General features: G+C 62.8%; 52 protein-coding genes and 1 tRNA gene (2 of these 53 running past the window's edge). 39 read left to right on the plus strand and 14 right to left on the minus strand.

Features of this window, described 5'->3' with window-relative positions:
- A protein-coding gene (gene rsrA, locus ACIOU9_RS13745; protein WP_105658379.1) for a mycothiol system anti-sigma-R factor crosses the window boundary here: on the plus strand, positions 1-214 show its 3' portion. It extends 47 nt beyond the left edge of the window; only the last 214 of its 261 coding nucleotides appear in the window; its start codon lies beyond the left edge, outside the window; it ends in the stop codon at positions 212-214.
- Between the two features lie 72 nt (positions 215-286).
- Here the strand turns inward: rsrA and ACIOU9_RS13750 are convergent, their stop codons facing one another.
- The 3 genes from ACIOU9_RS13750 to ACIOU9_RS13760 form a co-directional block, all read right to left on the minus strand.
- Positions 287-361, minus strand: coding sequence for a 50S ribosomal protein bL37 (locus ACIOU9_RS13750; RefSeq protein ID WP_369299107.1), 75 nt, complete (start codon positions 359-361; stop codon positions 287-289).
- 98 nt (positions 362-459) lie between these two features.
- Positions 460-1,065, minus strand: coding sequence for a GDSL-type esterase/lipase family protein (locus ACIOU9_RS13755; RefSeq protein ID WP_105658455.1), 606 nt, complete (start codon positions 1,063-1,065; stop codon positions 460-462).
- 215 nt (positions 1,066-1,280) lie between these two features.
- Positions 1,281-5,039, minus strand: a complete 3,759-nt coding sequence (locus ACIOU9_RS13760; RefSeq protein ID WP_105658380.1) for a multifunctional oxoglutarate decarboxylase/oxoglutarate dehydrogenase thiamine pyrophosphate-binding subunit/dihydrolipoyllysine-residue succinyltransferase subunit — start codon at positions 5,037-5,039, stop codon at positions 1,281-1,283.
- Positions 5,040-5,468: 429 nt separating this feature from the next.
- Between ACIOU9_RS13760 and ACIOU9_RS13765 the strand changes: the two genes are divergently transcribed.
- The 5 genes from ACIOU9_RS13765 to ACIOU9_RS13785 all read left to right on the plus strand — a co-directional run bounded on the left by ACIOU9_RS13765 (position 5,469) and on the right by ACIOU9_RS13785 (position 10,390).
- Positions 5,469-6,785, plus strand: coding sequence for a hemolysin family protein (locus ACIOU9_RS13765; RefSeq protein ID WP_105658381.1), 1,317 nt, complete (start codon positions 5,469-5,471; stop codon positions 6,783-6,785).
- Positions 6,778-7,851, plus strand: coding sequence for a hemolysin family protein (locus ACIOU9_RS13770; protein ID WP_166650811.1), 1,074 nt, complete (start codon positions 6,778-6,780; stop codon positions 7,849-7,851). Before ACIOU9_RS13765 ends, ACIOU9_RS13770 begins: the two co-directional genes overlap by 8 nt.
- A 130-nt stretch (positions 7,852-7,981) precedes the next feature.
- Complete coding sequence (locus ACIOU9_RS13775) at positions 7,982-8,815, plus strand: metal ABC transporter ATP-binding protein (protein WP_105662569.1); 834 nt, start codon at positions 7,982-7,984, stop codon at positions 8,813-8,815.
- A 9-nt stretch (positions 8,816-8,824) separates the two neighbouring features.
- The gene (locus ACIOU9_RS13780; RefSeq protein WP_105658383.1) at positions 8,825-9,682 is read left to right on the plus strand and encodes a metal ABC transporter permease; all 858 of its coding nucleotides are present in this window, start codon (positions 8,825-8,827) and stop codon (positions 9,680-9,682) included.
- 78 nt (positions 9,683-9,760) lie between these two features.
- On the plus strand, positions 9,761-10,390 hold the full coding sequence (locus tag ACIOU9_RS13785; protein WP_133834480.1) for a maleylpyruvate isomerase family mycothiol-dependent enzyme: 630 nt from the start codon (positions 9,761-9,763) through the stop codon (positions 10,388-10,390).
- 45 nt (positions 10,391-10,435) lie between these two features.
- On the opposite strand, the gene ACIOU9_RS13790 is transcribed toward ACIOU9_RS13785, so the two are convergent.
- Complete coding sequence (locus ACIOU9_RS13790) at positions 10,436-11,896, minus strand: HNH endonuclease (RefSeq protein WP_402697263.1); 1,461 nt, start codon at positions 11,894-11,896, stop codon at positions 10,436-10,438.
- Positions 11,897-12,010: 114 nt separating this feature from the next.
- Positions 12,011-12,436 carry a Fur family transcriptional regulator gene (locus ACIOU9_RS13795; RefSeq protein ID WP_105658386.1) on the minus strand — a complete coding sequence of 142 codons (426 nt, stop codon included), beginning with the start codon at positions 12,434-12,436 and terminating at the stop codon, positions 12,011-12,013.
- A gap of 152 nt (positions 12,437-12,588) precedes the next feature.
- Here ACIOU9_RS13795 and ACIOU9_RS13800 point away from each other — a divergent pair, with 152 nt between their 5' ends.
- From ACIOU9_RS13800 to ACIOU9_RS13815, 4 genes are read left to right on the plus strand one after another with little or no spacing between them, the layout of a single operon-like run.
- The gene (locus ACIOU9_RS13800; RefSeq protein ID WP_133834478.1) at positions 12,589-13,293 is read left to right on the plus strand and encodes an MBL fold metallo-hydrolase; all 705 of its coding nucleotides are present in this window, start codon (positions 12,589-12,591) and stop codon (positions 13,291-13,293) included.
- Positions 13,290-14,126 carry a sulfurtransferase gene (locus ACIOU9_RS13805; protein ID WP_402697264.1) on the plus strand — a complete coding sequence of 279 codons (837 nt, stop codon included), beginning with the start codon at positions 13,290-13,292 and terminating at the stop codon, positions 14,124-14,126. The genes ACIOU9_RS13800 and ACIOU9_RS13805 overlap by 4 nt, the downstream gene beginning before the upstream one ends.
- 29 nt (positions 14,127-14,155) lie before the next feature.
- The gene (locus ACIOU9_RS13810; protein ID WP_105662573.1) at positions 14,156-14,584 is read left to right on the plus strand and encodes an HIT family protein; all 429 of its coding nucleotides are present in this window, start codon (positions 14,156-14,158) and stop codon (positions 14,582-14,584) included.
- Between the two features lie 3 nt (positions 14,585-14,587).
- Positions 14,588-14,968 (plus strand): hypothetical protein, encoded by a 381-nt coding sequence (locus ACIOU9_RS13815; protein WP_105662574.1) that lies wholly within the window; start codon positions 14,588-14,590, stop codon positions 14,966-14,968.
- Here ACIOU9_RS13815 and ACIOU9_RS13820 read toward each other — a convergent pair.
- A complete protein-coding gene (locus ACIOU9_RS13820; protein WP_105658391.1) occupies positions 14,965-15,399 on the minus strand; it encodes an Lrp/AsnC family transcriptional regulator in 435 nt (144 codons plus the stop codon). The two genes, ACIOU9_RS13815 and ACIOU9_RS13820, sit on opposite strands and share 4 nt — an antisense overlap.
- 81 nt (positions 15,400-15,480) lie before the next feature.
- Here ACIOU9_RS13820 and ACIOU9_RS13825 point away from each other — a divergent pair, with 81 nt between their 5' ends.
- Positions 15,481-16,257 (plus strand): AzlC family ABC transporter permease, encoded by a 777-nt coding sequence (locus ACIOU9_RS13825; protein ID WP_105658392.1) that lies wholly within the window; start codon positions 15,481-15,483, stop codon positions 16,255-16,257.
- Complete coding sequence (locus ACIOU9_RS13830) at positions 16,247-16,570, plus strand: branched-chain amino acid transporter permease (RefSeq protein ID WP_105658393.1); 324 nt, start codon at positions 16,247-16,249, stop codon at positions 16,568-16,570. Before ACIOU9_RS13825 ends, ACIOU9_RS13830 begins: the two co-directional genes overlap by 11 nt.
- Here the strand turns inward: ACIOU9_RS13830 and hrpA are convergent.
- The gene (hrpA, locus tag ACIOU9_RS13835; protein ID WP_402697265.1) at positions 16,565-20,524 is read right to left on the minus strand and encodes an ATP-dependent RNA helicase HrpA; all 3,960 of its coding nucleotides are present in this window, start codon (positions 20,522-20,524) and stop codon (positions 16,565-16,567) included. The two genes, ACIOU9_RS13830 and hrpA, sit on opposite strands and share 6 nt — an antisense overlap.
- Positions 20,525-20,922: 398 nt before the next feature.
- Here hrpA and ACIOU9_RS13840 point away from each other — a divergent pair, with 398 nt between their 5' ends.
- The 3 genes from ACIOU9_RS13840 to ACIOU9_RS13850 all read left to right on the plus strand — a co-directional run bounded on the left by ACIOU9_RS13840 (position 20,923) and on the right by ACIOU9_RS13850 (position 23,719).
- Positions 20,923-21,918, plus strand: coding sequence for an ABC transporter substrate-binding protein (locus ACIOU9_RS13840; RefSeq protein WP_105658395.1), 996 nt, complete (start codon positions 20,923-20,925; stop codon positions 21,916-21,918).
- 99 nt (positions 21,919-22,017) lie between these two features.
- Complete coding sequence (locus tag ACIOU9_RS13845) at positions 22,018-22,935, plus strand: ABC transporter permease (RefSeq protein WP_105658396.1); 918 nt, start codon at positions 22,018-22,020, stop codon at positions 22,933-22,935.
- A complete protein-coding gene (locus ACIOU9_RS13850) occupies positions 22,928-23,719 on the plus strand; it encodes an ABC transporter ATP-binding protein (RefSeq protein WP_105662577.1) in 792 nt (263 codons plus the stop codon). Before ACIOU9_RS13845 ends, ACIOU9_RS13850 begins: the two co-directional genes overlap by 8 nt.
- Before the next feature lie 1,213 nt (positions 23,720-24,932).
- Here ACIOU9_RS13850 and ACIOU9_RS13855 read toward each other — a convergent pair.
- The 3 genes from ACIOU9_RS13855 to ACIOU9_RS13865 form a co-directional block, all read right to left on the minus strand.
- Positions 24,933-25,415: a hypothetical protein gene (locus tag ACIOU9_RS13855; protein WP_133834473.1), complete on the minus strand. Its 483-nt coding sequence runs from the start codon at positions 25,413-25,415 to the stop codon at positions 24,933-24,935.
- Between the two features lie 276 nt (positions 25,416-25,691).
- Positions 25,692-26,528 carry an SDR family NAD(P)-dependent oxidoreductase gene (locus ACIOU9_RS13860; RefSeq protein ID WP_133834472.1) on the minus strand — a complete coding sequence of 279 codons (837 nt, stop codon included), beginning with the start codon at positions 26,526-26,528 and terminating at the stop codon, positions 25,692-25,694.
- Positions 26,529-26,709: 181 nt separating this feature from the next.
- Positions 26,710-26,785 (minus strand) — tRNA-Arg (locus ACIOU9_RS13865).
- A 166-nt stretch (positions 26,786-26,951) separates the two neighbouring features.
- Between ACIOU9_RS13865 and argS the strand changes: the two genes are divergently transcribed.
- The 21 genes from argS to ACIOU9_RS13970 all read left to right on the plus strand — a co-directional run bounded on the left by argS (position 26,952) and on the right by ACIOU9_RS13970 (position 49,647).
- A complete protein-coding gene (gene argS, locus ACIOU9_RS13870) occupies positions 26,952-28,595 on the plus strand; it encodes an arginine--tRNA ligase (protein WP_105662579.1) in 1,644 nt (547 codons plus the stop codon).
- A gap of 6 nt (positions 28,596-28,601) precedes the next feature.
- Positions 28,602-30,023, plus strand: coding sequence for a diaminopimelate decarboxylase (lysA, locus tag ACIOU9_RS13875; protein WP_105658400.1), 1,422 nt, complete (start codon positions 28,602-28,604; stop codon positions 30,021-30,023).
- Positions 30,024-31,310, plus strand: a complete 1,287-nt coding sequence (locus ACIOU9_RS13880) for a homoserine dehydrogenase (protein WP_105658401.1) — start codon at positions 30,024-30,026, stop codon at positions 31,308-31,310. It begins immediately after the preceding gene.
- A gap of 1 nt (position 31,311) precedes the next feature.
- The gene (gene thrC, locus ACIOU9_RS13885) at positions 31,312-32,412 is read left to right on the plus strand and encodes a threonine synthase (protein ID WP_105658402.1); all 1,101 of its coding nucleotides are present in this window, start codon (positions 31,312-31,314) and stop codon (positions 32,410-32,412) included.
- A gap of 130 nt (positions 32,413-32,542) precedes the next feature.
- Positions 32,543-33,475 carry a homoserine kinase gene (gene thrB / locus ACIOU9_RS13890; RefSeq protein ID WP_105658403.1) on the plus strand — a complete coding sequence of 311 codons (933 nt, stop codon included), beginning with the start codon at positions 32,543-32,545 and terminating at the stop codon, positions 33,473-33,475.
- Between the two features lie 335 nt (positions 33,476-33,810).
- Complete coding sequence (gene rho / locus ACIOU9_RS13895) at positions 33,811-36,072, plus strand: transcription termination factor Rho (protein WP_402697268.1); 2,262 nt, start codon at positions 33,811-33,813, stop codon at positions 36,070-36,072.
- 188 nt (positions 36,073-36,260) lie between these two features.
- Positions 36,261-37,334: a peptide chain release factor 1 gene (gene prfA / locus ACIOU9_RS13900; protein ID WP_105658405.1), complete on the plus strand. Its 1,074-nt coding sequence runs from the start codon at positions 36,261-36,263 to the stop codon at positions 37,332-37,334.
- 7 nt (positions 37,335-37,341) lie between these two features.
- Positions 37,342-38,199: a peptide chain release factor N(5)-glutamine methyltransferase gene (gene prmC / locus ACIOU9_RS13905; protein WP_402697269.1), complete on the plus strand. Its 858-nt coding sequence runs from the start codon at positions 37,342-37,344 to the stop codon at positions 38,197-38,199.
- 33 nt (positions 38,200-38,232) lie between these two features.
- A complete protein-coding gene (locus tag ACIOU9_RS13910) occupies positions 38,233-38,916 on the plus strand; it encodes an L-threonylcarbamoyladenylate synthase (RefSeq protein WP_105662585.1) in 684 nt (227 codons plus the stop codon).
- A complete protein-coding gene (locus tag ACIOU9_RS13915; RefSeq protein WP_402697271.1) occupies positions 38,913-40,034 on the plus strand; it encodes an MraY family glycosyltransferase in 1,122 nt (373 codons plus the stop codon). The genes ACIOU9_RS13910 and ACIOU9_RS13915 overlap by 4 nt, the downstream gene beginning before the upstream one ends.
- A gap of 247 nt (positions 40,035-40,281) precedes the next feature.
- Complete coding sequence (locus ACIOU9_RS13920; RefSeq protein WP_146112315.1) at positions 40,282-40,638, plus strand: hypothetical protein; 357 nt, start codon at positions 40,282-40,284, stop codon at positions 40,636-40,638.
- A 285-nt stretch (positions 40,639-40,923) separates the two neighbouring features.
- Entirely contained in the window at positions 40,924-41,715 is a 792-nt protein-coding gene (gene atpB / locus ACIOU9_RS13925) for a F0F1 ATP synthase subunit A (RefSeq protein WP_105658410.1), read from the plus strand.
- 107 nt (positions 41,716-41,822) lie between these two features.
- Positions 41,823-42,035: an ATP synthase subunit C gene (locus tag ACIOU9_RS13930; RefSeq protein WP_013348621.1), complete on the plus strand. Its 213-nt coding sequence runs from the start codon at positions 41,823-41,825 to the stop codon at positions 42,033-42,035.
- Positions 42,036-42,115: 80 nt separating this feature from the next.
- Positions 42,116-42,670 carry a F0F1 ATP synthase subunit B gene (locus tag ACIOU9_RS13935; protein ID WP_013348622.1) on the plus strand — a complete coding sequence of 185 codons (555 nt, stop codon included), beginning with the start codon at positions 42,116-42,118 and terminating at the stop codon, positions 42,668-42,670.
- Entirely contained in the window at positions 42,670-43,482 is an 813-nt protein-coding gene (locus ACIOU9_RS13940) for a F0F1 ATP synthase subunit delta (RefSeq protein WP_402697272.1), read from the plus strand. The genes ACIOU9_RS13935 and ACIOU9_RS13940 overlap by 1 nt, the downstream gene beginning before the upstream one ends.
- 126 nt (positions 43,483-43,608) lie before the next feature.
- Positions 43,609-45,246, plus strand: a complete 1,638-nt coding sequence (gene atpA / locus ACIOU9_RS13945; RefSeq protein ID WP_013348624.1) for a F0F1 ATP synthase subunit alpha — start codon at positions 43,609-43,611, stop codon at positions 45,244-45,246.
- 75 nt (positions 45,247-45,321) lie between these two features.
- Positions 45,322-46,215 (plus strand): F0F1 ATP synthase subunit gamma, encoded by an 894-nt coding sequence (locus tag ACIOU9_RS13950; protein WP_013348625.1) that lies wholly within the window; start codon positions 45,322-45,324, stop codon positions 46,213-46,215.
- Between the two features lie 35 nt (positions 46,216-46,250).
- Positions 46,251-47,696 (plus strand): F0F1 ATP synthase subunit beta, encoded by a 1,446-nt coding sequence (atpD, locus tag ACIOU9_RS13955; protein ID WP_105658412.1) that lies wholly within the window; start codon positions 46,251-46,253, stop codon positions 47,694-47,696.
- Positions 47,697-47,698: 2 nt separating this feature from the next.
- Positions 47,699-47,968 carry a F0F1 ATP synthase subunit epsilon gene (locus ACIOU9_RS13960; protein ID WP_038990466.1) on the plus strand — a complete coding sequence of 90 codons (270 nt, stop codon included), beginning with the start codon at positions 47,699-47,701 and terminating at the stop codon, positions 47,966-47,968.
- A gap of 8 nt (positions 47,969-47,976) precedes the next feature.
- A complete protein-coding gene (locus ACIOU9_RS13965; protein ID WP_105658413.1) occupies positions 47,977-48,405 on the plus strand; it encodes a DUF2550 domain-containing protein in 429 nt (142 codons plus the stop codon).
- Between the two features lie 255 nt (positions 48,406-48,660).
- Positions 48,661-49,647: an NAD-dependent epimerase/dehydratase family protein gene (locus ACIOU9_RS13970; protein WP_402697273.1), complete on the plus strand. Its 987-nt coding sequence runs from the start codon at positions 48,661-48,663 to the stop codon at positions 49,645-49,647.
- A 23-nt stretch (positions 49,648-49,670) separates the two neighbouring features.
- On the opposite strand, the gene nagA is transcribed toward ACIOU9_RS13970, so the two are convergent.
- The 3 genes from nagA to nucS all read right to left on the minus strand — a co-directional run bounded on the left by nagA (position 49,671) and on the right by nucS (position 52,627).
- Entirely contained in the window at positions 49,671-50,879 is a 1,209-nt protein-coding gene (gene nagA / locus ACIOU9_RS13975) for an N-acetylglucosamine-6-phosphate deacetylase (RefSeq protein WP_402697275.1), read from the minus strand.
- A gap of 129 nt (positions 50,880-51,008) precedes the next feature.
- Positions 51,009-51,755 (minus strand): DUF4126 domain-containing protein, encoded by a 747-nt coding sequence (locus ACIOU9_RS13980; RefSeq protein ID WP_146112977.1) that lies wholly within the window; start codon positions 51,753-51,755, stop codon positions 51,009-51,011.
- Between the two features lie 176 nt (positions 51,756-51,931).
- Complete coding sequence (gene nucS, locus ACIOU9_RS13985; RefSeq protein WP_105662590.1) at positions 51,932-52,627, minus strand: endonuclease NucS; 696 nt, start codon at positions 52,625-52,627, stop codon at positions 51,932-51,934.
- A gap of 59 nt (positions 52,628-52,686) precedes the next feature.
- Here nucS and ACIOU9_RS13990 point away from each other — a divergent pair, with 59 nt between their 5' ends.
- The gene (locus tag ACIOU9_RS13990) at positions 52,687-53,058 is read left to right on the plus strand and encodes a hypothetical protein (RefSeq protein ID WP_402697277.1); all 372 of its coding nucleotides are present in this window, start codon (positions 52,687-52,689) and stop codon (positions 53,056-53,058) included.
- A gap of 24 nt (positions 53,059-53,082) precedes the next feature.
- On the opposite strand, the gene ACIOU9_RS13995 is transcribed toward ACIOU9_RS13990, so the two are convergent.
- The gene (locus ACIOU9_RS13995; RefSeq protein WP_402697278.1) at positions 53,083-54,450 is read right to left on the minus strand and encodes an AI-2E family transporter; all 1,368 of its coding nucleotides are present in this window, start codon (positions 54,448-54,450) and stop codon (positions 53,083-53,085) included.
- A 161-nt stretch (positions 54,451-54,611) separates the two neighbouring features.
- Here ACIOU9_RS13995 and ACIOU9_RS14000 point away from each other — a divergent pair, with 161 nt between their 5' ends.
- Positions 54,612-56,306: a hypothetical protein gene (locus ACIOU9_RS14000; RefSeq protein WP_402697280.1), complete on the plus strand. Its 1,695-nt coding sequence runs from the start codon at positions 54,612-54,614 to the stop codon at positions 56,304-56,306.
- Positions 56,307-56,311: 5 nt separating this feature from the next.
- Positions 56,312-57,130 carry the 5' portion of a co-chaperone YbbN gene (locus tag ACIOU9_RS14005; protein WP_402697281.1) on the plus strand. 93 nt of this gene lie beyond the right edge of the window, so 819 of the gene's 912 nt are visible here — the first part of the coding sequence; the start codon lies at positions 56,312-56,314; its stop codon lies off the right edge, out of view.

A 57,130-nucleotide genomic window follows, 5' to 3' on the forward strand; every position in this document is an offset into this window, starting at 1 on the left:
CATCTACGAGTACCTCGACGGAGCGCTGACGCTCGATGACCTCAAGGAGGTCAAGTCCCACCTGGATGGCTGCCCGGAATGCACCGAGCAGTACGATCTGGAGTGCATCATCCGCTCGGTGGTGCGCCGCAGCTGCCAGGAGCATGCCCCGCAGACCTTGAAGGCCAGCATCATCGCGCGGATCTCGCAGATCCGCGTGGAATCAGGCCACTAGCACGGCAAAGAGAAACCCCGTATCTTCCGAGTTGATCTCGAAGGGTACGGGGTTCTTTTTTGTTCGCTTCGCTTAGCTGTTTGGGCGCTTGCCGTGGTTGGCACCGCCACGCTTGCGATCGCGACGCTTACGAGCGCGCTTCGACATGGTGACTCCTTAGAGGGAACAATATTGCTTCCCGAAAATTCGGGCCGGCTCATAGTCTTTCACACTTCCGGCCCATTTTCCTAACGGACCGGCGGTCCCTAGCCCTCGCCTGGCTCAGGCAACTCCAGCCAGGAATACCAGCCGCGGTGCAGCACCAGCCAGGCCATCAGCCCGTAGCCTGCCTGGCCGGGCACCCCGCCGGAAGCGTTCAGATCGGCACGCCACTGGGCATGGGAACGCAGGGGCGTGAAGGTATCGACGTAGTGGTGGTTGCGGCGCAGCGCCACATCCGAGTAGACGCGGTTCAGTTCTGCCACGCGCTGGTTGCGCGCATCATCCAGGCCCGGGGCCGGGCCGACCAGCAAGGCCTTGATGTTCATCTGCGAGGCCGAATCCAGGATGTTGGCCAGGTTCAGCCGGCTGCGCGCGGTGGTGACATCCAGATCGACGTCGCGGTCCGAGAGCGCGATGACCAGGCGGTTTTCGTATTGGTCGCTGAATCGGCGGGAAGCTTCCCCCAGCCAGCGTTCGGCCAGCGCTTCGGATCCCTCGGCCGGGGAAGCCAAGACGAAGGACTGCAGGCGCAGGGCCGGATCCTGGGTGCGGGCCACGACGCGGCCGAACCAGCCCAGGCCCCGCGGGTCGCCATGTCCGGCCAGTAGCTCATCTCCGATTGCGGTAATTCGGATTGTGCGTAACTCCAACTGGGCGACCTTTCGTTGGCTCAAAAATGATGAATCGCTCCCCACCTTAGCAGTCGGAACGCTGGCATCGGGGGAGGCGGTCATTGGTTAAACCCCACAATTCCCTGCGAAAAACCAGCGCCGGGGTTAAAGCGCTGTTGCCGGCGAACCTCCGAGGTGGAACCCCCGGATAATTCGCCGGCAACAGTTGGCCAGCAGCGTTCAGGCGATGCGGTCTAGCGGGCGAAGGCCTGCTGGATCAGCACTGCGTTTTCTGCGTCGTGGCGCTTTGCATTGCCAGCGGAGGTCGCAGCCGATGCCGGGCGGGAGATCAAGGTGATCTTCTGCTCCAGTGCCGGTGCAACGTACAAGCCGAAGAACGGCCATGGACCCTGGTTCGCAGGCTCGTCCTGGACCCAAGCCACCTCGGCGTTCGGGTACTTGGCCAGTTCGGCAGCGATCTGCTCGGCCGGAGCCGGGTAGAGCTGCTCGACGCGTACCAGCGCGGTCTTGGTGTCGTTCGCCTTGGTGCGAGCGGCCAGCAGATCGTAGTAGACGCGGCCCGAGCACAGCAGCACCTTGTCCACGGCGTTCGCATCGGTGATCGACGCATCGCCGATGACCTCGCGGAAGCCTCCGGTGGTGAAGTCCTCTACCGAGCTGGCCGCGGCCTTCAGGCGAAGCAGCTGCTTCGGGGTGAAGACGATCAGCGGCTTGCGCGGACGGGCGTAGGCCTGGCGGCGCAGCAGGTGGAAGTGGTTTGCACCGGTGGAAGGCTGGGCAACGACCATGTTGTTCTCGGCGCACAGCTGCAAGAAGCGCTCGATGCGGGCCGAGGAGTGATCCGGGCCCTGGCCTTCGTAGCCGTGCGGCAGCAGCATGACCAGCGAGGAGGACTGCGACCACTTCTGCTCTGCGGAGGAGATGAACTCGTCGATCACGGTCTGCGCGCCATTGACGAAGTCGCCGAACTGCGCTTCCCACATGACCAGTGCATCCGGGCGTTCTACCGAGTAGCCGTACTCGAAGCCGAGCGCGGCGTATTCGGAGAGCAGGGAGTCGTAGATCCACAGCGGTGCCTGGTCTTCGGCCAGGTGGTGCAGCGGGTACCACTCGGTGTCGTTCTCGCGGTCGTGGAAGACTGCGTGGCGCTGCACGAAGGTGCCGCGGCGCGAGTCCTGGCCTGCCAGGCGGACCGGCACGCCTTCCATGGTCAAGGTGCCCAGGGCTGCCAGTTCTGCGAAGCCCCAGTCGATGCCGCCTTCGCGGGACATCTTCTCGCGGCGCTCGAGCAGCGACTTCAGCTTGGTGTGCATGGTGAAGCCGGCCGGGATATCCAGGTGGGCGGCACCAATCTTCGCCAGCGTCTGGGCGGTGATGGCCGAGCCGCGTGCGCCGTCGACGGTGTTCTCGTCGGCAGCCTGGGCGAATGGCTTCTCCAGGTCGTTGATGGTCGAGCCCGGGGTGATGATCGGGATCGGCGAAGTCTGGGCCGCATGCGTCTCGGCGAAGATGCGCTCCAGGTTCTCCTTGTACTCGGCCAGCACGTTCTCGGCTTCTTCCTGCGTGATGTCGCCGCGGCCCACCAGGGCCTCGGTGTACAGCTTGCGGGTCGAGCGCTTGGCTTCGATCAGGTTGTACATGATCGGCTGGGTCATCGAAGGGTCATCGCCCTCGTTGTGGCCGCGGCGGCGGTAGCACACCAGGTCGATGACGACGTCCTTGCCGAACTTCTGGCGGTACTCGAAGGCCAGCTGGCCCACGTGCACCACTGCCTCCGGGTCATCCCCGTTGACGTGGAAGATCGGAGCCTGCACGGTGCGTGCAACGTCGGTTGCGTACACCGAGGAGCGCGAGGAGCTCGGCGCGGTGGTGAAGCCGATCTGGTTGTTCACGATCACATGGACGGTGCCGCCGGTCTTGTAGCCGGGCAGCTGGCTCATGGCCAGTACCTCGGAGACCACGCCCTGGCCGGCGAATGCCGCATCGCCGTGGACCAGGATCGGCAGCACGGTGTTCTTCTGGTTCAGGCGGTCCAGCTTGGCGCGGGTGATGCCCTCGAGCACTGGATCGACTGCTTCCAGGTGCGATGGGTTGGCAGCCAGGTAGATCTTGGTCTGGTTGCCCGCATCCGAGGTGTACGAACCCTCGGTGCCCAGGTGGTACTTCACATCGCCCGAACCCTGGACCGAGCCCGGGGTTGCGGTGCCTTCGAATTCGCGGAAGACCTGTGCGTAGGTCTTGCCGGCGATGTTGGTCAGCACGTTCAGGCGGCCGCGGTGGGCCATGCCGATCGCGACCTCGTCCAGCTGCTCGTCGGCTGCGTCGGAGATGATCGCATCCAGCAGTGGAATCAGCGATTCGCCGCCTTCCAGCGAGAAGCGCTTCTGGCCAACGAACTTGGTCTGCAGGAAGGTCTCGAAAGCCTCGGCGGAGTTCAGCTTCGACAGGATGCGCAGCTGCTCTTCGCGGCTTGGCTTGGCGTAGCCGGACTCCAGCTTGGCCTGGAACCATTCGCGCTCTTCGGGGTTCTGCAGGTGCATGTACTCGGTGCCGATGGTGCGGCAGTAGGCATCGCGCAGCACGCCGAGGATGTCGCGCAGCAGGCCGCGGTCCTTGCCGCCCAGGCCGCCGGCCAGCCATTCGCGGTCCAGATCCCACAGGGTCAGGCCGTAGGAATTGATGTCCAGGTCCGGGTGCTTGCGCTGGACGTACTCCAGCGGGTTGGTATCGGCCATCAGGTGGCCGCGCACGCGGTAGGAGTTGATCAGGTGCTGGATGCGGGCAACCTTGTTGACCTGCAGGTCGATGTCGACCTGGTTGTCAACGGCCCAGCGAACCGGCTCGTAAGGGATGCGCAGCTGCTCGAAGATCTCGTCGTAGAAACCCTGCTCGCCCAGCAGCAGCGACTCGACCAGCTTCAGGAATTCGCCCGAACCTGCACCCTGGATGACGCGGTGGTCGTAGGTGGAGGTCAGGGTGATGTGCTTGCCGATACCCAGGGCGGCCACGGTCTTCTCCGAGGAGCCGCGGTACTCTGCCGGGTATTCCAGTGCGCCAACGCCGATGATCGCGGCCTGGCCCTTGGACAGGCGTGGAACCGAGTGAACGGTGCCGATGCCGCCTGGGTTGGTCAGCGAAACGGTGGTGCCTGCGTAGTCGTCAGCGGTCAGCTTGTTGCCGCGGGCGCGCTTGATCAGGTCTTCGTAGGTGGCCCAGAACTCGTTGAAGCTCAGGGTCTCGGCAGCCTTGATGTTCGGCACGGCCAGCATGCGGGTGCCATCCGGCTTCGGCATGTCGATCGCGATGCCGAAGTTCACGTGGGCTGGCTGGATCGCAGTTGGCTTCTTGTCGATCACGTCGTAGGTGACGTTCATCGACGGGATCTGCTTCAGCGCACGGATCACGGCGAAGCCGATCAGGTGGGTGAAGGAGATCTTGCCGCCGCGAGCGCGCTTGAGGTGGTTGTTGATGACAATGCGGTTGTCGATCATCACCTTCGCCGGTACGGCACGCACGGTGGTGGCCGTAGGCACGGTGAGGGAGGCATCCATGTTGGTTGCGATGGCCTTCATTGGTCCACGCAGCGGGGTGCGCTTTTCCTCACCGAAAAGTTCGGTGGACGGCGTAGCCTTCGGAGCCTGTGCCGGGATCGGCGCAGTCTTCGGTGCTGGCTCGGCCTTCTTGGCTTCAGCGGCCGGAGCTGGTGCTGCCTTGGCAGCCGGTGCTGGTTCGGAGGCACGGGCCTGGGCTGCGGCGCGTGGCGCGCCCTGCCCGTTGGCTGCAGATGCTGCGGCAGGTGCTGCCGCTGCTGGCGCCGGCTGCGCTGCCGGTGCTGCTGGTGCCTTCTTTTCGGCGGCGAGAGATTCGAAAATATCCCACCATTTCTTATCTACCGAGTTCTTGTCGACGAGATACTGTTCGAACAGCTCGTCTACTAGCCACTCGTTTCCACCAAACTCTTCAGTAAGTCGGTGGTGTGCTTGCTCTGGCACGTGCAACGCCTCTTCCCTGATTTCTACGTTGTTCTAGCTTGAGCCGGTGGTCTTTCGAGGACGTGATACGACCACTGCGGCCCACAAGATTTCTAGACCTGCGCACCAGTCTAGTGACTTTTCCGCCCACTTGGCCACGGCACGTATGTAATGTCACGAAAGTGTTGCGCCTAACATGCCGTTCAGCGTATCCAAAGCACCGCTGGGCGAGCATGTGTCGAAGTGGTGCGCAATGGCCCTTCGTTCGATAGACTAATTCGCACTATGGAATCCCACTCTCCAAGCCGGTGTGCCGCCCAAGGGCGCAGTGCCGGCCACAACAGTCCATGTTCAGGAAGTTCCGCCTCCCTTTTGGAGCCTTCTAGTTGCCGCCCTGTCGGCACTGGAACTGAACTTCGCACGCCAGTGAATAGGCGGCGGTAAACGCCTATGGAATGGCTCTCAATACTTTTCGGCCTGCTGCTGATTCTCGGCACCGGCTTCTTCGTGGCCGTGGAATTCTCCCTGGTCGCCCTGGATAAAAGCACCGTGCAGCGTGCCGTAAATGACGGCGAGCGTGGCGCTAAGCCGCTGCTGCAGTGCCTCACCTCCCTCTCTACCCAGCTGTCCAGCTGCCAGCTGGGCATTACGCTGACCACGCTGCTGACCGGCTACGTGCTTGAACCCGCAATGAGCGCGCTGCTCGAGCCGTTGATGGAACAATTCGGCATTCCGGCCGCAAGCTCGCTGGCCATTGCCGTGGTGATCTCGATGGTCGTTGCCACCTTGCTTTCGATGCTGATCGGCGAACTGGTCCCGAAGAACATGGCAATTGCCCAGGCGATGAAGGTTGGCAAGCTGCTGGCCCGCCCGCAGCTGGTTTTCACCGCCATCTTCAAGCCGGCCATCATCGTGCTCAACGGCTTCTCGAATGCGGTACTGCGCAAGTTCTTCGGACTCGAAGCCAAGGAAGAAATCTCCGCGGCCCGCTCCTCGCAGGAACTGGCATCGCTGGTCCGCCGTTCGGCTCAGCTGGGCACCTTGGATGTGCAGACCGCTCGCTTCGTGGAATCCACCATTGAATTCTCCGAGCGCACCGCCGCCGACGTGATGACCCCGCGAACCTCGATGTCCACCATTGATTCCGAGGCGGCACTTTCCGAGCTGATCGAGGTCAGCGCGGACACCGGATTCTCGCGTTTCCCGGTCACCACCGGCTCCACCGATGAAATCCAAGGCATCTGCCACGTCAAGGCAATTGTCTCGGTGCCCCGCGAACGCCGCGCAGCGCTGCAGGTCGGCGAGTTCGCCCGCGACGCGCTGTACGTTCCGGAAACCATTCACCTGGATGTGCTGCTTGAGCAGTTGCGCGCCGCCGAGTTCCAGGTCGCGATCGTGATGGACGAATACGGTGGAACCGCTGGACTGGTGACCCTTGAAGACCTGGTCGAAGAAATCGTCGGCGAAGTTTCCGATGAGCACGACGAGGACGAGGAGGAAGCAGTCACCCAGCCCGACGGCAACTGGCTGTTCCCGGGCATGTACCGCCCGGACCAGATCAACGAGAACTTCGATACGGACGTCATCCCGGAAGAGTCGACCTACGAAACCATCGGCGGCTTCATGCTCGCCGAACTGGGCCGCTTGGCTGAACTCAATGACCGGGTCGCCACCGAGCACGGCACCTTCACGGTGACCGAGCTCGATGGCCGCCGCATCTCGCAGGTTCGTTTCGAACCAGCAGTGCAGGAGGATGGCAATGAATGACTTCATGGGCCTGGTCTGGCTGATTGTCTTGCTGGCTGGCAATGCCTTCTTCGTTGCCGGCGAATTCGCGGTGATGAGTGCGCGTCGTTCGCAGATTGAACCCTTGGCCGACGAGGGCAATAAGCGGGCAAAGATCGCGCTGTACGCCATGGAGCATGTTTCGATCATGCTCGCGGTGTGCCAGTTGGGCATTACCGTTTGCTCGCTGCTGATCCTGAATATTTCGGAGCCGGCGATCCACCACCTGCTGGCCGAACCGCTGACCATGATCGGCATGGCCGAATCAGCTGCGGACACCGTAGCGTTCCTGATTGCCTTGATCCTGGTGACCTTCCTGCACGTGACCTTCGGCGAAATGGTGCCGAAGAACATTTCGGTTTCCGTTGCGGACAAGGCCGTGCTGCTGCTGGCCATGCCACTGGTCGGCCTGTCCAAGGTGCTCAAGCCGATTACGGCGTCGCTCAATGGCGTGGCGAACCTGGTGCTGCACGCCTTCGGTATCGAACCGAAGGATGAGGTGGCCAGCTCGTATACCGCCGCTGAAGTCCGATCGATCATCGATGCTTCATCCGAGGAAGGCGCGCTGGATGAGGACGATGCCGCACGCTTGACCAAAGCGCTGGAATTCTCCTCGGTTACCGCGCGCAGCTGCATGGTTCCGCTCGATGACCTGTTCACCTTGGAATACGGGCAGACGACCGCGCGCGCTTTCGAGAAGAAGGTCGGCAAGACCGGATTCTCGCGCATGGTGATCACCAAGAACGAGGTTCCGGTGGGCTACTGGCATGTGAAGGACGTGATGCTCATCGATGATGCCCACTCCACGCAGCCACTGCTTGATTTGCCATTGCACCCGCTGGGCCGGTTGGAGCAGGACACCGAAATCGAGGCCGCCCTGGAAGCGATGCGGCAGGAAGGCAACCACCTTTCGGCGGTTGTCGACGAGTCGGGGGCAACGCTCGGCGTGCTCTTCCTGGAGGACGTGATCGAGGTGCTGGTCGGTGAAATCACCGATACCACGCGAAAACGCGTCAACCCGCCTCGCAGCGAAAAACGGGCAAATTAGCTCAAGCTCACCCCTGAGTGCATATTGCGAATGACTCGCAACTGATACGATTGACTGCGGCACCCATTGCGGGTGCCGCAGTTTTTCGTTGCCGGCCCATCCTCAGCCAGCGCAATCCAGAAAGCAGTCAATGACAGAGACCCCCATCGTCAGGTTTGAAGACGCGCGCCTTGCCTATGGCTCCCGCGTGCTCTGGGATGAACTCAACCTATCCATAGCGGCGGGGGAGTTCCTTGCAGTTCTAGGGCCCAACGGCTCGGGCAAGACCAGCTTCATCAACACGATGCTCGGCACCACCGCGCTCAATCGAGGCAGGGTCTCGATCGCCGGGGAGGCCGTGCGCCGGGGGTCGGCTGCCGTGGGGTTGATCCCGCAGCAGCGCCCCTTCGGGGACAACGTTCCCCTGCGCGCTCGCGACCTGGTCGCACTGGGACTGGATGGAACCCGGCCCGGGATTCGCGTGGCCCGCAGGGCCGTGCGCAACAAGGTCGACGAACTGCTGGAACTGGTCGGCGCTACCGCCTACGCCAACCGTGCGGTGTCCGACCTTTCCGGAGGCGAGCAGCAGCGCCTGCGCGCAGCGCAGGCTTTGGCCAGCGATCCCCGGGTCCTGCTATGCGACGAGCCGCTGCTCTCCCTGGACCTCAATCACCAGCAGGCGATCAGCGAAGTGATTCACCGCCAGGCCGCAGAGCGCGGCAGCGCGGTAGTCTTCGTGACGCACGAGATCAACCCGATCCTGCCCTATGTCGACCGCGTCTTGTACCTGGCCGAAGGCCGCTTCCATCTGGGCAGCGTGGATGAAGTCATGCAGTCTGCGGTGCTCACCGAACTTTACGGTGCTCCGGTCGAGGTGCTGCGGGTCAATGGCCGCATCGTGGTGGTCTCGGGCGATGGCAATCGGGCATTGCCGGCCGATGGGCACGACCACGTTGAAGAAATCGATCTAGAGACCGGAAAGTAGGAGCAGGACATGGACTTTTCGGATCTCATCGAGAAGGCGTTCAACTTCCAGGATTACGGACTGCTGCTTCCGCTGGTGACCAATTCCCTGATTGCCGGTGCAGTCCTGGGCGTGGTTGGCGGTCTGATCGGCATCTTCATCATGATGCGGGACATGGCTTTCGCCGTGCACGGCATCGCTGAGCTGTCCTTTGCGGGGGCGGCCTTCGCCTTGCTCATCGGCGCCGACGTGGTGACTGGCTCGGTGTTCGGGTCCATGATCGCGGCGCTGATCCTTGGCATTCTCGGAACCCGGGCGAGGGATCGGAATTCCATCACCGGCGTGCTGATGCCTTTCGGCCTTGGCCTGGGCATCTTGTTCCTGTCGCTGTATGAAGGGCGAAGCGCCAATAAGTTTGGCCTGCTGACCGGCCAGATCGTGGCCGTGGATGACGTGCAATTGACAGGAATGCTGGTCCTTTCGGCGGTGGTAGTGATCGCGCTGCTGGTTATTTGGCGTCCGCTGACCTTCGCTTCGGTGGACCCGGTGGTTGCCAATGCCCGGGGCGTGCGCACTGCTGGCCTGTCCATCGTCTTCATGATGATCCTGGCGCTGGCTGTAGCGGTGACGATTCAAGTGGTCGGTGCCTTGCTGGTGCTGGCGCTGCTGATCACGCCCGCCGCAGCCGCCATGCGCGTGAGCTCCAATCCGGTCATCACCGTCGTGCTCTCCATCGTGTTCGCGGAACTGGCTGTCGTGGGCGGCATCCTTCTTGCCCTGGCTGGTTCCTTGCCGATCAGTCCATATGTGACCACGATTTCGTTCGTGATCTATGTGGTCTGCCGCGGAATCGAAGCGGTGCGTTCCCCTCGCCGCCACCAAGTCTAGGAGCTGCATTCGGCCAGCGCGCCCCCGCTGGTTCCGGGCCCGGTTGACTAGCAAGCAGCCGAACCTCCAAGCTGGAGCATGAGCAAAATTCCAGCCAGTGAGATCTGGCCATTGGTGCATGCCGAACGCCTGGCCCTGATCGACGATCTGGGAACTTTGGATCCGGATCAGTGGGAAGTTCCCTCCCTGTGCGATGGGTGGAGCGTCCATGACGTGGCTGCTCATTTGGCAGATAACGCGCGTGCGACTTTCTTCCGCCTGCTTGCCGGGATGGCCAAGGCCGGATTCAGCTTGGACCGCCAGAACGACAATGGCGTGGCCGCCGAGAAGGCCGCGACTCCCGATGGGACATTGCGCAGGCTCGTCGAGGTCGCGGCTTTGCGGGCCACTCCACCGGTTCCGCTTGCCAGCAGGTTGGTGGAGGAAATCGCCCATGGGGAAGACATCCGTCGTGCCGTGGGCCTGAAACGGGCCTATCCTGCAGAATCCCTGGAGCCAGCAATCAAATACCAGGCAGCGACCCCGCAGGGTGTCGGGGGTGCCAAGGAATTAGCGAGCAGGGTCCAGCTGTGCAGCGAAGACGAAGACTTCCGGCTGGGCATCGGCCCGCAGATCGCAGGACCGCGCCTTGAACTGCTGATGCTGGTTTCAGGCCGAGGCAAGCACGCTGTGGGCCTGACGGGTCCGGGGCTGGCCCTCGTGCGGTAAATTGCAGAATAGGGAGGGGCCGCGCGGCAGAACGCGCGCCGCTGCCTAGGTTTCAGTAGTTCCTGGTCCGTCGGGCCTGGTGAGCCGTTCCTTGAAATCAGCGAACCATTTCGAGTCGCGCATTAGTTGCGGGAATGGCTTGTGCATGAATCCAGTTGTCGGTGGCGCAGTGGATCGATAGGACATCGCCGAGCCCGGACAGATCATCATCGAGTGCCGATCGCGGAAAGCGGTGTACTCGTACCAGCCGTCGGCCTGCTTTGCCTTGTTGCAGGTCGCGCAACGGCCCGAGGCATTGGCCACGGTCGTCTTGCCGCCACGTGCATACTGGAGCACGTGGTCTGTTTCTTCGACCAGCCCGTCGCAGAAGGGCGTTCGGCAATGCCGATCGCGAATCCCGATGAACCTCTTGAGCTTATCCGGGAAGATCCGGGCTTTGGAATCCATCGCGATTAGTTCCTGGTCCCCGGGAGCGGTGTAGAGACGAGTTATCTCCGTCATCACTTCGATCCGCTCAATATTCTCGGGGGCGAGTTCGGCTTCCATTTCCGCGAAGGTCAGCTCGTTGGGAATCTGGTGGCCGCCAATGAGTTCCCGCGCAGTCTGCGCGGGGATGAAGCCGTAGCCTTCCAAGTAGGCCGGTTCGCGATCACCCATGAACAGCGCTCTATCGGTCATGACCAGTCCGAGCTGGACGTTGATCTTCTGCTCATTGTTTTCATCGAAGAACATGTAGCGGGCCAGCAGATCGGCCTGGATCTGGGTGCGGGTGCGGGCATCGCCCTTGCGCTTGATCCTGCATGACTGGTTTCGCAGCGTCATCTGCAATCCGGTTCCGCCAACGATAGGCAGACGGGCCTGGAGGAAGACGCACCCTGCTTCCCGATCGGTGCGGAAGCGAACGTAGCGTTGCTGGTTGGCTTCCTTCAGCTTCTTGTCTTCCCGGTCCGATGCGTACTTGATCGTGAAGCTGGTGACCGTTTCCTTGATGCGCTTGGGGCCCATGGATTCGAACATGTCTGGATTCTGCCCGTAGATCGCATCGAACTCGGTGCGGCGCAATGGCCGGACTTCCTGCAGCGGGGTGAGCATTGCGTTGATCTGCGCTTCGGTGAATTCACCACGGGAGAATGCGGCAGCGATATTCGGGGTGTCCTCGAAGAGGATGCGGCAATTGGCCAGGTAGTTCCTGGAACCGCGTTGAGTCTGCTTGCGGGCGATGGCAACGCGGCTGGCCGCTCCGCGGACCTGGTCATCGATGTTGGTGCCGCGCTCTTCATTCTCGCGCAGGACTTCCTTCTCCAACTGGTGAGCCAGGCCGGCTTGCTGATAGCGCAAGGATGAGACCAGTCCTTCGACGGACTCGATAACCCGGGCGCACGCGGCCTTGCCGCCGTGGTCATGGAACCATGACAGGTCGTTCTGCAGCTGGATCAGGTGGGATTCGAAATCCGGCTGATCTGCTGGGCGGGCTAGGCTGTTTCCTTGCGCCTTTGCTTCGAACATAGTACTAGTATACGCCCATTGCTAGAATATGTCTTCGAATGATTCAGCTGTGGATTACCGAATTCTTGGGGCGCCGAACAGTCCGCTGGACCCAGGTCCAGGCAGCGGAAAGGGCTACGAGGCAGCGGGGGCGCCAGCCTTGGCTTTGGCACGGCAGTCGGCGCAGAGGCCGTAGATTTCCACGGTGTGCTCGGGATCGGAGAAGTCGTGCTCCGCGGCAACCCGAGCGGCCCAGCGCTCGACGGAAGGGGCAAGTACCTCGACGGTTTTGGAGCAAACGCGGCAGACCAGATGATGGTGGTGGACCTCGGTGACGCACTGGCGGAAGCGGGCTTCGCCATCTCCGCTGCGCAGCACATCGACCAGGCCATCGTCGGCCATGGACTGCAGCAGGCGGTACACGGTGGCCAGCGAAACCTTTTTCTCCGAATCCTGCAGCCAACGATGCAGCTGCTGGGCGGTGGCGAAATCATCGACCTCGCCCAGTGCCTCGGTGACGGCCAGGCGCTGCTTGGTGACCCGGGTTTCTGGCTGGGACATCGACGTGCACCATTCCTTGAGTTTGTTGCGGACCGGCGATGAGCCAGCGAACTGGGCCAATCACCTGCGGTTTCCCTCAATTTTAGCCAACTTTGCGTTGCAATGCGTGTCTGGCTCTGGCATGGGCGGGGCGCTGAGCCTACGCTAAGGATATGCGCATCAAACTTAGGGGCCATTCCTGCTTGGAAGCGAGCACGATCGACGGCAAGGTCTTGCTGGATCCGGGCGGATTTTCGCAGCTTGACGACGCGTTCGACGGCATCAATGCCGTGCTGGTCACCCATGAGCATGCTGACCATGCCGACCAGCCGGCCATTGCCGCCGCGCTGGAGGCGAATTCCATCCTGGAGCTCTACGCGCCGGCCGCGCTGGCGCAGGCGATGCGCGACCAGCTGCCGCCAGCGGCCCAATCCCAGGTGGTGACGGTGCGAGCCGGGGCCGACTTCATTGTCGGCGGCATTCGCGTACGGACTTTCGGAGGCACCCACGCCACCATCCACCATTCCATTGCAGTGGTTGCCAACGTGGGCTACCTCCTGGGGGACCGCGCGGTAGGCCAGCTGGAGGTCTTCCACCCGGGCGACAGCTACCAGGTGCCGGTGGGGGCGCAGCCGGATGTGCTGCTGCTGCCGGTGATGGCCCCGTGGGGCAAGATGGCCGAGGCTGCCGACTTCGCGGTGGCCGTGGATGCGAAGTGCTGGATGCCGATCCACGACGGGCTGCTCAACGCCGACGGACTGGGGCTTTTCGATCGCCAGCTCGGCGCGATCGCCCAGCGGGCAGGATGCAGCTATGTGCGCTTGGAACCTGGAATCGAACATCATCTCGACGAGTTGCTGGGAGGCACCAACGAATGAACCCCTTGATAAGCGCCGCGCAGCTTCGCGAAATCCTGGACGCCGGGGGCCAGCCGGTGCTGCTCGATGTGCGGTGGGTCCTGGGCCGCGACGACGGGGCGCAGAGCTACGCTGCCGGGCATATCCCCGGCGCGGTGTTCGCTGACCTGGAAAAAGAGCTTTCCGGTGCGCCGGGCGAGCATACCGGCCGCCACCCGCTGCCTTTGCCGGCGGACTTCGAGCAGGCCGCGCGCGGCTGGGGCATCAACGCCCAGAGCCACGTGGTGGCGTACGACAACTCCGGAGCCCTCGCCGCGGCCCGGGCCTGGTGGCTGCTGCGCCATGCCGGATTCGACCGCGTGCAGGTGCTCGACGGCGGGCTCGAGGCCTGGACGGACGCCGGCGGAGAGCTGGCGCTGGGCTACGAGCAGGCCGCCAAGGGCAGCGTTTCGCTGTCGTGGGGCCGGATGCCGGTGGTGGAGTACGAGGAGCTGGACACCTTGCCCGGCACCCTGATCGACTCGCGGGCCACCGCGCGCTACCTGGGCATCGAGGAGCCCATCGACCCGGTGGCCGGGCATATTCCCGGTGCGCTGAACCGTCCCACCACCGACAACCTCGACGCGCAGATGCGTTTCCGGGCGCCGGAGGTGCTGCATTCCAGCTTCGTGACGCTGGGTGCCCACAGGCCGGGATCGGCCGCCTACTGCGGTTCGGGGATCACCGCGGCGCACCAGGTATTGGCCGCGGCAAGTGCCGGGATCCCGCTGGGGCTCTTCCCCGGCAGCTGGTCCGAATACTGCTCCTACCCGGATGCGCCGGTCGCTACGAGCGACGAGAAGCACCGCCACTAGAATTCAGCCATCGAGCAAGAAAGGCAGCAATGAGTACGCTGTTCACCAAGATCATCAACGGGCAGATCCCGGGCCGCTTCGTGTGGGAGGACGAAACCTGCGTGGCGTTCTTGTCCATCGGGCCGCTCTCCGACGGGCACGCACTGGTGGTTCCGCGCGAGGAAATCGACGAGTTCACCGATGCCTCCGACGAGCTGGTTGCGCACCTGACCCTGGTCGCGGCCAAGATCGGGCGCACCCAGAAGCGCGTGTTCTCCGCGCAGCGCGCGGGCCTGATGATCGCCGGATTCGAGGTGCCGCACCTGCATGTGCATGTCTGGCCGACCAACTCGCTGGCGGACTTCGACCTGTCCAATGCGGCCGATAACCCGGATCCGGTGGCCATGGACAAGAACGCGCAAGCGCTTCGCGCGGGCCTGCGCGAAGATGGCCACGGGGAATTCGTGCCCGAGGCCTAGCCGGTGCAATTCATCCGCTACCAGGGCACCGAGCCCAATCACCGCGGCGTGCACCTGGGGATTTTCGCGCTGGCCAATTCCCTGGGCCACGGCGGGAAGCTGAGCGCCGCCGAACACGCCATCTGGCGTGCGGGCAACGACTGGTACGACGCTGCCTATCCGAACCCGAGCCGCACCCATCGGGCAATCTACGATCATGCGATCAACCCCGGGGCCGTGGCGTGGTTCAAGGGCAGCGCGCAGCACCTGCTGGAGCGCGTCGAGCCGTATTTGCGGTTGCTCGACGCGCACCGGATCGGCTGGGAGAAGCTGGAAAGCAGTGCTCCGGGCACCATCATCTACGAAGATGACGTGCAGGTGATCGCCACGCCCGCAGTGCCCTAGCCCTTCACCCGGCGCATGGTCATGTGGGAGGTGACGCGGCGGACCGCCGGCAGCGCGGTCAGCTTGGGAATCAGGTCCCGGTCGTAGGCCTCGGCATCGGCCACCTGGATGCGCAGGAAGTAGTCGGGCTGGCCGTAGAGGCGGCGTATTTCGGTGACGCCGGCAACGGTGTCCACCGCCTTCTCGAATTCGTCGAGGCTGTGCTCGTTGTTCATTTCGACGTCAATGGCCACGGTAACCTCGAAGCCCCTGCCATAGGCCTTGGGATTGACGATCGCCTTGTAGCCATGGATGATTCCCTCGGCCTCCAGGCGCTGGACGCGGCGCAGGCAGGGAGCGGGGGTCAGGCCCACCCTGCGCGAGAGCTCGAGGTTGCTGATGCGGCCGTCATTTTCCAGTTCGGCAATAATTGCGCGGTCAAGATCATCCATGCATCTATTATTGCCGATCCAACCCGTCGGTTGGCTAGAATTGGCAACCATATTTGGCTTGGAATTTCCTAATATTGCTTCATGAGCGAAAAACTGGCAATTAAAGGTTCCCGGCCTTTGTCCGACGAGGGCCGATGGCAGCAGATCAGGCTGGGCGCGAAAAATGTGCTTCCCGCCAGTCTGGCGGTCATGCCATTGGGCCTGGCCCTGGGCGTGCTGCTGGTGCGCTCGGGATTGCCCTGGTGGTCAGCTCCCTTGCTTGCCGGGCTGGTGTTCGCCGGTTCCCTGGAATTCCTCTTGATCGGGCTGCTTGCCGCCGTGGCGCCGCTGTCCCATATCGCCCTGACCACGCTGGTAGTCAATTTCCGCCACGTATTCTATGCGATCTCTTTCCCGCTGCACCGGGTCAAGGGCCAGGGGGCGAAGTTCTACAGCATGTTTGCGCTGACCGATGAGGCCTATGCGCTGACCCTGCAGGCCGAGCGGAAGGACTATTCCTCGACGCGGATCCTGGCCATCCAGAGCCTGTTCCATGCAAGCTGGACCACCAGCGTGCTGGGCGGATCGCTGCTGGGCGCAATGATCCCCGAATCCATCAGGGGTCTGGAATTCGCGGTGACCGCATTGTTTGCCGTGCTGGCGATCGAAGCGTTCAAGGCCTACCGCAGTGTGCCGCTGTCCATGCTGGCGCTGATCAGCGCCGTGGCGGCCAGCTGGATCGCACCGCAGAGCATGATGGTGGTAGCCATGGCGATTTTCCTGGCCGGACTTGCGGCGGCCTACCTGCTGCGACGGCGCACCGGCACCGCTCAGCAGGCCGGCGGGCAGCAGGCGGGAGAAGCAGCCGATGCCCGATAGCCTCTACCTCTTCTCGGCCATCGCGTTGAGCACCGCAGTGACCTTCGGGCTGCGTGCCTTGCCCTTCGCCTTCATCGCCAAATTGCGCAGCAACGCGTTCATCAACTACCTGGCGCTGCGCATGCCCTTGGGAATCATGGTGGTGCTGGTTGCTTCCACGGTGCCTGCCGGCATTGCGGATCCGGCCGTGGCGTGGCCGGTGGCCACCGCCCTGGCGGCCACCGTGGTGCTGCACCTGCTCAAGTCCAATGCGGTGCTCAGCGTGCTGGGCGGTACCGCCGTCTACGTTGGGATCCTCAGCTGGCCGCTATAGCTGCGCCAGCGAATCCTTGATCGCCTTGCGGATGCGCTTTTCGCTGACCGAATAGGCGGTGCCCAGCTCTTGGGCGAACAGCGAAATGCGCATTTCCTCCAGCATCCACTTCACCTGGGCCAAGTCCGCCGGCACCCGGGCTCCGGGCGGAACCCGATCCAGGGCGGTATCGTATTCGTCTTCCAGCTTCTGGATCACGACCAGGGCCTGGGAATCACGGGTGACCGCACCTGCGCGCAGCTTCTCCAAGCGCTTCTCGATGCCCTGCACATAGCGCGGCAGGCGCATCAGGTTCGCTGCCCCGGTGGCCGCGATGAAGCCCGGATAGATCAGCTGCTCGAGCTGGGAGCGGATATCGGTGACTGCCGCGAACATCGCCAGGGAGTTGGTGCTCTTCAGATCCTTGTTGATCCGGGTCGAGGAGCCGAAGACCTTCGCCACGATCCCGGTAATCGTGAAGACCGTGTCGATCTGCTCGGCGCGCACCGTCTCGAACAGCGCCTCGAATTCGGCGCGGTTCATCGGTAGCTTCTCGGGCACCAGCTGGTCTACCGCGGCCATGGTGCAATCGGCAATCAGCTTCTCGATGGACCCGTGCGGGTTCTGCGTGAACACCAGCTTCTCAGCGTTCTTCAGGTGCGAAATCACGAACTTCCCGGCAGGCGGCAAGCGCAGCATCAGCAACCGGATGACACCGGTGCGGTGCGCCGCATCGCGCTCGGCGTGGGTGCGGAAAACACTCAGGTCGACCTTTTCGCCGGTGTCCATAAGCCCCGGATAGGCGGTGATCTGCTGGCCCATCACCGTGGTGGTGACCTTGGCAGGCAGCGTATCGCCCAGGGTATCGCCTGATGATTCCAGCTGCGGCCAATGATCCAGCGACTTCTGGTCCCAGGCGCCGGTGGCCGCCGCTGCGGTGGCCGCGGCGCCCTTCTTCCTGGACTGCGCCTTCGACGCGGCCGCAGGCTTGCCAGGCACCCCCGGCTTGCCGGTGGCGACACCGGGGGAGTTGACCCCGCTGGCCAGCGCGGCGCGGTTGGCCGCGGCGAACTTGTACTGCAACGCGGCCAGGTCATCGCCGCTGCCCAGCACCTTCCCCGAAGCATCGGTGACGGTGAAGCCGAAGCGCAGATGCGCAGGCAGGGTCGAGAAGTCGAAGACCGAAGGCTCGACGACCATGCCGCGCAGCCGGCGCAGCACCAAGGCCAGGGAATCGGCCAGGTCATCGGCCGCCGGATCGAAGTCCGCCTCCAGCATGGCCAGCGCCTTGGCCGCCACATCCGGGGCAGGCACGAAGTTCTTGCGGATGGCCTTGGGCATCGAACGGATCAGCGCGGTGAGCAGCTCGTGGCGCAACCCCGGAATCAGCCAGGCGAAGCGCGCGGGATCCAGCTGGTTCAAGAACACCACCGGGACCGTGAGCGAAACGCCATCGCCTTCTCCCGGGGCGGCCGCCGGGTTGTACTCGTAGGACAGCGGCAAGTGGATGCTGCCCAGCTGCCAGGTGGTGGGGAACGCGGCCTCGTCAACCGCATCGGACTCGGCCAGCAGCGCCTCGGGGTCGAAGTCCAGCAGCGAGGGATCGGTGGCGCGGGCCTTCTTCCACCAGCGGTCGAAGTGGCGCTCCGAGTAGACCTCGGCGCCCACCCGGGCATCGTAGAAGGCGAACAGGTCCTCATCGGAAATGCGCAGGTCATGGCGGCGCATGCGGGTTTCGAGCTCTTCGACTTCTTCGAGCAGCGCCCGGTTCTTGGCGAAGAACTTATGGTGGGTGCGCCAATCGCCCTCCACCAGCGCGTGGCGGATGAACAGCTCGCGAGCCAGGTCCTTATCCACCCGCCAGTAGTGGAACTGGCGGCGCGGGATGATCGGCAGGCCGAAAAGCGTGACCTTCTCGTAGCCCATGACCGAACCGGTGCGCTTGGACCAGTGCGGCTCGGAGTGGGTGCGCTTGAGCAGGTGCGGAGCCAGCTCTTCCACCCATTCGGGGGAGATGGCCGCGTTGGTGCGGGCCCACAGCCGCGAGGTTTCCACCAGCTCGGCGGACATCACCCAGGTCGGGGACTTCTTGAACAGGCCCGAGCCGGGGAAGATCGCAAAACGGGTGCCGCGCGCGCCCAGGTAGTCGCGCTTGCGCTCATCGTAGAGCCCGATGTGCCCCAGCAGGCCCGACAGCAGCGACTTGTGCACCTGGTCCTCATTGGCCGCCGGGTCGATCGGGGCGGCCGCCATGGTGATGCCCAGCGGCTTGGCCAGCTGGCGCAGCTGGGTGAACAGGTCCTGCCACTCGCGCACGCGCAGGTAGTTGATGAACTCGTTCTTGCACAGCCGGCGGAAAGCGGAGGAGGACAGGTCCTTCTGCTGCTCCTGCAGGTAGGCCCACAAATTCAGCAATGCAATGAAGTCGGACTTGTCATCGGCGAAGCGCTTATGCAGCTCCACCGCACGATCACGCTGCCCGGTCTCCTCGCTGGGACGCTCGCGCGGGTCCTGGATGCTCAGCCCGGCAGCCAGCACCATCACTTCCTTGGCGACCCCGCGCTGTGCGGACTCGACGATCATCCGGCCCAGGCGCACATCCAGCGGCAGCACCGCCAGCGCCCTGCCGGTTTCGGTCAGCTTCGCGGCCTTGTCCTGCTCCAGCGCACCGAGCTCGCGCAGCAGGTTCACGCCATCGGTGATGGCCTTGGCTTCGGGCGGCTGGACGAACGGGAAGCTGGCAACCTCGGCGGCCGAAGCGACCACGCCCATGGAGATCATCTGCAGGATCACGCTGGCCAGGTTGGTGCGCAGGATTTCCGGGTCGGTGAACTCCGGACGCGCCTCGTAGTCGGGCTCCGAGTACAAGCGGATGGCGATGCCCTCCGACACGCGGCCGCAACGTCCCGAACGCTGGTTGGCGCTGGCCTGCGAAACGCGCTCGATGGGCAGGCGCTGCACCTTGGTGCGGTGAGAATAGCGCGAAATGCGGGCGGTGCCGGTATCGATCACGTACTTGATGCCCGGCACCGTCAGCGAGGTCTCGGCGACGTTGGTGGCCAGGATGATGCGCGGGGCGCCACCGGGGTGGAAGACCCGGTGCTGCTCGGCCAGCGACAACCGGGCGAACAGCGGGAGCACCTCATAGCGCGGCAGGCGCTTATTGGCGGTGACCATGGCGCGCAAGGCTTCGGCCGCGTCGCGGATTTCGCGCTCGCCGGAGAAGAAGATCAGGATGTCCCCGGGCGCTTCGCCGCTCAGTTCCTTGACCGCGTCGGTGACCGCATCCAGTGGGTCGCGTTCTTCCTCCAGCGTGTTCTCCGCGGCCTCGTCCGCGTCGACATCGAGCTCGGCCTGCAGCGGGCGGTAGCGCAATTCGACGGGGAAGGTGCGCCCGGAAACCTCCAGGATCGGGGCAGGCTCGACGCCGCCGCCGGGCAGCGGCTTGCCGAAGTGCTCGGCGAAGCGCTGCGGGTCGATGGTGGCGGAGGTGATGATGATCTTCAGCTCGGGGCGCTTGGGCATGATCTGCTTGAGGTAGCCCAGCAGGAAATCGATGTTCAGGCTGCGCTCGTGGGCCTCGTCGATGATGATCGCCGAGTATTTCTTGAGCAGCTTGTCGCGCTTGATCTCGGCTAGCAGGATGCCGTCGGTCATCACCTTCAGCTTGGTCTTGCGCGAAACCTCGCCGGTGAAGCGCACGTGGAAGCCGACTTCCTCGCCGATTTCGGTGCCCATTTCCTCGGCGATGCGCTCGGCCACGGTGCGCGCGGCCAGGCGGCGCGGCTGGGTGTGCCCGATCATGCCCTTCTCGGCCAGGCCGAGCTCGATGAGCATCTTGGGAAGCTGGGTGGTCTTGCCCGAACCGGTTTCGCCGGCGATTACCACGACCTGGTTTTCGCGGACCGCGGCGAGGATGTCCTCGCGGCGGGCTGAAACGGGAAGGGCTTCGGGATACGTAATGCTGAGCGCCATGATGTTCCCATTCTATTCGCGCCACGCATTTTCGTGGTGGCCGCCGGGCCGAAGCCCGATTCGGGGCAGGAAATGTGCTCCCGGACGCATTGCTCCATGAGTCAAATTTTCAGATTGTCCAAGCAATTGTCGACAAGTTCGGGCCGGTAAATACAAAACTTCCAGATTCTGCTTCCCGGCGGAGCATTTGTGTCCACAAGAATCCGTATCAAGATGCAAACGTCTAGGAATCGACCTTGATTGTAGGCAAGGTGAGGTCGTTCACATGTAAGATCGGGGGTAATCATCGACGTGATGCCTGGACGGTTCCCGCATGCTGCGCACCAGTTGCGCTTCATAACCAGGCTTCCGCGCTATCGGTGGGAATCACTCGCAAGGGAACTTTGAAAGGAACTTCAATGAAGAGCTTCACCGCCATGAAATTCGCTGCCATCGCAGCAGCTGGCGCACTGGCCCTGACCGCCTGCGGCGGCAGTGGCGAGCAGGGCACCGCGGAGGGCGGCGACGAGGCCGTCAAGATCGGCATCTCCCAGTTCGTCTCGCACCCTTCGCTGGACGCAGTGGTCACCGGCTTCAAGGCAGGCATGGAAGAAGCCGGCTACACCGGCGAGAAGATCAGCTACGACGAGAACAACGCCGAAACCGATCAGGCTACCAACACCTCGATTGCCGGCAAGCTCGCCGCTGATTCGGATATCGACCTGGTGCTGGCAATTGCTACCCCATCGGCCCAGGCTGCGGCGCAGGCGATTACCAAGGTTCCGGTGCTCTTCTCCGCTGTGACCGACCCGGTTGATGCCAAGCTGGTCGCCTCCAATGAAGCTCCGGGCGCGAATGTCACCGGCACGTCGGACATGAACCCGGTCGACGAGCAGCTGCAGTTGCTCAAGGACCTGGTGCCCGATGCCAAGAAGGTCGGCATTGTCTACTCCTCGGGTGAAGCCAACTCCGCAGTCCAGGTGAAGATGGCCAAGGAAGCAGCCAAGGGCCTGGGCTTGACCATTGAAGAAGCCGCTGTCTCGGCGTCCAGCGAAGTCCAGCAGGCCGCCAGCTCGCTGGATGTCGACGCGTACTACGTTCCGACTGACAACGCTGTCGTTTCTGCCCTGGAAGGCCTGCTGCAGGTTGCCGAGAAGAACGGCGTGCCGGTCATTTCGGCTGACGGCGAGTCCGTCAAGCGCGGTGCTACCGCAACCTACGGCATCAACTACGAGAAGCTGGGCGCGCAGACCGCTGCCATGGCCGTGAAGCTGCTCAAGGGCGAGGCCGAGCCGGCAACCCTGCCGGTGGAGACCATCTCCGAGGTCGATCTCTACCTGAATGAAGATGCCGCCAAGAAGGCAGGCATCGAATTCACCGACGAGATGAAGTCCGAAGCCGTAGAGGTCTACTAAGCCCCGGCAACAACTTACCGACGCAAGGCGAGGCGCATAACCTGGTGCCTCGCCTTTCGTCGTGATTACCTGCAAAACTTACAACTCAAGGATCCACACATGATCACAGCGGTTGAACTCGGCCTGATTTACGCCATCATGGCGCTCGGGGTGTACCTGACCTTTCGTATCCTGGACTTTCCCGACCTGACTGTCGACGGCAGCTTCACCACCGGTGCCGCCGTCGCCTCGGTGGGCATCGTGAACGGGATGAATCCCTGGCTGGCCACCGTGCTGGCCTTCTTCGCCGGCATGGTTGCCGGTGTCATTACCGGCCTGCTGCATACCAAGGGCAAGATCGACGGCCTGCTCGCCGGCATCCTGACCATGATCGCGCTGTACTCGATCAACCTGCGCATCATGGGCAAGGCCAACACCCCCTTGCTGGGGGAGGAGACCCTGATCAGCCCGATGCGCGTCTCGGGCCTGCTCGGCTCATGGGCGTCGGTGGCCATCCTCTTTGCCGTCTGCCTGGTCTTCGTGGCAGCGATCGTCTGGTTCCTGCACACCGAGCTGGGCATGGCCATGCGGGCCACCGGCGACAACCAGGAAATGATCCGTTCCTTCGGCGTGAGCACCGACAACCAGAAGATCCTGGGCCTGGCGCTGTCCAACGGCCTGGTGGCGCTGTCCGGTGCGGTCATCGCCCAGTACCAGGGCTTCGCCGATATCGGCATGGGCATCGGCCTGATCCTGATCGGCCTGGCCTCGGTCATCGTCGGCCAGGCGATCTTCACCCAGCGCTACATCTGGCTGGCCGCCATCGCGGTGGTCTTCGGCGCAGTGATCTACCGCCTGGTGATCCAGATGGCCCTGTCGGCAGGCCTGGAGGTCAACGACATGAAGCTGATCTCCGCGGTCCTCGTCGTCGTCGCCCTGCTGCTGCCGAAGTGGAAGGGCTTCCAGAAGATCATCAAGAACTTCAAGCGCACCCCAGCAGCAGTTGAAACCAAGGAAGAGGTTCGCACCAATGCTTGAAATCAAGAACCTGTCGCGCACGTTCTTCCCGGGAACTGTCAACGAGCGCAAGGCGCTGCGCAACATCAACCTGAACCTGTCGGACGGTGAATTCGTCACCGTCATCGGCTCCAACGGCGCCGGCAAGTCCACCGTGCTGAATATGGTTGCAGGCAAGCTGCAGCCCGATGCCGGTTCGGTGTCCATCGCGGGGAAGAACGTCACCAGGATGGCCGACTACACCCGCGCCAAGTACATCGGCCGGGTATTCCAGGACCCGATGGCCGGCACTGCGCCGACCATGTCCATCGAGGAGAACATGGCTCTGGCCTACGCCCGCGGCCGTTTCCGCGGCCTGGGCCTGGGCGTAGGCACCAAGCGGCGCGAGCTGTTCGTCGAGGAGCTCAAGAGCTTGGAACTCGGTTTGGAAGGCCGCTTGAAGACCAAGGTGGGCCTGCTCTCGGGCGGCCAGCGCCAGGCGCTGAGCTTGCTGATGGCCACATTCTCCAAGCCCAAGATCCTGCTGCTCGATGAGCACACCGCGGCCCTGGATCCGCAGCGTGCCGCGCTGGTCTCGCGCCTGACCAAGGAAATTGTCGAACGCCACCAGTTGACCACGTTGATGGTGACGCACAATATGGAACAGGCCTTGCAGCTGGGCACCCGGCTGATCATGATGCACGATGGGCAGATCATCCTGGACCTGGACCAGGAAGAGAAGTCCAAGATGACCGTCAAGGGCCTGCTGGAGGAATTCAGCAAGATCAAGGGCGCACAGCTCGATGACAAGACCATGCTGCAGTAGCCGCTGGCCAGCATCTGCGCAGGCTCCGCACCCGATGGGTGCGGGGCCTGTCGGGTTTAAGGCAGCGGTTTGCGAAGGCGGTGCTCGACGCGTCCTGAGCTCCGGTCGATGACTTGCTGTCCTGTCCATTGGTACCCGCAACGGCGATAGAGCGCCTCGGCACATGCATTGCTGGCGATCAGCAGACTGGACATGGCTGGGGCAGTGACCAGCAGGATGGATCAGTTCTACACCTGTCGGCCTGCCTGCGCTGTCAAGATCCTAGTTCACGAGGTACGGCATGCTAGAAGACTCGATTTCTGCCGTTTCAACTGCTAGCTCATGAGAGAGCGCGACATGCGCGGCCGCAGCTCTGGCATCGTAGGTGGCATTAATGGGTTTACTCATGCAGCTGATCTCCGATACTCAATATGAATTTGAGAAATATTCATGCAGTTAAAGATGCATTGCTATAAACCTGCCTAGGATTAACACCTTCTGCGAAACGAATGGTGGACTATTGAGAACCCGTAGCGCGTACATAGCTGCAGCGACAGGAGTCGTCGGTCTGGCTCTCATCACTGGATTGCTGTCGGGTTGCTCTTTGACTGGGAAATACTCCGATGAAACCTGCGACGGCCGCAAACCCGTCAGCTCGTTAGAGCAGGCGGGCACGGAATTGGTAGTTGCTGCGTATGCTGGCGATCGGACTGGAGTTTGCCGGGTTACTTCGCCATTTCCAGGAGGAAACCTGGATGACCAGATGGTCAGCCAGACTCGGCAGATTCTAGAGAACCACGGCATTACACCTGAAAATGTGTCGGTCGTGGTTGGAGAGCAGTTTGGAAGCGCAGTATCCGTTCACCTGACTGATGGTAGCCAGTATGCTCGGCACTCACTGTGGGTCGGTGGCCATAGTATCCGTGAGGAAGGATTCACTATAGGGCTACCGGAGGAACTGTATCCTGCTGCGCCCGAGCATCCGGCATCCCAGTCATCCACGGTTGATCCCTAAGCTTTGCAATTCTAGTGATTCAGGATTCTTGGCATCCGGGTATCTCGTAAGCGCGATACAAAGCGAAATTTCCCCGGCTATTGCTCTAAGTGGAGCTTTGGTTCCCTCTCGGCAATGCCGGTTAGGCTTTCGCCGAATCATTAGCGCGGACAGTCAGCTGCCGCGCGATGTCTTTAGGCTTTTCGCCTAGTGTCCAAATGAAAAATCGGAAACGCCTGTCTATTCTTCATTCGTGGCATAAACAGTGACCCAGACTCCCACCGGCTCTTTGAATTCGAGCTGTACCTCATTGGTGTTGATTTGATGTGCCGGGGTAGAAAGGCTCGTATATATTTCTGAATTCGAATCGCAACCACTCGCACCGGTTTTTGATCCACCTAGCAGGATAATCTCCCAAGGGGACGTTGCATCACATGAAATTATGAAGCCAACTGAATCAAATCCTCCGGGAAGATCCCCGAGGCGCAGAGTGGTCGAGCCCACGGAATGAGTTTCATTGAGAATCTGGAAGGAGTCTTCGCTCTGGGCGAGGAATTCGGCATGCTTCTTTAGGGGATCTGGCGATTCCGAGGTGCTGGCCGACGTATCTGACGAAGGAATCTCTCCAAGCGCTGTCTCAGGGGAAGTCGAAGGGCTGCATGAAGACAGTGCCAAAGCAATCACAGAAGCAAGTGAAATGATTCCAAAGAGGCGTTTCGTCATGTGTCAAGATTATCTTTTAGCGGGATAAAATCAAGAGTTCATGAGAGTACTTCGATTTCCCGCGTTTTCGCTCGGGTAGTTTGCCGAGGAACTCTTGAATGGCAGCGATGCGAATTCAGTGTCGAGTGGATGGAGTATCGCTCTTTCCATCAAGCGGTGGGCAGTTAGCGGCCGCGGGCAATTTGATGCGGGTATCGCCATCTCGGATTGGTGACGAGCCCGGTCCATGCCGGCAGTAGTTCCCGAATAGGCCGGTCGGGTCGACTCCGAGATCCCCTATGTGCAGTTCTGGATTTGAAGCAAGGTCGCCGAGCGGTCCCAGAGTTGCTTCGCTAGTACCTCATCATGGATCAGCGGGTTGACCTTCGATGCGATCTTTCCCGACTCGTAGTAGGCGCCCGGTTCGAATTGCACGCCAGGCTTCGCCTCCGCAAGCCAGACGAGCTGGTCGGCACCCTTGCTCGAGTCGACCGTGAAGAAGCGCCTAAGCGGACCGTGGTAAAGGAACTTCAATAACCCCTTGGAGTCCGAGGCGAAACTGGTGCCAACGATCCCGGGGTGGAACGCCACGGCGTTAATCCCGGAACCGCCAAAGCGCCGCTGTAATTCCGAGGTGAACAGAATGTTCGCCAACTTTGCATTGCCGTAGGCGGCCCTCGGTGAGTAGCTGTTTTCGCCCTGTAGGTCCGCAATGTCGAATTTGGCCATGAGACGCGCAGCCATGCTGGCGGTCTGAATGACCGTGGCACCCGAATCGATTAGTCGTTGCAACAACAGATTCGTGAGCAGGAAGGGCGCGAGGTGATTGACTTGGAAAGTCTTTTCGAATCCATCCACGGTCAGTTCGCGCTCTGCCTTGATCCCGCCGGCATTATTAGCCAGCACATCAATTCGGGGATACTTCTGGAGCAACTGCGTGGCCAGGCCGCGTACCTGTGCGAGCTGGCTGAAGTCTGCCACGAAATAGCTGGCGCCTAGCTCATGGGCGATGGCCTGGGTTTTGGTTTGCGACCGACCGACAACGACAATCTGGTGCCCCTGTCGTGACAGTTCTCGGGCCGATGCGGCCCCGATCCCGTCGCTGGCTCCGGTAATGAGAATGGTTTTTTTCATGGTGCCCTTAAGCGCTAGTTGGTTTATCCGAGTTTAGGGCCTAGCCGAAGCTAAAGGTTGTGGCGACGGGGAAGCTGCCAGAAAATGCTGACAGGAGATTGTTCGCGGCCTCGCGCGAGCTGCGGCGTGAGAAGAAGAGCGAAAAAAAGCAGGCCCTGGTAACCAGGACCTGCAATTTAGGTGGTGCCCCTGAAAGGAATCGAACCTTCGGCCTTCTGCTCCGGAGGCAGACGCTCTATCCACTGAGCTACAGAGGCGTGTTGCTGGGCAACAGGAAAAATACTATCAGGTCGTCACTTGATCTGCGCAATTCCAGCACCTTGGCACGCATGTGTTGCAAAAGTCACCGGGTTGGGCCAGTCTCACAGGCGATGCAAGTCATGAATGCTGAAGAAGCACGGCAATTGCCGGTATTCTTGAACGGTGACTCCTGAAGAACTCTCCGCAGCAATATCCGCATGCCTCACCGAAGCCGTAGCCGCCGGCGAAATCTCCGTCGAGGTGCCAGAGACCGTACGCGTGGACCGCCCGAAAAGCCGTGAACACGGCGACTGGGCGACCAACATCGCGCTGCAGCTGGGCAAGAAGGCCGGCATGGCCCCGCGCGACTTCGCCCAGATCCTGGCCACCCGACTTGCTTCGGTCCCAGGAGTCGGCGCCGTGGACATCGCAGGTCCCGGCTTCCTGAACATCACCCTCGAAGCCGGCGCTGCCGGCGAGCTGGCCCGCACCATCGTCGAGGCTGGTTCCGCCTACGGCAGCAACGAGGCCCTGGCCGGCCACGTGGTCAACATGGAATTCGTTTCCGCGAACCCCACCGGCCCGCTGCACATCGGCCACACCCGCTGGGCCGCGCTGGGAGATGCCATCTCCCGCGTGCTGCGCGCTTCGGGCGCTTCGGTGACCAGCGAGTACTACATTAACGATGCCGGCAACCAGATGAACGTCTTCGCCCGTTCGGTGTACAACCGCATCCACGGCCTGCCAGTGCCAGAGGGCGGCTACCCGGGTGAATACATCAAGGAACTGGGCGACGCCGTCCTGGCCGAAGCCCCGCAGCTGCGCGAGCTGGACGAAGCAGAAGCCATTCCTGCCCTGCGCGACGCCGCCTACAAGGCGCAGCTCGAAGACATCAAGTCCACCCTGGCCGACTTCGGCGTCAGCTTCGACGTGTTCTTCTCCGAAACCACCTTGCATGAGGGCGGTGCGGTGGCTGACGCCGTGGCCCGCCTGCGCGAGCAGGGCCACATCTTCGATCTGGAGGGCGCGGTTTGGCTGCGCACCACCGACTTCGGCGATGACAAGGACCGCGTGCTGATCCGCGCCAACGGCGAGCCGACCTACTTCGCCGCGGATGCCGCCTACTACCTGTCCAAGAAGGACCGAGGCTTCGAAGAGAAGATCTACCTGCTGGGCGCCGACCACCACGGCTACGTCAACCGCCTGAAGGCGATCGCCGCCTGCGCGGGAGATGACAAGGACAAGAACATCGAGGTGCTGATCGGCCAGCTGATCTCTGTCAACGGAGCCAAGCTGTCCAAGCGCGCGGGCAACATCATCGAGCTGCGCGATTTGATCAACTGGATCGGCGCCGACGCGCTGCGCTACTCGCTGGCCCGATTCCCGGCTGATTCGCCGATCGCGCTGGACCCCGAGCAGCTGAAGAAGAACACCAATGACAACCCGGTGTTCTACGTCCAGTACGCCCATGCCCGTTCGTGCGCCGCGGCCCGCAATGCCGCCGCCAAGGGCGTGACCCGTGACGGCTTCGATGCCGCGCTGCTGACCGACCCGACCGAAAACGAGCTGCTGGCCGTGCTCGGCCAGTTCCCGTCGGTGGTTGCCGGTGCCGCGGAATTCCGCGAACCGCACCGCATTGCCCGTTACCTGGAGCAGGTCGCCGGCGCCTACCACTCGTGGTACGCCGCAACCCGCATCACCCCGGTGGGCGAAGGCGAAGCGGTCGCGCCGGTGCACGGCACCCGGCTGTGGCTGAACGACGCCGCCACCACCGTTTTGGCAAATGGATTGGAACTGCTGGGCGTTTCCGCCCCAGAGAGGATGTAAGACCTTATGGCCGTATCGCCGCTAGCCCCGCAATGGCTGCAATTCCCGGAAAACATCAACGCACTTCGACAGATCGAGTGGGCTTCGGGGGTTTCCCGCGAGGCTGGCGGCGAACTGTCCATCCAGGGCCTTCCCGTCTCCCAGCTGGCCGCCGAGTTCGGCACCCCGCTGTTCGTGCTCGATGAGAACGACTTCCGCGCCCGCGCCCGGGGTTTCAAGACCGCCTTCGACGACGCGTTCAGGCAGCTGTGCGGGGGAGTCGACGTCTACTACGCCGGCAAGGCATTCTTGTGCACCGAGGTGGCCCGCTGGGTGACCGACGAGGGCCTGCGCCTGGATACCTGCTCCGGGGGCGAACTGGCCGTGGCCAACGCCGCCAAGGTGCCCGCTGCCAACCTCTCGCTGCACGGGAACAACAAGTCGGCTGCCGAGATCACCCGCGCCATCGAAATGGGCGTCGGGCGCCTGGTCATCGACTCGCTGGACGAGCTTGACCGGGTGATTTCGATCGCCGACGCCATGGGCCAGAGCGCGCAGGTCATGCTGCGCATTACCCCCGGCGTGCACGCCTCCACCCATGAGGCCATCGCCACCGCGCACGAGGACCAAAAGTTCGGGCTGTCCATCCTGGACGATGCCTCCGGCACTTCTCCTGCGCTGCGTGCGGTCGCCCAGGCGATCGAGGCGCAGAACATCAACCTGCTGGGCCTGCACGCCCACATCGGTTCGCAGATCTTCGAGGCCGAGGGCTTCGCAATGGTCGCCCGCACCATGCTCGGCCTGCTGGCCAAGATCCGCTCGATCCATGGTGTTTCCCTGCCCGAGCTGGATCTGGGCGGCGGCTACGGCATTGCCTACACCTCCGAGGACCACCCCTCCACCCCGGCCAAGCTGGCCGGGCAGATGGCCGAAGTGGTCTCGGCGACCTGCGCCGAACTCGAGCTGGAATGCCCGCGCATTTCCATCGAGCCGGGCCGCGCCATCGCCGGCCCGAGCACCTTCACCCTCTACGAGGCTGGCGTGCGCAAGGACGTCCAGGTGGAAGACGGCTCAGGGGCGCTGCACCCGCGCCGCTACATTTCAGTGGACGGCGGGATGAGCGACAACCCGCGCCCGGTGCTCTACGACGCGCAATATACCGCCGTGCTGGCTAGCCGTATGACGCAAAACGACGCAATTATTTCTCGTGTAGTTGGGAAACATTGCGAGTCAGGTGACATAGTCGTGAAGGACGTTTACCTGCCCGATGACGTGGCGGCCGGCGATTTGATCGCCGTTCCGGCCACCGGCGCCTACTGCTGGGCGCTGTCGAGCAACTACAACTACCTCACCCGCCCCGCGGTGGTAGCGGTACGCGATGGCCAAGCCCGTCTGATCGTGCGCAGGGAAACGGAAACAGACTTGTTGGCCCGTGACATGGGAGTTTAATTGAGCGGCGAAAAGAACCTGAAGGTAGCCCTGCTGGGTTGCGGCACCGTCGGAGCCCAAGTGGCCCGGATCCTGCTGGAAGATGCAAACGAACTGGCTGCCCGCTCCGGCGCCGGCCTGCAGCTGATCGGCATTGCCGTGCGCAACCCGGATGCCAAGCGCGATGCAGTGCTGCCACAGGAGCTTTTCACCACCGACGCCCACGGGCTGATCGCCCAGGCCGATGTGGTCATCGAACTGCTCGGCGGCATGGAGCCGGCCGGCGAATACATCGCCGCCGCCCTTGCCAAGGGTGCCAGCGTCATCACCGGCAACAAGGCGCTGATTGCGCTCAAGGGCGCCGAACTGAACGCGATCGCTGCCGACAACGGCGCCCAGCTGCGCTACGAGGCCGCGGTGGCCGGGGCCATCCCGATCCTGCGCCCGATTGCGGACTCGCTGGCCGGGGACCACATCACCAAGGTGATGGGCATCGTCAACGGCACCACCAACTTCATCCTCGACGCCATGGACACCACCGGTGCCGCGTTCGACGACGTGCTGGCCGAAGCCCAGGCGCTGGGCTATGCGGAAGCCGATCCAACCGCCGACGTGGGCGGGCACGATGCCGCCGCGAAGGCCGCGATCCTGGCCTCGCTGGCCTTCCACACCACCGTGTCCTCGGACCAGGTCTGGACCCAGGGCATCACCGAAGTCAGCGCCGCCGATGTCGCGGCCGCGGCCGCCGCCGGCTACGTGATCAAGCTGCTGGCCATCGCCGAGCAGGCCGAAGCCGGGATTTCGGTGCGCGTCTACCCGGCCCTGGTGCGCCGCAGCCACCCGCTGGCTACCGTGCATGGCGCGTTCAACGCCGTGTTCGTCGAAGCGCAGAACGCCGGCGACCTGATGTTCTACGGGGCTGGAGCCGGTGGCAACCCGACCGCGTCGGCGGTCATGGGCGACGTCGTTGCCGTGGCCCGCCAGATCGCTGCCGGAGCCCCGCTGCCCAACGGCTCGGTTAACCAGGCGCCACGGATGCTGGACTTCGAGGCCATCGACACCCGCTACTGGATTGGCCTGTCGGTCAAGGACCAGTCCGGCGTGCTGGCCGCCATCGCCACCGTCTTCGGCGAGCACGGGGTCTCCATCGAGTCGATGAGCCAGCAGGTGGACGCCGAAGCGGGCGCGCAGCTGCGCATCCTGACCCACCAGGGCACCGAAGCGGCCCTGGCCAGCACCGTCGAGGCGCTGACCGCGCTGGACGCGGTGCACTCTGTTCTATCCGTTATGCGAGTTGAAGGAAACTAACGTGGCTCACCAGTGGCGCGGAGTGATCCGCGAATATGCCGATCGCCTGCCAGTAGACGAAAACACCAAGGTCATCACCCTGGGCGAGGGCGGCACCCCGCTGGTCTACGCCCCGGCGCTGTCGGCGCAGACCGGCAACGAGGTGTACCTGAAGGTCGAGGGCATGAACCCGACCGGTTCCTTCAAGGACCGCGGCATGACCATGGCGATGACCGCCGCGGTGGCTGCCGGCGCCAAGGCCGTGGTGTGCGCCTCCACCGGCAACACCTCCGCTTCGGCCGCCGCCTACGCTACCCAGGCAGGGCTGAAGTGCGCGGTGCTGGTGCCCGATGGCAAGATCTCCATGGGCAAGATGTCCCAGGCGATCGCCCACGGTGCGGACATCATCCAGATCGACGGCAACTTCGATAACTGCCTGGAAGTGGCGCGCAAGCTCAGCGAGAACTACCCGGTGTTCCTGGTGAATTCGGTGAACCCGGCCCGCATCCAGGGCCAGAAGACCGGCGCCTTCGAGGTCGTCGACTTCCTGGGCGACGCCCCGGATTACCACCTGCTGCCGGTAGGCAACGCGGGGAACATCACCGCGTACTGGAAGGGGTACAAGGAGTATTCCTCCAAGTGGACCAACGAAGCCGGCAAGGAACTGCAGCCGGTGTCCACCAAGAACCCGGTCATGTGGGGCTTCCAGGCCGCCGGGGCCGCCCCGATCGTGGCCGGCCACCCGATCACCGAACCGGATACCATCGCCACCGCCATCCGCATCGGCAATCCGGCATCCTGGGAACAGGCCGAAGCCGCCCGCGACGAGTCCGGCGGGCAGATCGACTCGGTCACCGACGAGCAGATCCTCGAAGCCCATCGCTGGCTTTCCAGCCGCGAAGGCGTCTTCGTGGAGCCAGCTTCGGCAGCCGGCGTGGCCGGCCTGCTCAAGCACCACGCCGCCGGCACTGCGCCGACCGGCAAGAAGATCGTGATCACCGTGACCGGCCACGGCCTGAAGGACCCGGACTGGGCCCTGAAGCAGGCCGACGGCTCGGAAGTTGCGCCGAAGAAGGTGGCCTTCGACGTGGTCGAGGTCGCCGGCGCGCTGGGCCTGGCCTAGCAGCTTTTCGCCGGCCAGCCGCCGGCAGCACGACGGCCCGCCGCGTCATTGGCTCTCCCGGACCGGGGGAGCCAATCGCGGCGGGCCGTTGCGCACCTGATACCTATCGCACCGAATTCTTGAAGGAACCATGACGCAGCAGATCGCCCTGGGCCAGAAGTTGATCGTTTCCCCGCCGGCCACCTCAGCCAACCTCGGTCCTGGCTTCGATTCGCTGGGCCTGGCCCTGGAATACCGCGACCGCCTCGAAGTGCGCACCGCGCGGTCCAGCAGTGTCGAGATTTTCGGCGATGGGGCGCAGGAGCTGCCACGCGATGAGTCGCATCTGATCATCAAGGAAATGCACCGCTACTGGAAAGACGCCGGTTTTGAACCGGTTGGCGTCCAGCTGGTCGCGCACAACAACATCCCGCACGCGCGCGGCATGGGATCCTCGGCCGCGGCGATTGTCGCGGCCTACGCCGCCGCCGATGCGCTGCTTCCAGCCCCAGCTCGTGGCGGGACCGAGCGGATCTTCCAGGCGGCTGCAGCGTGGGAAGGGCACCCGGACAATGTGGCTCCGGCGGTCTTTGGCGGGCTGAGCATCTCTGCCACCGATGCCGCCGGCAGCTTCAGCTCGGTGCAGGTGCCCCTGCACCCGGACCTGCGCGCAGTGCTGGCGATCCCGTCCAACGGCTTGTCCACCGAGGTCGCGCGCGGCGCGCTGCCTGCACAGGTCGACCACGCGGTAGCCGCGGCGAACAGCGCGAGCGCCGCGCTGCTGATCCATGCGCTGAGCAACGATCCGCGCCAGCTGCTGGGCGGCACCAAGGACTACCTGCACCAGGACTATCGCGCCGCGGCCATGCCCGAAAGCGCGGCGCTGATTGCCAAGCTGCGCGGCGCAGGACTGGCCGCAGTGGTTTCCGGTGCCGGACCGACCGTGTTGACCCTGGTGGCCTGCGATGAACAGGTCGCTGCCGTGCAAGCGGCCATCGATGAATTCTCTGCAGGATCTCCAGTGTCATGGCGTGCTGAAGTTCCCAAGCTGGCCGCCAACGGTGTTACAGTAGAAGTGCTGTAACACCATGGCAGGCCGGATAGCTGGGCAGTAGCCCGGTCCGAATCCTTTGTGGCCAGTGTTGATGCGGATAAATTCGGTTCTCGAACCCCATTTCATCCGTCCAGCCGTCCCGGATCTTCCTGCAGTTCGCAGCAACTTTGATATCCCGCATTCAGGTACGTCATCGTGCCTAGGAGATGTCAGTCTCTCTAATCCACTGCAGTTTTGCCTCGAATTCTGGGCCATCTTGCGGGGAGAAAGTGAAGTAGCCACGAAATCTTCGGCTGCTGAACATCATTTACGGCATAGTGGGCCTGCCTTGAAGCGGCCCATCCTACGAGTCAGAAGGAACTTTCGTGACCGAAACCACGAGCCTCAACGAAGGCGTGGACACCAAGACTTCCGAAAACAAGAGCGCCGGACTGGCCTCTTTGAAAATGACCCAGCTCCAGCAGTTGGCTTCGCAGCTGGGTATCACCGGCGGTTCGCGGATGCGCAAGGCTGATCTGGTCAAGGCCATCGGCGACCACCAGCGCGGTGGCTCCGTTGCCGCCAAGGACGCCAAGGCCGCACAGGAAGCGAAGTCTGCCAAGACCGAAGCTCCCGCAGCGAAGGCTGAAGCTCCAGCTGAGCAGGCCAAGGAAACCAAGACCCGTGCACGTCGTGCGCCAAAGGCCGCGGCCCAGGCGCAGGCTGAGACCGAGAGCGCACCAGAGGCCGGCGCGGCTGCTGAAGCTCCGGCTGAAAAGCCAGCTCGCGCACGCCGCACCTCGCGCCGTGTGACCGACTCGGGCAAGGTTGCGGCTCCTGCCGAAGCCAACGAAGCCGCTACTGAGGCTCCAGCCGAGAACCAGGCAGCAGCCGAGGAGTCCAAGGCTCCACGCCAGCGCCGCAACTCGCGGAACAACAAGCCGGTTGACCAGCCAGCAGAGCAGGCAGCCGAGCAGGCCGAGGCACCGGCGGAGAACGCCGAGAGCAACGGCGAAGCACGCGAAGAGCGCCGCGAGCGCGGCAACCGCCGTGAGCGTGGCAACCGCCGCGATCGCAACACCGAGCGCACCGAGCGCACCGAAGTTGCCGAGTCGGAGAACGCTGAAGAGCGCACCGACCGCCGCGAAGAGCGCCGCGAGCGCAACAACCGCCGCAACGAGCGCAACAACGACCGCAACGAGCGCAACAACGACCGCAATGAGCGCAACAACGATCGTGCTGAGCGCAACAACGATCGCAATGATCGCAACGAGCGCAACAACGACTCGAACGACTCGGAGAACATCGAGGACCGTTCCGAGCGTGGCGACCGCAATGACCGCCGCGAACGCCGCGAGCGCAACAACGACCGCAACGATCGCAATGACCGCAGCAACCGCCGCGAGCGCAACAATGATCGCAACGATCGCAACAACGACCGTAACGATCGCAACAACCGCAACCGCCGCAACCGCCGTGATGACGACGAGCCGCAGCTGAGCGAGGACGACGTCGTATTGCCGATCGCCGGCATCCTGGACGTGCTGGAGAACTACGCCTTCGTGCGCACCTCCGGCTACCTGCCCGGCCCGAACGACGTCTACGTCACCCTGGGCCAGGTCAAGAAGTACAACCTGCGCAAGGGCGACGCCATCGTTGGCGCGATCCGCCAGCCACGCGAGGGCGAGACCCCGAACCCGCGCCAGAAGTTCAACGCCCTGGTGCAGCTGACTTCGGTCAACGGCAAGAAGCCAGAGGACAACCGCGAACGCGTCGAGTTCAACAAGCTCGTCCCGCTGTACCCGACCGAGCGCCTGCGCCTGGAAACCGATCCGAAGCTGGTCGGCCCGCGCGTCATCGACCTGGTCGCGCCAATCGGCAAGGGCCAGCGCGGCCTGATCGTTTCGCCTCCGAAGGCCGGCAAGACCTTGATCCTGCAGGCCATTGCCAACGCGATCACCATCAACAACCCGGAAGTGCACCTGATGATGGTGCTCGTTGATGAGCGTCCCGAAGAAGTCACCGACATGCAGCGCACCGTGAAGGGCGAGGTCATCGCCTCGACCTTCGACCGCCCGGCCGATGACCACACCACCGTGGCCGAGCTGGCCATCGAGCGCGCCAAGCGCCTGGTGGAAATGGGCATGGATGTCGTGGTCCTGCTGGACTCGATGACCCGCCTGGGCCGTGCCTACAACCTGGCCGCTCCGGCCTCGGGCCGCATCCTCTCCGGCGGCGTCGACTCGGCAGCGCTGTACCCGCCGAAGCGCTTCTTCGGTGCAGCCCGCAACATCGAGAATGGCGGCTCGCTGACCATCCTGGCTACCGCCCTGGTGGAGACCGGTTCCAAGATGGACGAAGTCATCTTCGAGGAATTCAAGGGCACCGGCAACATGGAGCTGCGCCTTTCGCGCCAGCTGGCCGAGAAGCGCATCTTCCCGGCAGTGGATGTCAACGCTTCCTCGACCCGCCGCGAAGAGCAGCTGATGAGTGCCGAAGAAGTGCGCATCATGTGGCGCCTGCGCCGCATGCTCTCGGGCATCGATCCGCAGCAGGCACTGGAAGTGCTCACCGGGAAGATCCGCGAAACCGGATCGAACGCGGAATTCTTGATGCTGGTCAACAAGACCACTCCAAACAAGGATTAGCACCACCCACCGCCATGGCGTCCAGCCAGCTTGCCGCACCGGCAGCTGGCTGGACGCCATCGGCGCGTAGTGACACCTCGCACGCCGGCCCCGGCCGGCGCAGCGTTTAGAATTGAATTCCAGCAGTGCCCCAGCCGCAATAGCCGGCGGCACTGCGCGGAAAACGCCAACAAGGAAGCACACCCACCATGTTCGAGTCCGTCAAGTCGCTACTAGAAGAGCATGCCGCAATCCAGGCGCAGCTCTCGGATCCAGCGGTGTACGCCGACCAGGCGCTGGCCCGCAAGCTCGGCCGCCGCTCGGCACAGCTGAACGGCATCGTCGAGGCCTACAACAAGTGGCACGCCGCCACCGAGGACCTGGAAGCAGCCAAGGAAATGGCTGACGAGGATCCGGACTTCGCAGAAGAGGTGGAAACCCTCACCGCCGCCCTGCCAGAGCTCGAGGAGAAGCTGCGCCGCCTGCTGATCCCGCGCGACGAGAACGACGGCCGCGACGTGATCCTCGAAGTCAAGGGCGGCGAGGGCGGCGACGAAGCAGCGCTGTTCGCAGCCGACCTGCTGCGCATGTACACCCGTTTCGCCGAGCACAAGGGCTGGAAGGTGGAGATGATCTCCTTCAACGAGTCCGACCTCGGCGGCTACAAGGACGCCCAGGTTGCCATCAAGGGCAAATCGAATGACCCGGCCGAAGGCGTCTACGCCCAGCTGAAGTTCGAAGGCGGCGTGCACCGCGTGCAGCGCGTGCCGGTCACCGAATCCCAGGGCCGCATCCACACCTCGGCTGCCGGCGTGCTGGTCCTGCCCGAGGTGGACGAGCCCGAAGAAGTCGACATCCACCAGAACGACCTGAAGATCGATGTCTACCGTTCCTCGGGCCCCGGCGGCCAGTCGGTGAACACCACCGACTCCGCGGTGCGCATTACCCACCTGCCCACCGGCATCGTGGTGGCCATGCAGAACGAGAAGTCGCAGATCCAGAACCGCGAAGCCGCGATGCGCGTGCTGCGTTCGCGCCTGCTGGCCCACCAGCAGGAGATCATCGACAAGGAGAACTCGGCCCAGCGTGCAAGCCAGATCCGCACCATGGACCGCTCCGAGCGCATCCGCACCTACAACTACCCGGAAAACCGCATTGCCGACCACCGCACCGGCTACAAGGCCTACAACCTCGACGCCGTGATGGACGGGGACCTGCAGCCGGTGGTTGAATCCTGCATCCAGATGGACGAGGAAGAGCGCTTGGCAGCGCTGGGCGAGTAACGACGCCTTGGAAGAACTCACTGCCGTGCGCCGCCAGGCGATTGCGGCGCTGGCCGACGCCGGGGTGCCAAGCCCCGGCGTCGACGTCGACCTGCTGCTGTGCCACGTGCTGGGCATTGACCGCTCGGAACTGAAGCTGCGCGAACTGCGTGGCGAGGGCCTCGACCCTGGATCCCGGGAGCAATTCACCGCCCTGGTGGCCGCCCGGCGCACCCGCATCCCGCTGCAGCACCTGACTGGCGTGGCGTACTTCCGCTACCTGGAGCTGAAGGTGGGACCGGGAGTATTCACCCCGCGCCCGGAAACCGAAACCGTGGTGCAGGTCGGCCTTGATTTCCTGGCCGGCCAAGGCATCGGCACCCCGCGGTGCATTGATTTGTGCTCGGGCTCCGGCGCCATTGCAGCGTCCGTGGCCAGCGAAGTGCCAGCAGCCAGCGTCTGGGCCGTGGAGCTCTCGGAGGATGCCATCGGCTACACCCGGGCCAACTGCGAGCCGCACCGGGTCACCGTGCTGCACCAGGATGCCACGGCGGTCCCCGGGGAACTGGAAGGCACCATGGACCTGGTGATCTCCAATCCGCCGTATATTCCGCCCAACGCGGTGCCGCGCGAAGTGGAAGTGCGCGAGCACGACCCGGAAATGGCGTTGTACGGGCTCGGGGAGGACGGACTGGACATTCCGCGTGCCATTACCGCCCAAGCCATGAAGCTCTTGCGTCCCGGCGGCTACTACGTGATGGAACACGCCGAAGTGCAGCGCGAAACCGCGGCAGCCATGCTGCGCGCGGCCGGTTTCACGCAGGTAGCTGGCCATGAAGATTTGACCGGGCGCGCCCGCGCCACATCCGGCTACGCGCCGCAATAACCAAACCACACCAGTGCATGAAAGAATGATCCCGTGAGCACAACATTTTCGGTAAGCAACGAGCAGGAACACGCTGAAGGCATCGCCGCAGCCAAGGCCGCGCTGGCGGACAAGCGCTGCATCGTCTTGCCTACAGATACCGTCTACGGGATCGGCGCCGATGCATTCAGCGCCCAGGGCGTGGCGATGCTGCTGGCCGCCAAAGGCCGCAACCGCACCATGCCCCCGCCGGTGCTGATCGCCCAGAGTTCCACCATGGACGGATTGGCCAGGGACATCCCCGAGCCCGCGCGCAAGCTGGCCGAAGCGTTCTGGCCAGGCGGACTGACCCTGATCCTGCAGGCCCAGCCTTCGCTGACCTGGGATCTGGGGGAGACCCGCGGCACCGTGGCGCTGCGCGTGCCCAACGACGACACCGCCCTGGAACTCCTGGGCCAGACCGGCCCGCTGGCCGTGTCCTCGGCCAACCGCACCGGCAACGCGGCGGCGCTGGATGTCGAGCAGGCTTTCGCTCAGCTCGGGGAGTCGGTGGATGTCTACCTCGACGGCGGCCCGCGCGGCGAGGCCGGGGAAGAGGTCCTGCCATCGACCATCATCGATTGCACCGGCCAGAACCTGCAGGTGGTTCGCTCGGGCGCGATTTCCATTGACGAATTGCGCGTGGTCGTCCCTGGCATTCTCGATTTGGGACAGGACGCACCGGAAACCGGCGCATGAGAACATACGTACTGCTCATAGCATTCAGCTTTACGGTTTCGTTCCTGCTCACCCCGATCATCCGCACCCTTGGCCACCGTTTCACCGGCAACCAGCTGGTGCGCGAACGCGACCAGCACGAAAAACCGATCGTGAAGTTCGGCGGCCTGGCGATTATCGCCGCTTTCGCCGCAGGGCTATGGCTGGCCAGCAACTTCCACTTCTTCCGCGGGGTTTTCGGCAATGACGACGCCATCCGCGGAATCGCCTACGCCCTGGGCGTCATCGTGCTCATGGGCCTGGCCGATGACATGTTCGACCTCAAATGGTGGCTGAAGCTCGCCGGCCAGATCCTGATCGGCTGGATGGTCGCCACCAACGGAATCGTCATCCAGTCCCTGCCCGTGGGGTCGTGGCAGATCAATGAGCAATGGATGCAGATTTCGGTGACCATTTTCCTGATCGTGCTGACCATGAACGCGATCAACTTCTCCGATGGATTGGATGGCCTGGCCGCGGGCCTGGCCGCCATTGGCGCGGCGACCTTCTTCGTGTACTCCTATGTACTGGCCACGCACGTGAGCGCCGATGACTACGCGAACATCGGGGCCTTGCTCTGCGCCTTGCTGCTCGGTGCCTGCCTGGGCTTCTTGCCGCACAACTTCAACCCGGCGAATATCTTCATGGGGGAGACCGGCGTTCTCGCCATCGGCATGATCCTCTCGGTGGCCGCGGTGGCGGTGACCGGTGATGTGCAGGGCCTGGAGGCCCGGCGCTTCCGCAACATCCCGGCCTACATGCCGATGCTGCTGCCGATGGTGATCGTCTTCCTACCAGTACTGGACCTTGTACTCTCGGTCTTCCGCCGGCTGGCCAACAAACGCTCACCCTTTTCCCCGGACGCCAAGCACATCCACCACCGGATGCTGGCCCAGGGCCACTCCGTGCGCCAATCGGTAGTTCTGCTCTACCTGTGGGCCGCCGTGATTGCAGTCTCAGTGGTTTCCATCGCCTTCATCCCGGTCATTCTGGTGGTCCCGATGGCCTTGCTGTTGTTCCTAGTGGCAGCGGTAGCAACGTGGCGTCCCCTGGTGATCAAGCGGGTCGAGGCCTTACGCAAGCGCATGGGCAAAGCCTAGCCCGATCAAATAGCAGGGTAACGCACAAGCAATCTGTTTCTATCTCGTGTAGAATTCAATCCGGATCTTCTTTCATCTGTTCTTTAGGGAATAGGTGGAAGTTTCAAGTTTCATCAGCATCGATGGGTGCACGATGGTTCCTCGGTGTTGACGAAGAAAGGTTGCGGACGTGAATTCTGGTTCTGCCCGCGTCAGTGCTTCGTCAGCCCCGAAATCCATCTGGTTGCCGATTCTTGGCTTGTCACTGGTGTATTCGCTGATCGCTACCGCCATATTTTTCCTGATTTCATGGTTGGTTGCCGATCTTCGCTACGCGCTTTCTGGCGCGCTGGCTGCCGGGATTGTGATTGGCTTTTTCGCGATTGGCATTCTCATTGCCGAAGCTGCAGGGCGAATTCGCCACTCGTGGGCCATGCCCGCGTTCTTGGGTGTCTTTGTCATCAAGGTTTTTGGCATCGCCTTCGTGTTGTTGAACCTGGGGTTGCCCGATTGGGTTAATCGCCAGGGATTCGTTCTTGCAGCAGCTATCTCCCTTGTTGCCTGGCAGGTTGGTGAGGTGCGTGCTTTCATGAAGGCGCGCCTGGCTATCTACAACGAGGAATAGAGTATTCCGCGCGACTTTGTGTCGGTGGGGTGCTGTGAGTTTGATAAGCTTACTTCGGGTCATTTTTGGCCGTCCGCTCAACTGCGGGCGGAATACGCAATATGCATCCGCGGGGTAACCCGCAGATGGACCTTCATCAGGGTTGATGCTTCTGGCATGGGCCATGATGGGATCCCCGTTTGATCTTTTCTTCACACGGTGAGAGGCAGTTACCGCCAGTCACCGCCTTTTGCCCGTGACCGTTACTGCAGAGAGGACAGCGCGTTGTTCGCGTTTGCGCTCCCAATGGCCTCAGAAGAAGGCGGCTTCGTACCGCCATCCGTTTCCGATACCCACCTCCCGGATCTTTTCCCGTGGATGGCTGAGTACGGCACGGGTTTCGGCAAGCAGATGCTCATGATCGTTTTGTCGATCGTGCTTATCTCTTGGTTCTTCACCGTGGCCATCAAGAACCCGAAGCTGGTTCCAGGCAAGATGCAGTACATCGCTGAGTCCGGTTACGCGTTTGTACGTAACGGAATTGGCCGCGACATCATCGGCGAGAAGAACTTCCGTCCTTGGATTCCTCTGCTGTTCGCGACCTTCTTCTTCGTACTGCTGAACAACCTCTTCGGCGCGATTCCGTTCCTGCAGCTTCCATCGTTCTCACACGCTGGTTCTGCATACGCGATGGCTATCATCATCTACGGCACCTGGATTGCTGTAGGCCTGAAGAACCACGGTATCCGCTACTTCAAGTTGGCCGTCGTCCCGTCCGGTGTTCCGGGCTGGATCATGCCACTGATGATTCCGTTGGAAATCATTTCTAACTTCATCGTTCGCCCGCTGACGCACTCGCTGCGTTTGATGGCAACGATGCTGGCCGGTCACATGATCGTGATGCTGGCAGCTGCCGGCGCTCGTCACCTGATCGTTGTCCAGGACTCCCTGGCCATGAACGGCCTTGGCATCCTGGTCATCGTTGGCTCGGTCGCCATGTACTTCCTGGAACTGCTGATCATGGTCCTGCAGGCGTTTGTTTTCGCCCTGCTGACCGCGATCTACCTCCAGGGTGCAATCGAAGCCGACGCCCACTAGGCCAACACTTCTTTTCTTCCAACCCATAAAGATCTTCCTTGAGTCGCTCAAGGAATACCTCACAACCTACCGGCAAAAGCTCGGTATCTTGAAAGGAACATAATCACATGTTGCACGGCTCCCTGAATATGATCGGCTACGGCCTGGCTGCTATCGGTTCGGCTATCGGCGTTGGCTTGATCTTCGCTGCCTACATCAACGGTGTTGCACGTCAGCCTGAGGCTCAGCGCATCCTGCAGCCAATCGCCATGCTTGGCTTCGCACTTGCTGAAGCACTGGCCATCCTGGGCCTGGTCTTCGCTTTCGTCATCGGCGCCTAGTCTTTTCGCAACTGTAGTGGCCTCGCCACTATCGCGAGGCGTACACACAAGCGGAAACTAGTAGATAAGGAATAGTGAGAATGAACAGCACTGATTTCATCCTCGCTGCGAGCGAATCGGTCAACCCGCTGTTGCCGAACCCGTGGGAAATTCTCGTCACGGGTGTTGGTTTCGCGGTCCTTCTGTTCATCGTCATCAAGGTAATTGCTCCGAAGTTCGAGCAGTCCTATGAAGATCGCGTCACCGCGATCGAAGGTGGCCTGGAGAAGGCTGAAGCAGCGCAGAAGGAAGCAGAGGAGACCTTGGCTCAGTACAAGGCCCAGCTTCTGGAAGCACGCACCGAAGCAAACCGCATCCGTGAGGAAGCTCGTAGCGAAGGTGCTCAGATCCTCGCAGATCTGAAGACCAAGGCAACCGATGAGGCAGCTCGTATCACCGAGCAGTCGCACCGTCAGATCGAAGCAGAGCGCGTTTCGGCTCTGGCTTCGCTCCGCACCGACGTGGGCGCATTGGCTACCGAGCTTGCAAGCAAGGTTGTTGACGAAGCTCTGCAGGACGATGCCCGTGCCCAGCGCGTGGTTGACAAGTTCCTGACCGATTTGGAAGCTCAGCAGAACGCAGGTGCATCGAACTAATGGCAAGTGTATCGAGCGAGTCACTAGCAAAGGCTTTGGCGTTCCTGGAACCCAAGCTGGCACTGGCATCTATTGAGCTGCCTAGGGAACTGTTCGCGGTCCTGGAAGTACTGGATGCAAATGCCGGTCTTCGCCGCGCATTGACTGACCCAGCCCGTGATGCTGCCGAAAAGGCAGGCCTCTTGGCCCAGCTGCTGCACGGAAAGGTCTCGGCTGACGCTGAGGACACCGTTGCCCAGCTGGCTTCTACCCGTTGGAGCTCGGAACGCGACATTAGCGATGCGCTCGAAACGCTGGCTGTCACTGCGGTTACCGCAGTGGCTGAGCAGCAGGACGGCGCTTCGGGGCTGAACAAGCTGGAGCAGGATCTGTTCTCCTTCATCGAGGTAGTTCGTGGCAACCACGAACTGCAGCGTGCGTTGGATGATGCACAGGCCCCAGTCGAGGCAAAGCGCGCTCTCGCGCTGAAGCTCGTGCCTAACGCGTCGCAGACCTCTCAGGTATTGATCTCGCAGGCAGTTTCGAACCCTCGTGGTTTGAAGCCAGCAGCTTTGCTGGAACGCTTCGTGGAGCTCGTGGCCAAGCGCCAGCAGCGCTGGATCGCTTCGGTGACCAGCTCTGTAGAGCTTTCGGCGACTCAGCTTTCGCGCCTGGAGACCAGCCTGAACAAGCTTTACGGTCGTCAGCTCAAGCTCAACGCCACTATCGACCCATCGCTGGTCGGTGGACTGGTAGTCAAGGTTGGCGACGAAGTTGTCGACGCTTCCGTGGCATCGCGCGTGGCAGATTTGCGCCGGGCCTTGGCCAGCTAGGACTCATTAGGCGAAGGAGCAATCCTTTACCTGGTGTTCCTAGCTGCCAGGACCACAACAGACTTCATTCACATTCGATTCGGTGTTTTAGAACCGGATCACAATTTAGGAGAGCAGGGACTGCAGATGGCCGATTTGACCATCAATGCCAACGACGTCCGTAATGCCCTAAACGAGTTCGCATCTTCCTACGAACCGGGTAAGGCAGAGCGCACCGAGGTGGGACGCGTCGTCGCCGCGAGCGACGGCATCGCCAGAGTGGAAGGCCTTCCTTCCGTCATGGCAAACGAGTTGCTGAAGTTCGAAGATGGCACCCTGGGCCTTGCCCAGAACCTCGATACCCGCGAAATCGGTGTCGTTGTGCTTGGTGACTTCACCGGCATCGAAGCTGGCCAGAAGGTCGAGCGCACAGGCGAGATCCTTTCGGTTCCAGTTGGCGACGGCTACCTCGGCCGCGTGGTTGACCCATTGGGCGAGCCACTGGACAATCTGGGCCCAATCGCTTCCGAGGGCCGCCGCGCCCTGGAGCTTCAGGCACCAGGCGTGACCCAGCGCAAGAGCGTGCACGAGCCAATGCAGACCGGTCTGAAGGCTATCGACGCCATGATCCCGATCGGCCGTGGCCAGCGTCAGCTGATCATTGGTGACCGCCAGACCGGTAAGACCGCTATCGCGGTTGACACCATTCTGAACCAGCGCGCCAACTGGGAATCCGGCGACCAGACCAAGCAGGTTCGCTGCGTCTACGTGGCAATTGGCCAGAAGGCATCGACCATCGCTGCCGTACGCCAGACCCTCGAAGAGCAGGGTGCACTGGAATACACCACCATCGTGGCTTCCCCCGCATCTGACCCAGCAGGCTTCAAGTACTTGGCACCATACGCAGGCTCGGCCATCGGCCAGCACTGGATGTACGGTGGCAAGCACGTTCTGATCGTCTTTGATGATCTGTCGAAGCAGGCTGAAGCCTACCGTGCCGTGTCCCTGCTGCTGCGCCGTCCGCCAGGACGCGAAGCTTACCCAGGTGACGTCTTCTACCTGCACTCCCGCCTGCTTGAGCGTTGCGCCAAGCTGTCGGACGAGTTGGGTGCAGGTTCGATGACTGGTCTGCCAATCATCGAAACCAAGGCCAACGACGTGGGCGCGTTCATCCCGACCAACGTCATCTCGATCACCGACGGCCAGATCTTCTTGCAGTCGGACCTGTTCAACGCCAACCAGCGTCCAGCAGTCGACGTGGGTATCTCCGTATCCCGCGTTGGCGGCTCGGCTCAGGTCAAGGCCATGAAGAAGGTCTCCGGTACTTTGAAGCTTGAATTGGCTCAGTACCGCGACATGCAGGCATTCGCGATGTTCGCTTCGGACCTGGATGCTGCTTCCAAGCAGCAGCTGACCCGTGGTGCACGCCTGATGGAACTGCTCAAGCAGGGCCAGTACACCCCATACCCAGTCGAAGACCAGGTCGTTTCGATCTGGGCCGGCACCAACGGTTACCTGGACGATGTCCCGGTTGAGGATGTACGCCGCTTCGAGGGCGAGTTCATCGACTACCTGCGCCACCGCACCGACGTGCTGACCGTGATCGGCCAGACCGGCAAGCTGGAGAACGAGACTCTGGAAGCCATGAAGACCGCTGTTGCGGACTTCAAGGCCGGCTTCTTCGGCGAAGGTGACGACAAGCTTGTCGCCGCCGGACACGAAGAGCACGACGCTCTCGATTCCGAGTCCGTTGACCAGGAACAGATCGTCAAGCAGAAGCGCTGACAATTTCCTTACGAGGGGGAGCGGCGCCGGTAACGGCGCCGCCCTCCCGAAGTAGGGGATAAGGAAAGGACACACATGGGAGCCCAGATTCGGGTCTACCGCCAGAAGATCGGATCGACCAAGTCGATGCGTAAGATCTTCAAGGCGATGGAACTGATCGCTGCATCCCGCATTGGTAAGGCACGTACGCGTGTCTCGGCCTCGTTGCCGTATGCCAATGCGATTACCCGTGCAGTAACCGCCGTCGCGTCCCAGGCCGATGTCGAGCATCCACTGACCACCGAGCCGGCGCAGGTTCGCCGCGCCGCGGTCTTGGTGATGACTTCGGACCGAGGACTTGCCGGGTCCTACTCCGCCAGCGTTCTGAAGCAGGCAGAGCACCTCGTGGAACTCCTGCGTGAAGAAGGCAAGGAAGTCAAGACCTACTTGGTCGGCCGCAAGGCCCAGGCTTACTTTGATTTCCGTTCACGCGAGTACGCACGAGTTTGGACCGGGGAAACTGATTCCCCGCGTTTCGAAACCGCACGCGAGCTGCGCGACGTTCTCCTTGAGGACTTCGACACCGACTTCGAGCAGGGTGGCGTGGATGAAATCCACGTCGTCTACACCCAGTTCAAGTCGATGGTCACGCAGGAACCGACGGTCATCCGTCTGTTGCCGTTGGAGGTTGTCGAGGATGAATCCGAGACTCCAACCGACGAGCTATTGCCACTGTACGAGTTTGAGCCATCGCCGGAAGAAGTGCTTGATTCACTGCTCCCGCGCTACATCGATTCTCGACTGTTCAACTGCCAGTTGCAGTCCGCAGCTTCCGAGCTCGCTGCACGTCAGCGCGCTATGAAGGCCGCAGGCGACAACGCTGGTGAACTGATCAAGAAGTACACCCGATTGCTCAACAATGCCCGTCAGGCTGAAATCACCCAGGAGCTTTCGGAAATTATCGCCGGCGCCGACGCGCTGAACAGCTAATTACCGATACTCCGACCAGACAAGAAGTGAGAAAGATGACTGCCCAACTCAACGAGCAGGTTACCGCAGGGGCCATCGGTCGCATCGCGCGCGTGACTGGCCCGGTCGTGGACGTCGAGTTCCCAGCCGACGCACTGCCTGCTATCTACAACGCACTGACCGCTGAGCTGAACCTCAACGGCGAAACCAAGAAGATCACCTTCGAGACCAGCCAGCACCTCGGTGAGGGCCTGGTCCGCGCAGTATCGCTGCAGGCCACCGACGGCCTGGTCCGCGGTGCTTCGGTGACCGATACCGGCGCTGCCATCTCCGTCCCAGTCGGCGACGGCGTCAAGGGCCACATCTTCAACGTTCTGGGCGACGCCCTGGACGTTGACAACTCGGAGATCCAGGTCACCGAGCGTTGGCCAATCCACCGCCAGCCTCCGAAGTTCTCGGAGCTCGAGGGCTCGACCGAAATGCTGGAAACCGGCATCAAGTCGATCGACCTCCTGACCCCGTACATCAAGGGCGGCAAGATCGGCCTGTTCGGCGGCGCCGGCGTTGGCAAGACCGTGCTGATCCAGGAAATGATCACCCGTGTTGCACGTAACTTCGGTGGTACCTCGGTATTCGCCGGTGTTGGCGAGCGCACCCGTGAAGGCAACGACCTCTGGGTCGAAATGGACGAGGCAAACGTCCTGAAGGACACCGCACTGGTGTTCGGCCAGATGGATGAGCCACCTGGAACCCGTTTGCGCGTGGCACTGTCGGCTCTGACCATGGCGGAATACTTCCGCGATGTCCAGAACCAGGACGTGCTGCTGTTCATCGACAACATCTTCCGCTTCACCCAGGCCGGTTCCGAGGTGTCGACCCTGCTGGGCCGCATGCCTTCCGCCGTGGGCTACCAGCCGAACTTGGCCGATGAAATGGGTCTGCTGCAGGAACGCATCACCTCGACGAAGGGCCGCTCGATCACCTCGATGCAGGCTGTCTACGTCCCGGCCGATGACTACACCGACCCGGCTCCAGCAGCAACCTTCGCCCACTTGGATGCAACCACCGAGCTGTCGCGTGAAATCGCGTCGCGCGGCCTGTACCCGGCGATCGACCCGCTGACCTCGACCTCGCGAATCCTGGATCCGCAGTACATTGGCCAGGATCACTACGATGTAGCCATCCGCGTGAAGGCCATTCTGCAGAAGAACAAGGAACTGCAGGACATCATCGCGATCCTCGGTATCGACGAGCTGGGCGAAGAGGACAAGATCGTCGTTGCCCGTGCACGCCGTATCCAGCAGTTCCTCTCGCAGAACACCTACACCGCAAAGCAGTTCACCGGTGTCGAGGGCTCGACCGTATCGATCAAGGACACCATCGAAGGCTTCAAGGCCATTTGCGATGGCGAATTGGACCACATTGCAGAGCAGGCGTTCTTCAACATCGGCGGTCTTGACGACGTCGAGCGCCAGTGGGCCGAAATCCAGAAGGCCAGCTAATTATGGCTGAGCTTCAGGTCGAAATCGTCGCGGCTGACCACTTCGTGTGGTCGGGCGCTGCGAAGCTGGTCAAGGCTCGTTCGGTGGACGGCGAGATCGGTGTTCTGCCCGGTCACGTTCCGATGCTGTCCGTGCTTGCCGCTGGGGACCTGGAAATCGAACCGGTTTCCGAGTCCCGCTTCTCGGTCCAGATCGACGGAGGCTTCTTCTCTGTTGATTCGGATCGCGTAGTGATCGTTGCTGACAACGCTGTGCTTGGTACCGCAGCGTAGGCGATGAATTGTTTGAGATAACCGCACCAGTTCTGATCGCGTTGCTGATCCTGATCGGCATCGCCATGTTCTTCGGGGCCATGGCCGTGCGCCGCATCCAATTGCGGCGCACGCTGGGCACCTTCGATGCATCCATCCTGGCGCCTTCGGGCAAATGGATGATGGTCATCGGCCGCTACGGCGGAGCGCATGTGGACCTGTTGCGGTTTTTCTCTGTCTCCCCGGTCCCGAGTTTCGTGATCGAGCGCCGTGGCCTGGATATCACCGGGACACGCCAGCCCACCGATGAGGAAACCTCGCGGATCCCGCCAGGATTCATCATCGTGATGCTGGTGCGCAGCGGTGATGAGCTGCTGCTGGCCATGGACTACCGCGACTACACCGGCTTCTCGGCCTGGCTCGAAGCCGGGCCGATCGCCGGGAGCTGGCAGATCTAGAACTTGATAAAGCAAAACCGCCGTTGCAGATGCAGCGGCGGTTTTCGCGTTCCCTGGCTAGGCAATGCTGGCAGGCAGCGTTGGCAGGTTGGGGAGGCCACTGCGGATCGCCTGCGTGCTCGGCTGCGCGTGGCGGCTCGGGGGAGTACCTCCGGATCCAGGAGACTGCAGCCGCCGATCCGAAAACGGTGGGCAGGCACTGCGCTGAGTGCGAAATGCCTGGGCGCGTGGCGCAGGACGTAGTTGACTGTTCGCATGAAACGAACCTTGATCCTTGGCGGCACCGCGTGGCTCGGCCGCGAGCTGGCGCGGCAGCTGATCCGCAGTGGCCACGAAGTCACCTGCTTGGCGCGCGGCAATTCCGGCGAGGTTGCCCAGGGCGCGCAGCTGGTGCGTGCCGACCGGAGCCAGCCCGGGGCATATGACGCCGTGCAGGGCATCGAATTCGACTCGGTCATCGAGCTGTCCTATGAGCCGCAATGGGTGCAGGAGGCGCTGGCGGCCCTGGCCGCGACTGCGCGGCACTGGTCCCTGGTTTCCTCCATCTCGGTGTATGCCAGCGCGCAGCTGCCCGGTGCCGGCGAAGACGCGCAACTGCATGAACCGTCCGATCCCGGCGACTACGGGCATGCAAAGGTCCTTGCCGAACGGGCCAGCACAGCGATGGTTGCCGACCGGTTGCTCATTGCCCGTCCGGGGCTGATTACCGGACCTGGCGATCCCAGCGACCGCTTTTCCTACTGGGTTTCGCGCTTGGCCTTGGCCGGTGCCGGCCAGGTCCTCATCCCGCCAACCGCGGGCCGCCATGTGCAGGTCATCGACGTGCGCGATGCCGCCGCGTGGATTATCGACGCCGCCGCGCGTTCGCTCACGGGAACCTTCAACGTGGCCGGAACATCACATGGCTTCGCCCAGTTCCTCAGTACGGCCGCACGGATTGCGGGATTCAGCGGGGAACTGGTCACCGCCCAGGACGCATGGCTGCGCGAACGCCAGGTCAATTACTGGGCCGGGGCGCGTTCGCTGCCGCTGTGGCTTGCGCTGGAGGACCACGGCTTCGCCCAGCGCAGCAACCAGCGGTACGCCTTGGCCGGTGGCCCGGAGCGGGACCTGGAGGACTTGCTTGGCGACGTGCTGGCCGATGAACGGGCTCGCGGACTGGACCGGTCCCGGCGTGCTGGCCTCGGCCGGGCCGAGGAGCTTGAGCTGCTCGGCCAGCTCGGGCGGATCCGGCAGGGCTAGCGCAGTCCGGGATTTTCGGTGGGCTAGAGGTATTCCCCGTTGCGGATCGTCTGGACCAGCTGCAGATTGGCATCCAGGATCAGTGCATCGGCGGCGAAGCCGTAGTGCAGGGAACCGACTTCGTCGGCCAGGCCGATCAGCGAGGCGGGGATGGACGTAGCCGAGTTGACCGCCTGGACCAGTGAGACCCCGGCCTGCACGGCGCGCTGCACGATTTCCAGCAGCGTGCAGGTGCCGCCGGCCAGGGAATTGTCGCTGGCCAGCCGTGCCTGGCCCAGGGCCACATTCACATCCTGCGGGCCGAGGGTGTACTGCCCATCGGCCAAGCCGGTGGCCGCCATGGAATCGCTGACCAGCAAGATGTTCTCCGCACCGACCAAGCGGAAGACCAGGCGCACGGTATCGGGGGACAGGTGCACCCCGTCGGCGATCAGCTCCACGAACGCATTGCGGTTCACCGCCTCTTCCAGGCAGGCGGCCACCGGACCGGGTTCGCGGTGGTGCAGCGAAGGCATGCCGTTGAACAGGTGGGTGACCGTAGGGCGTTCGGTGAAGCCGTCCACCCCGGCGCTGCGCAGCTGTTCGCGGGCAAAGCGCAGGGAATCCGCGGTGATCTGGGCGCTGGCATCGGTGTGCCCCAGCGACGGGACCACGCCGTGGGAGACCAGCTGCTCAACGAGTTCCTCGCTGCCGGCCAATTCCGGAGCGTAGGTCATGGTGCGCAGCTGGCCGCGGCTGGCAGCCACCAGCTCGCTGACGAATTCCGGATCCGGATCCTGCAGGAAGCGCGGGTCCTGGGCGCCGCAGCGGTCTACGGAGAGGAACGGGCCTTCGGCATGGATGCCGGCAATCTGGCCGGCCTCCGCCAGCTCGGCGAGCAGCTCGGCGGCCTCGATCATGGACGAGGGCTCTGCGGTGACCAGCGACGCGAGCAGGGTAGTGGTGCCCGAGCGGTGCAGGTACTCCACCGCTTCGGTGACGCTCGAATGATCCGGTGCCGAGAAGTCCGCGCCGAGGGCGCCATGGCAATGCAGGTCGATCAGGCCCGGGATGATGATGGAGCCGGGGGCTACCTCGCGTACCGGGTAGTCGGCAGCATCGGCCAGGGCGTTGAAGTCATCGCGGTTGCCGGCAAAGCGGATGCGGTCGCCTTCCACGGCGAGCACGCCATCGGTGACCTTGAGGCCATCGGAAATCAGGGTGGCATGAAGGGCGTAGCGCGTCGTAGTCATGTTCCCAGCTTAGAAGAGAGAACGCGTCCAGTCACCGACTCGACGGATTATTTTCTCAGCGGACTTGGCATTTAGCGAACCGGGAACGCAGCAGCCCCAGCGCGCCGGGCGCCTGGCCACGGCAAGGAGCTAGCTGCCCTTGCCCGCAGGATCTTCGGAAGCCGGCGCGTTGCCGGTGGCCAGGGCCTGCAGCGCCTGCAGCGTACTGGTCTTCGTGCCGGAGGCCAGCTGCGCTTCGCGCGCGGAGTGCGCGGCGGCCCGGTTCTGCCTGATGCTGCCGACCCGGTTCTTCATTGACCGGTAGACCCGGCGGAACATGCGGTAGAGGAAGAAGCCGATGGCAATGGCAACGAGTCCGAGCACGGCGGCCAGTACCGGAACCAGCACAGCTGCGAAGACGAGAACCAGCGCGCCAAGATCTTCTGCCAGGCTGCGCACCCATTGGGTGATGGGTTCGGGCACGGCATTGGTCGCCGCGGTCATCGACGATTTGCCCAGGCTCACCGACAGCGCGGAGCCCGCACCGAGCAGTCCGGTGAGGACGGCAACCTCGACTCCCGAATTGGCGCCAAGGCCGATGCCAACCAGGGCGCCGAAAACAGGTCGCAGCCACACCGAGATGGTTTCCATGGACAGATTGAGGAAAGGGATCTTATCCAGGCCGGCCTCGCCGATGGCAAGTACGGCACAGATCGCCAGGACCCACGGATTGGTGATGCTTTCAGGAATCTGCCGTGCCGCAGAAGCGATCATGTCAGGTGCGGTATCGGGGATCACGAGTCCCGCGATGCCCAGGGCCAATACCGTGAAATACGGCCGCAGGCCCGCAGCGGAACCGCTGCCAATGGCCATGAGCGAAGCTGTCAGCGGATCCAATGGACCTCCCGAGCCTGGCGGCCCGGGCCGTGCGGCACCGAGCGCTTTTGGTAGAGGAGATCAGACTAGCAGTCGGGATGCAGTTTTCTGCAGGGCCAAGCTAAGGCTGCCAGGCAGCAGCATCCGGCCGGAGGCGGATGCGCCAGGGCCAGGCAGCCCGGGGAGGACCCGCAACCCTAGAAGAGGCGTCCTGCCGAGTCGTCGACTCCGCGCATTGCGTCGTAATCCAAGGTGAGGCAGCGGATGCCGCGGTCTTCGGCCAAGGTGCGGGCCTGCGGCTTGATCTGCTGGGCGGCGAAGATGCCGGTAACCGGCTTGAGCAGCGGATCGCGGTTCAGAAGCTCCAGATAGCGGGTCAGCTGTTCCACTCCGTCGATATCGCCACGGCGCTTGAGCTCTACGGCAACCGTGGCGCCCTTGGCATCACGGGCCAGGATATCCACCGGACCGATGGCGGTCATGTATTCACGGCGGACCAACTGGTGGCCAGCGCCGAGCAACTCGATCTGCTCGGCCAGCAGGCGCTGCAGGTCGGCTTCGACGCCATCCTTGATCAGCCCCGGATCGGTGCCCAGGATGTGGGCCGAGTCGTGCTCGAAGCTATGGAAGTGGATGGTCAGCTTGTCATCGGTCTTCGCACTGGACACGGTCCAGGTAGCGGTGGCACCCAACGCAGCGGCGTCCTCATCGGGATCTGCCTCACGCAGGATCAACGGCGGATTCATCCAATTCAGCGGCTTGTAGCTGCCGCCGTCCGAGTGGATGAGTACCGAGCCGTCGGCCTTGACCATGATCAAGCGGGTCGCCAACGGAAGGTGGGCTCGAAGACGGCCCTCGTAATCAACTGAACACTTCGCTACCACTAAACGCACCCCACACACTTTACTAGCTGGTTGCGACTTGTGCCGGGAGATACGGCATGATTAAAGACATGCCACGTTCCAACCGCCCGCGCCGCTCCAAGAATTCCCGACCCGCCCAAGGCCGGAAATCCGGCTCCGGCTACGGTTCCGGGGATGAAGAGCAGGGCTACGGTTCGGGCCAGGAAGAGTGGATGCAGCGTGCCCGCTTCGGCGTGGTGCTGCGCCAGGATGCCCCCGACGGCCAATGGCATGTGCGCAAGATTGCGCCGATGAACGCCAACAAGCCCTATTCCTGCCCGGGGTGCCACCGTTCCATCGGAGTTGGAGTTGCCCATGTTGTTGCCTGGCGCGCGGACCACTGGTCGGGCGATGACGCCGCGGCCAACGCGCGCCGCCACTGGCATCCGCACTGCTGGGAAACCCGTTCCTACCGCTACTAGGCCAGCTGCCTGGAGGGGCAGGTGCTAGCGGCGGTCCTGCCGGGCGATGAAGACTTCGCGCAGCAGGATCATGGCGCTGGCTGCCACCGGGATGGCCATGAGCGCACCGGTGACCCCGGCCAAGGTGCCGCCGGCAATCACCGAGATCACCGCGACCGCGCCGGGCACTGCCACCGCACGGCGCATGATGCGCGGCGAAACGAAATACGCCTCGACTTGCAGGTAGCCGAAGTAGCACACCGCGTAGATCAGGGCGGTCTGCCAGCCCAGTGACAATGTCACCAAGGTAACCAGCACGCCGGCGATCACCCCGCCGACCAATGGGATGAAGGCCAGCATCGCCACCAGCAAGGTGAGCAGCGCGGTGAATGGAACACCCAGAATGCTCATCAGCACCAGCGCCACCAGGCAGTTCAGTATGGCCACGGTGGCTTGGCCCATCACGTAATTGCCCACGGAGCGGGTAATGCGCACGGTCAATTCGGCCACGCGGTCGCGTTTGGAGCGCGGGGCCAGGCGCAGCGAGAAGCCCATCATCCCTGGCAGGGAAGCCAGGAAGTAGATGGCCAGCACCAGCACGATCAGCACGCCGAACATGGACTGGGCGACGGTCTGCGATACGCCCAGGACGCCGCCGAACACATTGGTCACCGCGCCCGAATCGCCAAAGAAACGGTCGACCTCGGTAGTGATGCGCTGGGAAATCGCGTATTGCCGGTCGATTTCCCGGACCCAATCGCTATTGAGGAAATCATCCACGATTTCAGGCGCCCGCGTGATGAAGGCGGTGATCTGGTTGACCAGGGTAGGGATGATCAAGGCCATGAAGCCGCCGAAGATCGCCAGCAAGCTGACCATGGTCGCGGCCACGGCCAGCGGACGGGTCATTCCCTTGCGCATCATGAAGCGCACAATCGGATCAAGGCCCAAGGCGATGAACAGCGCAATGGCAATCCAGGTCATCAGCGAACCGACGTTGGTCAGCAGGTAGTAGCCGCCCAGGGCGATGCCCACGCCAATGGTGCCCAAGAAGCCCATGGAAATAGGGTGCAGCGCCGGAATCGGTTCCGGCGAGCCGTCCAGCGGATGCTCCGGTTCCTCGCCCAGGGCCGCACTGCGCTGCGGGGTGTTGAGCATCTTGCCCACGCGTTCGGCGATCTTCTTGGACCAGCCCTCGCGGGACGGATTAGCGCCCGTCGGCGCAGCGCCCGGATAACGGGCCTGCGCGCTGGCGGCCGCAGGTGATTCCGGTTGGGAAATGCCCTCATGAGGCTGGGAATGCGCTGTGGATTCCGGGCCGGAGGTTGCCGGCCCGGAAGAGCGATCCGACGCGTCGGAACGCTGCTCGGGTACGTGCTTATCGCGATGCGGGTGCGGCTGATCAGGCTCCATGGGTCAGAGCATATCGCGCATCGGCCACTGTTAAGTGGTTCAAGACACCGTGCTGTTGCGTTGTTGAGCCAGTTCACAGGCGAGGATCGGAACCATGATCGGCCGCAACTCGTTAGACTTGTCAAAGAACAGCTGTGAGACGTAGGCGAATAGGTGAACTTGTGCGAAAAGTAATCTCCGTGATCGCGATGCTGCTGGGGGCCGCGGCCCTGGTAGTCGGCATCGGACAGAAGACCTTTTGGGCCCCGCCCGAAACGGTGACCGCGAGCATGCCGCAACTAGCTGATGAGGCACCGCTGACCTTGATTGAATCCTCGGTCAACGACCCCAAGCTGGACCCGGTGGAACTGGTGATCAAGTCGAAGGGTGAATTCACTGCTTCCTTGGGCCGCGACTATGACGTCGAGGCGTGGATCGGCGATGCATCGCATGTATCGGTCACCGGCATCGACACCGAAAACCACAAGATGATCGCCGAGCACGCCAAGGGCAAGGCCGATGCGCCTAATCCCGCCGGTGATGACATCTTCTTCGACTCGCAGACCGCGGATCAGACCATGACCTACCGCTGGACCGCTCCGGATTCCGGCGACTGGTCCTTGCTGCTGGCCGCAGGCGGAAAGGATGCCGCTCCGGTGGATATCTCGGTAACCTACGCGAACGACGACGCCATGCCATTTGCCCTGCCGCTGATCATTGCCGGCTCGCTGCTGCTGGTCTTCGGACTGGCCCTGCTGGTCATGCGCCCGGGCAAGCCGAAGAGCGGGGCGAACACCCAGCACTCGGTCGCCGCCGTGGCCGTGGTGGCCCTGGCGATCTCCGGTGTTTCTCTGCCCATGGCGCCAAGCGACGAGTCCAGCGCCAAGCCTTCGGAATCCGAGCAGAAGTCGCAGGACGCCAAGGCGTCCGATGATGCCAAGGGCTCCGAGTCCGCCTCTTCCTCGGTTGGAGAAGTATCCAGCTTCCCGGTCATCACCGAAGAGCAGCTCAAGCGCGTTCTGGCTGATGCCCAGAAGCAGGTAGCCAAGGCCGATGAGAAGAGCGACGCCAAGGCCCTGGAACCACGCACCGCCGGTGCGTTCAAGTACCTGCGCGATAAGCGCTACGACATGCTCAAGGAGAAGTTCGAGGTAGACAAGCCGCTGGCGCTCAATACCCAGGTCATCCGCTCGGCCGCTGTGCCGAATGCGAATGAAGCCAAGTTCCCCCGCGTAATCTCCGTGGTGACCGCGAAGAACAATGATGCCGACACCCTGCCGCAGGCGCTGACCCTGGTGCAGGCCAACGCCCGCGATAACTTCAAGGTGGTCTTCGCCGGCCAGATGCTGCCGAACTCCACCTTCCCGGGCATCGCCGTTGGCGACCCGTCGACCAAGCAGCTTGCTGCCAACGCCGAGGGCCTGCAGATGACCCCGGAGAAGGCCCTGGAAGCACTGGGCAAAGTGCTGACCGATGGCAATGCCAAGGACAAGGACAAGTTTGCCGAATCGGACTTCATCAAGGCGGTGCACGCAGCCCAGAAGGATGAGTCCAAGGAAGCCAACGAGGCGGACGTCAAGTACAACCGCACGGTCACCAAGGGCGACACCAAGGTGGTTTCCACCCCGGATGGCGGAGCGATTGTTACCGGCAAGCTGAACAACAAGGCGCTCTTCGTGCGCACCGAAGACGCTGACCCGCTCAAGAGCACCGACAAGCTGACCGAACAGCTGCTGGGATCCAGCTCCTCGAACGGCGACGTGGAAAGCACCTACGCCGAACCGGTGATGTTCTACCTGCCAGCCGACGGTTCCAAGGACAAGATCCAGCTGATCTCTGCAAGCCAGATCCTGCTCGATGTGAAGGAAGTTGACTAACCCCCATGACTGATCAGAACATTCCCTCAACCCGCGGTGCGGTAGATCTCTCCGCCCTGGCCAGCCAAGGCCCGGAAGCTACCGGCAGCATGCCGGCTGGTCCGGCAAGCTGGACCACCAATCTGGATGAGGCTGCGTTCCAGCAGTTCGTCGGCATGTCCCAGCAGGTACCTGCCATCGTTTCCCTCGGCTCGCCTCGCGTGCAGGTCTCGGCAGAGCTGGATGCGACGCTGCGCAAGCTGGTGGATGCCAAGGGCGGCAAATTCATCCTCGGCCTGGTGGATGCGGAAACCTACCCGCAGATCGCCCAGGCCTTCCAGGCCCAGCAGATCCCGATGGTGGTGGCGCTGATCAAGGGCCAGCCGGTGCCGCTGTTCCAGGGTCCTGCCGAGGAACAGCAGATTGTCCAGGTTTTCGCACAGCTTGAACAGCTCGCAGTCCAGCAGGGCATGAGCGGTACCGCCCCGGCATTCTCCGGGCAGGCCGGCGAACCTGAACCAGAGCTGCCGCCGCTGCACCAGAAGGCCGTGGACGCCATCGATGCCGGGGACTACGCCGCCGCCGAGGCCGCCTACCTGGAAGCGTTGAACGAGAAGCCGAACGACAAGGACGCGCAGATCGGCGTGTACCAGGTTCGACTGCTCTCGCGTACGCACAACCTGGATCTGAACAAGTCCCGCGAGCAAGCCGCGCAGAACCCTGAAGACATCGCAGCCCAGCTGGATGTAGCAGATCTGGACGTGGTGGGCGGGCATGTCGAAGATGCCTTCGCCCGACTGGTTTCGCTGATCTCCCGCCTGGCTGATGAAGACCGCGAGCGGGTC

The sequence above is a fragment of the Glutamicibacter sp. NPDC087583 genome (genome assembly GCF_044743685.1).
Lineage (GTDB): Bacteria > Actinomycetota > Actinomycetes > Actinomycetales > Micrococcaceae > Glutamicibacter.

What these genes read in the sequence shown, in the direction of transcription:
- ACIOU9_RS13765 (WP_105658381.1), top strand. Translation starts at nt 5,469, where the DNA reads ATGGAATGGCTCTCAATACTTTTCGGCCTGCTGCTGATTCTCGGCACC.
- ACIOU9_RS13770 (WP_166650811.1), top strand. Translation starts at nt 6,778, where the DNA reads ATGAATGACTTCATGGGCCTGGTCTGGCTGATTGTCTTGCTGGCTGGC.
- ACIOU9_RS13775 (WP_105662569.1), top strand. Translation starts at nt 7,982, where the DNA reads ATGACAGAGACCCCCATCGTCAGGTTTGAAGACGCGCGCCTTGCCTAT.
- ACIOU9_RS13780 (WP_105658383.1), top strand. Translation starts at nt 8,825, where the DNA reads ATGGACTTTTCGGATCTCATCGAGAAGGCGTTCAACTTCCAGGATTAC.
- ACIOU9_RS13785 (WP_133834480.1), top strand. Translation starts at nt 9,761, where the DNA reads ATGAGCAAAATTCCAGCCAGTGAGATCTGGCCATTGGTGCATGCCGAA.
- ACIOU9_RS13790 (WP_402697263.1), bottom strand. Translation starts at nt 11,896, where the DNA reads ATGTTCGAAGCAAAGGCGCAAGGAAACAGCCTAGCCCGCCCAGCAGAT.
- ACIOU9_RS13795 (WP_105658386.1), bottom strand. Translation starts at nt 12,436, where the DNA reads ATGTCCCAGCCAGAAACCCGGGTCACCAAGCAGCGCCTGGCCGTCACC.
- ACIOU9_RS13800 (WP_133834478.1), top strand. Translation starts at nt 12,589, where the DNA reads ATGCGCATCAAACTTAGGGGCCATTCCTGCTTGGAAGCGAGCACGATC.
- ACIOU9_RS13805 (WP_402697264.1), top strand. Translation starts at nt 13,290, where the DNA reads ATGAACCCCTTGATAAGCGCCGCGCAGCTTCGCGAAATCCTGGACGCC.
- ACIOU9_RS13810 (WP_105662573.1), top strand. Translation starts at nt 14,156, where the DNA reads ATGAGTACGCTGTTCACCAAGATCATCAACGGGCAGATCCCGGGCCGC.
- ACIOU9_RS13820 (WP_105658391.1), bottom strand. Translation starts at nt 15,399, where the DNA reads ATGGATGATCTTGACCGCGCAATTATTGCCGAACTGGAAAATGACGGC.
- ACIOU9_RS13825 (WP_105658392.1), top strand. Translation starts at nt 15,481, where the DNA reads ATGAGCGAAAAACTGGCAATTAAAGGTTCCCGGCCTTTGTCCGACGAG.
- ACIOU9_RS13830 (WP_105658393.1), top strand. Translation starts at nt 16,247, where the DNA reads ATGCCCGATAGCCTCTACCTCTTCTCGGCCATCGCGTTGAGCACCGCA.
- hrpA (WP_402697265.1), bottom strand. Translation starts at nt 20,524, where the DNA reads ATGGCGCTCAGCATTACGTATCCCGAAGCCCTTCCCGTTTCAGCCCGC.
- ACIOU9_RS13840 (WP_105658395.1), top strand. Translation starts at nt 20,923, where the DNA reads ATGAAGAGCTTCACCGCCATGAAATTCGCTGCCATCGCAGCAGCTGGC.
- ACIOU9_RS13845 (WP_105658396.1), top strand. Translation starts at nt 22,018, where the DNA reads ATGATCACAGCGGTTGAACTCGGCCTGATTTACGCCATCATGGCGCTC.
- ACIOU9_RS13850 (WP_105662577.1), top strand. Translation starts at nt 22,928, where the DNA reads ATGCTTGAAATCAAGAACCTGTCGCGCACGTTCTTCCCGGGAACTGTC.
- ACIOU9_RS13855 (WP_133834473.1), bottom strand. Translation starts at nt 25,415, where the DNA reads ATGACGAAACGCCTCTTTGGAATCATTTCACTTGCTTCTGTGATTGCT.
- ACIOU9_RS13860 (WP_133834472.1), bottom strand. Translation starts at nt 26,528, where the DNA reads ATGAAAAAAACCATTCTCATTACCGGAGCCAGCGACGGGATCGGGGCC.
- lysA (WP_105658400.1), top strand. Translation starts at nt 28,602, where the DNA reads ATGGCCGTATCGCCGCTAGCCCCGCAATGGCTGCAATTCCCGGAAAAC.
- thrB (WP_105658403.1), top strand. Translation starts at nt 32,543, where the DNA reads ATGACGCAGCAGATCGCCCTGGGCCAGAAGTTGATCGTTTCCCCGCCG.
- prfA (WP_105658405.1), top strand. Translation starts at nt 36,261, where the DNA reads ATGTTCGAGTCCGTCAAGTCGCTACTAGAAGAGCATGCCGCAATCCAG.
- ACIOU9_RS13915 (WP_402697271.1), top strand. Translation starts at nt 38,913, where the DNA reads ATGAGAACATACGTACTGCTCATAGCATTCAGCTTTACGGTTTCGTTC.
- atpB (WP_105658410.1), top strand. Translation starts at nt 40,924, where the DNA reads ATGGCCTCAGAAGAAGGCGGCTTCGTACCGCCATCCGTTTCCGATACC.
- ACIOU9_RS13930 (WP_013348621.1), top strand. Translation starts at nt 41,823, where the DNA reads ATGTTGCACGGCTCCCTGAATATGATCGGCTACGGCCTGGCTGCTATC.
- ACIOU9_RS13935 (WP_013348622.1), top strand. Translation starts at nt 42,116, where the DNA reads ATGAACAGCACTGATTTCATCCTCGCTGCGAGCGAATCGGTCAACCCG.
- ACIOU9_RS13940 (WP_402697272.1), top strand. Translation starts at nt 42,670, where the DNA reads ATGGCAAGTGTATCGAGCGAGTCACTAGCAAAGGCTTTGGCGTTCCTG.
- atpA (WP_013348624.1), top strand. Translation starts at nt 43,609, where the DNA reads ATGGCCGATTTGACCATCAATGCCAACGACGTCCGTAATGCCCTAAAC.
- ACIOU9_RS13950 (WP_013348625.1), top strand. Translation starts at nt 45,322, where the DNA reads ATGGGAGCCCAGATTCGGGTCTACCGCCAGAAGATCGGATCGACCAAG.
- atpD (WP_105658412.1), top strand. Translation starts at nt 46,251, where the DNA reads ATGACTGCCCAACTCAACGAGCAGGTTACCGCAGGGGCCATCGGTCGC.
- ACIOU9_RS13960 (WP_038990466.1), top strand. Translation starts at nt 47,699, where the DNA reads ATGGCTGAGCTTCAGGTCGAAATCGTCGCGGCTGACCACTTCGTGTGG.
- ACIOU9_RS13970 (WP_402697273.1), top strand. Translation starts at nt 48,661, where the DNA reads ATGAAACGAACCTTGATCCTTGGCGGCACCGCGTGGCTCGGCCGCGAG.
- nagA (WP_402697275.1), bottom strand. Translation starts at nt 50,879, where the DNA reads ATGACTACGACGCGCTACGCCCTTCATGCCACCCTGATTTCCGATGGC.
- ACIOU9_RS13990 (WP_402697277.1), top strand. Translation starts at nt 52,687, where the DNA reads ATGCCACGTTCCAACCGCCCGCGCCGCTCCAAGAATTCCCGACCCGCC.
- ACIOU9_RS13995 (WP_402697278.1), bottom strand. Translation starts at nt 54,450, where the DNA reads ATGGAGCCTGATCAGCCGCACCCGCATCGCGATAAGCACGTACCCGAG.